We start from the raw sequence: 49263 nt of genomic DNA on the forward strand, positions 1-49263 counted from the left end.
CGGACCGGCCGGCGGGCCGGGGGCGGTGCCGCGCCCGGCCGGAGCCGAGACCGCGACCGCCCCCGCCGCGGCGGCCGGGAGCGAGGGGCCGCGCACGCTCGCCGAGGAGCTGCGCACCCGCTCCGACGACGACCTCGCCGCCCTCCTGCGCGCCCGCCCCGACCTGCTGTCCCCGGTGCCGAACGACCTGACCCAGCTCGCCACCCGCGCCGGGACCCGCGCCTCGGTCGTACGGGCGGTGGAACGGCTCGACCGGTTCGCGCTCCAGACGGCCGAGGCGCTGGCGGTGGCGCCGGATCCGTGCCCGTACGAGACGCTGCGCGCGCTGATGACGGGCGACCCGCCCGGCCCCGAGCCCGCCACGGCGGCCGACCCCGAGCAGGAGCCCCCGGAACCGGTCCCCGAACCCGCCCTCGCCCCGCCCCTCCGGGACCGGGTCGCCGCCGCGCTCCCGGCCGCCCTGGCCACCCTGCGCGCGCAGGCCCTGGTGTGGGGCGGCGACGACCGCCTCCGCCTGGTCCGTACGGCCCGCGAACTGCTCGCCCCGTCCCCCACCGCGCCCTCCCCCACCGGCCTGGGCCCGACCGTCCGGGAGGCCACGGCGGGCATGTCGCCGGGCCGGCTCCAGGAGCTGCTGGGCGCGGTGGGGCTGCCGCCCACACACGACCCGGTGTCGGCGGTGACCGCGCTGACCGGCCTGTTCACCGACCGGGCCCGGGCGGCGGCGCTGCTGGCCCAGGCGCCGCCCGCCGCGCTCGCGGCGCTGGCGAAGCTGACCTGGGGCCCGCCGTACGGGGAGGTGACCGTCGCCTCCCCCGGCCCGCCCGTGGCCTGGCTGCTGGCCCGCGGCCTGCTGCTGCCGCTCGGCCCGCGCACCGTGGTGCTGCCCCGCGAGGTCGCCCTGCACCTGCGCGGCGGCCGCGCGCACCGCGCGCCCGAACCCGTGCCGCCGCCGCTGTCCGCCGCCGCCGCCGAGCACGGTCCACAGGCTGTGGACGCCGCGGCGGCCGGCCAGGCGCTCGCCGCCCTGGCCACCGTCGAGGAGCTGCTCACGCTCTGGGGCGCGGGCGGCCCCGCCGTGCTGCGCGCGGGCGGCCTGAGCATACGGGACCTGAAGCGCACCGCCGTGGCGCTCGACCTGGCCGAGCCGGTCGCCGCCTTCTGGATCGAGCTGGCGTACGCGGCCGGACTGCTGGCCTCGGACGGCGAGGCGGACGAGCGGTACGCCCCCACCCCCGCCTACGACGACTGGCTCGCCCTGCCCACCGCCCCGCGCTGGGCCGCCCTGGCCACCGCGTGGCTGGCCGCGACCCGCACCCCGGGCCTGGTCGGCGGCCGGGACGCCAAGGGCCGCGCGCTGGCCGCGCTCGGCCCGGACCTGGACCGCTCGGCGGCCCCCGAGGTGCGCCGCCGCGTGCTGTCCCTGCTGGCCGCGGCCCCGCCCGGCGCCGCCCTGGCGGCCGAGGCGCTGCTGGCGCGGCTGCGCTGGGACCGCCCGGCGCACCGCGGCCAGACCCCGGCCGAGGACCCGCGCTCGCGGCTGGCCGAATGGACGCTCGCCGAGGCCGAACTGCTGGGCGTCACCGGCCGCGGCGCCCTGTCGTCGTACGCCCGCACCCTCCTGCCCCCGCCCGAAACCCCCGCAACCGCGACCGCGACCCCCACCCCCAGAACCGCGACCCCCAGAACCACCACCTCCAGAACCACCCCCGCCGAATCGGCCGCGGCCGCCGCCCGCGCCGCCGACCTGCTGGCGCCCCTGCTCCCGAAGCCCCTGGACCACGTGCTGCTGCAAGCCGACCTGACGGCCGTGGCACCGGGCCCGCTGGAACGCCCGCTCGCCGAGACGATGAGCGTCCTGGCCGACGTGGAGTCCAAGGGCGGCGCGACGGTCTACCGCTTCACGCCCGCCTCCGTACGCCGCGCGCTGGACGCCGGCCGCGGCGCGGCCGACCTGCACGCCTTCCTGGCCGCGCACTCCCGCACGCCCGTGCCGCAGCCCCTCACCTACCTCATCGACGACGTGGCCCGGAAGCACGGCCGCCTGCGGGTGGGCGCGGCCTCGGCGTACCTGCGGTGCGACGACGACGCCCTGCTCACCGAGATCCTGGCCGACCGCCGCTCGGCGGCCCTGGGCCTGCGCCGTCTGGCGCCGACCGTCCTGGCCTCGCCGGCGCCACCGGACACGCTGCTGGAGACGCTGCGCGCCATGGGCTACGCGCCGGCCGCCGAGTCGGCGGCCGGCGACGTGCTGGTCACCCGCGCCCCCTCCCACCGCACCCCGCCCCGCGCGGCCCCCGTACCCGTACCGGAGGGCCCACCCGTGCCCGGCGACACGCTGCTGGCCGCCGCGCTGCGCGCCATCCGCGCGGGCGACCTGGCCGCCACCGCCCCGCACCGCCCCCCGGCCCCGGCCACCGGCCCCACCCCCGGCGTCCCGCACACCACCTCCGCCGACACCCTCGCCACCGTCCAGGCCGCCGCCCTCACCGGCTCACCCGTGTGGATCGGCTACGTCAACGCGGACGGCGCCGCCAGCCAGCGCGTGATCGCGCCCGTCCGGGTGGAGGGCGGCTTCGTCACGGCGTACGACCACACGGCCGACGAGATCCGCACATACCCCCTGCACCGCATCACCGGCGCCGCCGAACTGACCGACCCGGCCGACGACACCGCCTGACCCGCCCAGCCCGTGCCCCCGCCGGACCCGGACCCGGCACCCGGCCGCGTGCGCGACACTGGGAGCTTGGCCGCCACCGCGGCAAAGCAGCACAACACCGAACAAGCCCCCCGAAGGCGCAGCGATGGAGACCCGGGTGAACGCCGGACCCCTGATCGTCCAAGCGATCAGGTCTGATACGCATACCAGCCCTGTCGGAAAGAGCAGGCCGGTCGGGGTTTCGACCACCCCACCACCCGCTCAGGCCCGGAACCGGCCAGGGGCCCTCGCCGTAGGATCGCCCGCATGACGACGGCGCATGCACAGGAAGCACCTGAGGTGGTCGAGGACGTCTTCGACGGTCAGGCGACCGGTGTCGAGGTCGAGGTTGACGGCGGGGCGGACGCGGCGATCGTGAAGCCGTGGGATCCCGCACTGATCCGGGTGACCACCAACCAGTTCTCGCTCCGGAACATCTTGGACATGATCGACGAGGGCTCGCTGGAACTGGCCCCCGACTTTCAGCGCGGCCAGGTGTGGAAGATCGAGCAGAAGTCCCGCCTCGTCGAGTCGGTGCTGCTGCAGATCCCGCTCCCCGCCTTCTACTTCGCCGAGGACAGTGACGGCGCGTTCCGGGTCGTCGACGGACTGCAACGGCTCTCGACTCTGCACGCCTACGTACGAGGAAACGGGAAGGGCTTCCGCCTCAAGGGGCTGGAGTACCTCAACGAGAACGACAAGAACTTCGCCGACCTGCCCGTCCAGTGGCAGCGCCGCATCTACAACACCCAGCTCGTGGTGAACGTCATCGACCCGACGACGCCGCCGGATGTCATGTACGACATCTTCAAGCGCATCAACACCGGTGGCACCCCGCTGAACGCTCAGGAGATCCGGCACTGCATGAGCCGGAAGCGGAGCCGCGACATCCTCAAGACCATGACGTCCATGGAGGAGTTCAATGCGGCGACGAACCGCATGGGCGGCCACATCCGCATGAACGACCGGGAGATGGCGCTCCGCTTCGCCGCCTTCTGGCTACTCGGCATGGATGCCTACAGGGAGCGGCCGGCGATGGATCCGTTCTTGGAGCGGGCGACACGGCTGCTGGACAACACGAAGGAACTTCCCGATCCGCGAGTGAACGAGCTGTATGAGGCATTCCGCACGGCTATGTTCAATGCCCGTCTGATCTTCGGGGATCACACCTTCCGCAAGTGGCCGGAAGGCGTGACATGGCGCAATCCAATCAACCGGGCGCTCTTCGAGACCTGGTCGATCGCCCTGGCCCCTTACGCTCAGGCGGACCTGGAGCGCCGGCGGACGGCCATCGTCGCAGCCGCCCGGCGCCGGATGACCCGTGACATCGGCTATCTCGACGCCATCACCTCTTCCACCAGTGACCGGCGCCGTGTGGAGTACCGGTTCCAGGCAGCGGCCGAGGACGCGAAGGCAGGCGCGTGATCACCACGCTGGGCATCCGCAACTTCAAGTGCTTTTCGGACGCCGAGTTCGCTCTGCGCCCGCTGACCGTGCTGACCGGGCTCAACGGGTCGGGCAAGAGCACCGTTGTCCAGGCTCTGCTGCTGGTCCGCCAGGCGGTCCAGTCGCCCAGCAGCGAGATGATCCAGCTCAATGGGCCGTACAGGCTGGCTCTGGGCGAGGCACAGGAACTGCTGCACCCGGCAGCACAGCAGCCCGAGTTCGGCGTACGGCTGCGAGCCGACGGAACGGACGCCGACTGGAGCTACCGCTTCGGCATTCCCAGCGAGCGCGCCCTGCACCTCACGGTCGAAGCGTCGCCCAGCCAGCCCCCGCCCGAATTGGACCGGTCGGGAAGCGGCTTCACCTACCTCTGCGCGGAACGCCTCGGCCCCCGCGACCTGCTGTCCGTGTCCGCCGAGCCACCCGACGAACTCGGGGTCGGCGTACAAGGGGAGCATACGGCGCAGGTGCTGGCACTGCGACAGGAACGGCTGACCACGCGTCGGCTGACCGTACGCGAACCGCTTCGGCATCCGGCCTCCAATGTGCCGCTCCTGCGCAACCAGGCCGAAGCGTGGGCCTCGCACATCATCCGGCCCCTCCAGATCACGGCGCAGTGGGCGCCGGGGATCGCCGCCAGCACCATCCGGTTCAAGGAGACAGGACCCTACGGCGAGGTGATCCGCCCGGCCAACACCGGCTTCGGCGTCTCCTACGCGCTGCCCGTCATCGTCGCGGGGCTGATGACCGAACCCGGCGACATCCTGATCGTGGAGAACCCCGAGGCGCATCTCCATCCCGCCGGGCAGTCCCGTCTGGGCCGCTTTCTGGCACAGGTCGCCGGCAGCGGGGTCCAGGTGATCATGGAAACCCACAGCGACCACGTTCTCAACGGCGCTCGACTCGGCGTCGTCGAAGAGGGGCCGCTGTCATCGCATCAGGCGATCGTGCACTATTTCGGCCGGGAGGAGATCGTCCCCATCGAGCTGACCGAGCGCGGCGAACTCACCACCTGGCCGAGCGGCTTCTTCGACCAGATCGAGGACGACCTGGGGAGGCTGGCACGTGCCCGGCGCCGAAGGTGAATCCCACGGGGACCCGCCGTACCGGGTGGTCGTCGACGAGACCAGCTTCGACTTCCGCGAACTGGAGCCGGATCGGCTGACTGGCGTGCTGGACGACTTCAACGACGCCCTCGGGGACATCCTCCGCGAACGCCCCGTGGCCGCAGCTGAATGGTGGCACGAACACGCATGCCTGGACGGCTGCGAGCTGTCCGAGTTCCTCTACGTGCGGGGAGGACCGGGCGACACGGTCTCTCCGGACGTGCGCCGCCGAACCGCCCTCCTGATGGACCGCTGCCGCGCGTGGGACACGGGCGACACCGCGGATGTCCCGGACAGGGTCCACGTGGCCGGAGAAGTACGAGAGCTCGCCTGGACGCTCGGCCACGCACTGCGACGCACGTTAGACGGCTGCACAACAGCCTGCCTCGTCTTTCCGGCCGACAACGCCGTCACGCGCGGCTGGCATCCGGTCGGCATTCCAACAGGCAATGCCGCGGCGGAGCTGTACTTCCTGCACGCAGCCAGCGATCTCACGGCCTTCTGGCGCGGCCTGTATGAACGCGAGGATGTTCCCGAGCGCCTCTTCCCCGTCCTGGCAGCGGACGCCTTCCCTAGTCTCGTCCTCGCGAGCACACTGTCCTTCCGGAAGTTCGACGGCACCTACCGGGAGCTGCGCTCCTGGGTGGCCAAGGTCCTGGCCGTGCTGGACGATCACTTCGCGGACGCACTGGCCCGGCACGCCGGACTGCCCGATCACGTCCAGGCCGAACTGGGCCGCTTCGGAATCGACCTGTCACCCGAGAGCCCCAACACCCGGGCCAAGGAAAAGGTGATGCGGCAGCGGTATGTCGAGCACGAGGGGGAGACCTACCGCTGCGAGTGGCACGCCAAGCAGCACCCGGCACGAAACCGCGTGCACTTCACACTGCCCGAGCAGCGGCTGGGCGGGCGCATTCTCGTCGGGATCTTCGTCAACCACCTGGATACGTAACGTGGTCACTCGGCGCGACGACGCCATCGCCTTTGCCGGGAAGATTCAGAGACCCGACCAGCACAATCGTGAATTTCATTCTCCAAGGGCGGATTCCAGCTCGGGTGCCGGGTTCCCGGTCTGGCGCCTACATAGGGCACACTAGGATTTCGACCTGAGTGAAACGAGGCTCCGCACGTGAATGGTCCACTCATCGTCCAAAGTGACAAGACCCTCCTGCTCGAAGTGGACCACGAGCAGGCCGACGCCTGCCGCCGTGCCATCGCGCCGTTCGCCGAGCTGGAGCGCGCCCCCGAGCACATCCACACCTACCGGGTCACGCCCCTGGGCCTGTGGAACGCGCGGGCGGCCGGGCACGACGCCGAGCAGGTGGTCGACGCGCTGGTCAGCTACGCCCGGTATCCCGTGCCGCACGCCCTGCTGGTCGACGTCACCGAGACGATGGACCGCTACGGCCGCCTCACCCTCAGCAAGCACCCCGCCCACGGTCTGGTGCTGACCAGCACCGACCGGCCGGTGCTGGAGGAGGTGCTGCGGTCGAAGAAGGTCCAGCCGCTGGTGGGGGTTCGCGTCGACCAGGACACCGTCGCCGTGCACCCCTCCGAGCGCGGGCAGATCAAGCAGGTGCTGCTGAAGCTGGGGTGGCCCGCCGAGGATCTGGCCGGTTACGTGGACGGGGAGGCGCACCCGATCGAGCTGCGCGAGGACGGGTGGGCGCTGCGGCCGTACCAGCGGCAGGCGGTGGAGGGGTTCTGGCACGGCGGGTCGGGGGTGGTGGTGCTGCCGTGCGGCGCGGGCAAGACGCTGGTCGGCGCGGGCGCCATGGCCGAGGCGAAGTCGACCACGCTGATCCTGGTGACCAACACCGTCTCGGCCCGGCAGTGGAAGCACGAGCTGGTGCGGCGCACGTCGCTGACCGAGGCCGAGATCGGCGAGTACAGCGGTACGAAGAAGGAGATACGGCCGGTCACCATCGCCACGTACCAGGTGCTGACCACCCGGCGGAAGGGCGTCTACCCGCACCTGGAGCTGTTCGACTCGCGGGACTGGGGGCTGATCGTCTACGACGAGGTGCACCTGCTGCCCGCGCCGGTGTTCAAGTTCACCGCCGATCTCCAGGCGCGCCGCCGCCTGGGGCTGACGGCCACGCTCGTCCGCGAGGACGGGCGCGAGTCGGACGTCTTCTCGCTGATCGGGCCGAAGCGGTTCGACGCGCCGTGGAAGGAGATCGAGGCGCAGGGGTACATCGCGCCCGCCGACTGCGTGGAGGTGCGGGTCAGCCTGACGGACGCCGAGCGGCTGACGTACGCGACCGCCGAGACCGAGGACAAGTACCGCTACTGCGCGACGACCGACTCCAAACGCCGGGTCACCGAGGCGCTGGTGGCCCGGCACCGGGGGCAGCAGACGCTGGTGATCGGGCAGTACATCGACCAGCTGGACGAGCTGGCGGAGCACCTGGGCGCGCCCGTGGTCAAGGGCGAGACGAGCAACGCGCAGCGCGAGAAGCTGTTCGAGGCGTTCCGCCAGGGGGAGATCTCGGTGCTGGTGGTGTCGAAGGTGGCGAACTTCTCCATCGACCTGCCGGAGGCGACGGTCGCCATCCAGGTGTCGGGCACCTTCGGCTCCCGGCAGGAGGAGGCCCAGCGGCTGGGCCGGGTGCTGCGCCCGAAGGCGGACGGGCACGAGGCGCGGTTCTACTCGGTGGTCGCGCGCGACACGATCGACCAGGACTTCGCCGCGCACCGGCAGCGGTTCCTGGCCGAGCAGGGGTACGCGTACCGGATCGTGGACGCGGGAGAGCTGCTGGCGGAGGGTGACGTGGAGGACGCCTGACAGGTTTTCACACAGGGGTCGGGCGGATGTTCGGGCAGACGTCTCGGCAGAAGCGGGCGGTCAGGCGGCTTCGGCGTACGGGCCGGGGTCCGGGCGCCGGTCGCCGTCGCCGTACGGGCCGCGCTCCGGGCCGTACTTGTGCTCGTTGTACTCGCCCAGGACGGCCACGCTGAACGCCGTGGACGCGAAGACGCGGATCGCCCGGAAGGTGCCTCCCAGGACGGTGCGCACGGTGGCGGGCGGCTCCTGGGACAGGACGGGGTCGGCGTGCCGGAGGCTGGAGGCTGCTGCGAAGCTCATGCCCTCAATGATCGTTCCGGCGCGGCGCCGGGACATCGACCTGCCGGTGTAACCGCGGACGCCGGGGCGTACGACCTGAAGGTGGACGGCGTACGACCACAGGGCCATGCCGTCCCCTACGGGAGGTGGAGGGCGACCCTGAAATTCCGTCGCGGCGGCCGGGGGGGGCTGACTACACTCGCCCGTCTTGCCCCGCCTCCCGGACGGCAGCGAGCACGTTACGTGCGACGCGTGACGCCCGCGGGAGAGCCGCCGCCCGGACGGAAACCGGAACGGCACCCTTTCGCGACCGCCCGTACGCACCACCGCCGGAGGCAACGCCGTGCCCGCGCACGCCCCCCATCCCGACCGCCCCGCAGAACCCGGAGCCGCCGACCTCGCCGCGGACCTCGGAGAAGGACCCGGATCCGTGTCCGGGTCCGGCCCCGAAGCCGGGGCCCTGGCCCGGGAGCGGACCCACCTGGCCGCCTCCCGCGCCGCCCTGCGCGCCATGCGCGCCGACGCGCAGGCCCTGGACCTGCGCGACGTCGCCGCCACGTGGGTCGGTGCCGAGGTCCTGCGGCACCAGGTGGCGGAGCGCGTCGCGGCGCTCGCCGACCACCCGGACACGCCCCTGTTCTTCGGCCGCCTCGACTACGAGGACGCCGAAGGCTCCGGGGTCGCCGCCGACGGCAGCCGGTTCTACATCGGCCGCCGCCACGTGCACGACGCCGGCGGCGACCCCATGGTCGTCGACTGGCGCGCGCCGGTGTCGCAGCCCTTCTACCGGGCGTCGCGCGCGGAGCCGTCCGGCGTGACGCTGCGCCGCCGGTTCGGCTACACGGGCGGCGAGCTGACCGCGTACGAGGACGAGCACCTGTCGGATCCGAGCCGCGCGGAGACGGCCGGCAGGCTGCTCCAGGCCGAGATCGAGCGCCCGCGCGTGGGACCGATGCGGGACATCGTCGCCACCATCCAGCCGGAGCAGGACGAGATCGTCCGGGCGGACGTCGGCGGCACGGTGTGCGTGCAGGGCGCGCCGGGCACCGGCAAGACGGCGGTCGGCCTGCACCGGGTGGCCTACCTGCTGTACGCGCACCGCGAGCGGCTGGCGCGCACCGGCACGCTGGTGATCGGCCCGAACCGCTCGTTCCTGCGGTACATCGAGCAGGTGCTGCCCGCCCTCGGCGAACTCCGGGTCCAGCAGGCGACGGTGGACGACCTGGTCGCGCACGTCGAGGTGCGCGGCACGGACTCGGCGGCCGCGGCCCGGGTCAAGGGCGACGCGCGGATGGCCGAGGTGCTGCGGCGGGCCCTGCGCTCGCACGTGACCGAGCCCGCCGAGCCGTGCGTGGTGGTGCGCGGCTCGCGCCGCTGGCGGGTCCCGGCGTACGAGCTGGCGGAGATCGTCCGCGAGCTGCTGGCCCGCGACATCCGCTACGGCGCGGCCCGCGAGGCGCTGCCCCAGCGCGTCGCGCACGCCGTGCTCGTACGGATGGAGCAGGCGGGCGAGGCTCCGGACGACCGGGTGCAGGACGCGGTGGCGCGCAGTCCGGCGGTGAAGGCCGTGGTGAAGGCGGCGTGGCCGCCGGTGGATCCGGCGAGGCTGGTCTCACGCCTGCTGTCCGACCCGGACTTCCTGGCCGCGCACGCGGACGGCGTGCTGTCCGCGCAGGAGCAGAAGGAGATCCTGTGGGCCCGGCCGGCCCGCGGCGTGCGGTCGGCGAGGTGGTCGGCGGCCGACGCGGTGCTGGTGGACGAGGCCGCCGACCTCGTGCGGCGCACGCCGTCGCTCGGGCACGTGGTGCTGGACGAGGCGCAGGACCTGTCGCCGATGCAGTACCGGGCGGTGGGGCGGCGCTGCACGACCGGTTCGGCGACGGTCCTGGGCGACCTGGCGCAGGGCACCACGCCGTGGGCGACCGGCAGCTGGCGGGAGGCGCTGGCCCACCTGGGCAAGCCGGACGCCGGGGTGGCGGAGCTGACGCGCGGCTTCCGCGTGCCGCGCGAGGTCATCGCGTACGCGTCCCGGCTGCTGCCCGCTATCGCGCCGGGCCTGGCCGCGGCCACGTCGGTACGCGACGCGCCGGGCGCGCTGGCCGTGCGGCGGGTGGCGGCGGGCGGGCTGGACGCGGCGGTGGCGGCGGCCTGCCGCGCGGCGCTGGAGCGGGAGGGCTCGACCGGCCTGATCGCGGCGGACGCCCGGGTCCCGCGGCTGGCCGAGGCTCTGGCGGCGGCGGGCCTGACGCACCTGCTGCCGGGCGAGGAGACCACCGCGGACACCCGGCTGACCCTGGTTCCGGCGACGCTCGCCAAGGGTCTGGAGTACGACCACGTGGTGCTGGACGAGCCGGCGGCGGTGGTCGACGGCGAACCGGACGAGCGCACCGGGCTGCGGCGGCTGTACGTGGCCCTGACGCGCGCGGTCTCGGGCCTGACGGTGGTGCACGCGGCGCCGCTGCCGTCGCGGCTGGCGTGAGCGGGCCCGGGGGCACGGCGGACGGCCCGGCGGCCCGGCGGCCCGGTCCCTCCTCAGCCGACGCCGACCGCGGCCGGTGAAACCCGGCCTTCGGGCTCCCTTCACCGGATCGTTACGCGCTACACCCGCCCCAAAGCGCGACAAGTGCGCCAAACTCGCCAAACGCCACTTGACTCCCGCACCGGGTCGATCGGAGGCTGAGCCGCCACCCCCGCACCCGCCCCTTCTGCCCCAGAAGTTGGTACCTGTATGCGCAACTACACCACGGCTTGTGCGGTGGCGGTGGCCGCGGCCACGTCCGCCCTCCTCGCCGCTCCGGCCGCCTACGCGACCCCGCACGGCGACAACGGCACCGTGAAGATCCACGACGCCGTCACCGGCGAGGCGCTGGAGCGGAACGAGCCGCACGTCTGCACGTTCTACCTCGACGCCTTCGGCTTCGACGACCGCCAGCAGGTCGCGTGGAAGATAGTCGAGATGCCGCCCACCGGCACCAAGGACACCGAGGCCAAGTCCGGCACGCTCACGCTGGACGCCAAGGGCCACGGCCGCAGCACCGACCTGAACCTGCCGGACGGCCACTACAAGCTGGTGTGGAACTTCGACGGCGAGCACGGCGAGGCCAAGCACAAGGTCTTCTGGACCGACTGCCCGTCCGCGAGCCCCAGCGCCACGCCGTCGTCCAGCGCCACCCCCTCCGCCTCCACCTCGCCGTCGCCGGGCACCAGCCCGAGCCCCGGCAGCACGCCGTCCGGCGACCCGTCGCAGGGGCCGGGCACCCCGGGTGACCCGGGTTCGTCCGGCACTCCGGCGGCCGGCGGCCCGGGCTCGTCCGCCGGTCCGGACGGCGGCGGCAACCTGGCCGAGACCGGCTCCGGCCTGCCCCTGGGCGCGACGGCCGCCGCTTCGGCCGCCCTGCTCGGCGCGGGCGGCTACCTCCTGCTGCTGCGCCGCCGCCGGGCCGCGAACGCGCAGCAGGACTGATACGACCCGGTGGGGGCCCTCGGGGACTGGGCTCCCACCGGGCCGGGCCCTCCCGCCCGGTCGGCCCGACGGCCGACCGGGCGGGCACAGGTCCGGCCGCCCCGCCCGCTTCCGGCGCCGACGAGGCCCCTCCACCGGCGCCGACGAGCCGGCCTCCGCCAGCGCCGGTAAGGCCGGCCCTCGCCGGCGCCGCCCCGCCGCACTCCCCGCCGCACCCGCCGCCGCACCCGCGCCCGTACGCCCCGGTGCCGGGACGGCACACTGGGCACCATGGCTCCCCCCTCCGCGCCCGAGGCGCCCGAAGCGCCCGACGCCCCGTCCGAGCAGCCGCTGCTGGAGTCCTGGGCCGGCCTCCTGCGCGCCGCCCGCGCACCGGAGCGGGCGGCGCACCCCGACCCGTACCCGTACGGCCGCGACCTGCTCGCCCGCTGGGCCGAGCCGCAGCGCCGCTACCACACCACCGCGCACCTCGCCGCCGTCCTCGACCACGTGGACGCGCTCGCGCACCGCGCCGCCGACCCGGTGGCCGTGCGGCTCGCGGCCTGGTTCCACGACGCCGTCTACCTGCCCGAGCGCTCCACGAACGAGGAGCGCAGCGCCCGGCTCGCCGAGCGGGCCCTGCCGGAGGCCGGGGTCGCCCCGGCGCGTACGGCCGAGGTGGCGCGGCTGGTGCGGCTGACCGCCACGCACGACCCCGCCCCCGGCGACGCCGACGGCGAGGTGCTGTGCGACGCCGACCTGGCCGTGCTCGCCGGTCCGCCCCGGGAGTACGCGGCCTACGCCGCCGCCGTCCGCCAGGAGTACGGCTTCGTGCCCGACGACGTCTTCCGCGAGGGCCGGGCCGCGGCGCTGCGGCAGCTGCTGGGCCTGCCGCGGCTGTTCCGCACGCCGGAGGGGTACGAGCGCTGGGAGCGCGCCGCCCGGCACAACGTGGGCACGGAGCTGGAGCTGCTGCGCGCGTGACCCGCGCCCGGCCGCCGCCGCCCGCACGGCGCCCACCACCCGGATCTCGGGCGACACGAGGGTTTACCGGAGCCGCTTGCCAGAAGAGCCGAAAAAAATTCCGGCGCCGATGTCGAGAACCCGCGCCCGGCTCCGTCCCCGGGGTGAACGCGACCACAATGGGCCGCACCAGCACCAAGGAGAACCACGATGGCCAAGTACCTGCTGCTCAAGCACTACCGCGGCGCTCCGGACCCGGTCAACAACGTGCCCATGGACCAGTGGACGCCGGAGGAGATCTCGGCGCACGTGCGGTACATGCGGGACTTCGCGGACCGGCTGGAGAAGACCGGCGAGTTCGTCGACGGCCAGGCGCTCGCCCCCGAGGGGACCTGGGTCCGGTACGACGGCGAGGGGCGCCCGCCGGTCACCGACGGCCCGTTCGCCGAGACCAAGGACCTCATCGCCGGCTGGATGGTGATCGACGTCGACAGCCACGAGCGCGCCGTCGAGCTGGCCGGGGAGCTGTCGGCCGCCCCCGGGAAGGACGGGAAGCCGATCCACGAGTGGCTGGAGCTGCGCCCGTTCCTGGCCGCGCCGCCCACCGTCACGGAGTGCCCGCACTGATGGACGAGGCCCTGCTCAGGAGCCTCACGCCGAGCGTGCTCGCGATCCTCGTCCGCCGCGGAGCCGACTTCGCGGCGGCCGAGGACGCCGTGCAGGACGCCCTGGTCGAGGCGGTCCGCGCCTGGCCGGCCGACCGGCCGCGGGACCCGAAGGGCTGGCTGGTCACCGTGGCCTGGCGCCGGTTCCTCGACGCGACCCGGGCGGACGCCGCCCGCCGCCGGCGTGAGGACCTCCTCGACCAGGAGCCGGCGCCCGGGCCCGCGCCCGCGGCGGACGACACGCTCCGGCTCTACTTCCTGTGCGCCCACCCGTCGCTGACGCCGTCGTCGGCGGTCGCGCTCACGCTGCGCGCCGTCGGCGGGCTCACCACCCGCCAGATCGCCCAGGCCTACCTGGTGCCCGAGGCGACCATGGCCCAGAGGATCAGCCGCGCCAAGCGCACGGTCTCCGGCGTGCGGTTCGACCAGCCGGGCGACGTCGCCACCGTGCTGCGCGTCCTGTACCTGGTCTTCAACGAGGGCTACTCGGGCGACGTCGACCTGGCCGCCGAGGCCATCCGGCTCACCCGGCAGCTCGCGGCCCGGTTCGACCACCCCGAGGTGGCCGGACTGCTCGCCCTCATGCTGCTCCACCACGCCCGGCGCGCCACCCGGACCGCGCCCGACGGCAGCCTGGTGCCGCTCGCCGAGCAGGACCGCGGCCGGTGGGACACCAGGCTGATCGCCGAGGGCGTCGGAATCCTCCAGGCGGCCCTGGCCCGGGACCGGCTGGGCGAGTACCAGGCGCAGGCCGCCGTCGCCGCACTCCACGCCGACGCGCCCACCGCCGAGGAGACCGACTGGGTGCAGATCGTCGAGTGGTACGACGAGCTGGTCCGCCTGACCGGCAGCCCGGTCGTCCGGCTGGGCCGCGCGGTGGCGGTCGGCGAGGCCGACGGACCGCGCGCCGGCCTGGCGGCGCTGGCGGCGCTGGACGACGCCCTGCCCCGCCGCACCGCGGCAGCGGCGTACCTCCACGAACGCGACGGCGACCTGGCGACGGCGGCCCGCCTGTACGCCGAGGCGGCCCGCGAGGCACCCAACCTGGCCGAGCGGGACTACCTGACCCGCCAGGCCGCGCGGCTCAACACCCGCCGGAGCCGCTGACCGGCCGCGCCCCGGTCCGCCCCGCGGCACGCGGCGCGGTCCGTCCCGCGGCACGCGGCGCGGCGAGCAGGCCGCGCAGGGCCGTCAGCCCCGGTGGCAGGGCCCGGCGCCGGGTCACCGCACCGCCCCCGGCGACCCCAGCGAGCCCAGCCGCGCCACCGCCACCGCCGTCCGCGCGCAGACCCAGCGCGGGTCGGGTCCCAGCTCGGGCTCGACCTCCAGGGCGTGGGAGTCGTGGTCGGTGGTGCACACCGGACACACCGGCCACCGGCCGTACCGCTCCAGCAGGGCGTCCTGTACGTCCTGGGCCACCAGGCCCGCCACGAAGCCCACGCCCTCCGGCCACTGCTCGACCCACCAGCGGCGGTGCGCCACCGCGTCCTCCACGAGGGAGACGATGTCGGCCTGCGCGGCGCCGTCCGCCGTGAGGTCGGCGAGGACGAGCGCGCGGGCGGCGTGCAGGGCCTGTTCCAGCTCCATGGGCACCATTGTGGGCCCAGTCCTGCGTTCATGGGATGAATCCGGCACCGGATGTCCGCCGTCCGGTCTCGTCCGGGTCTGCCTCCGAGGACCGTACGGCCTGCGCGCAAGGCTCGTCCGGTCTGCGCTCAAGTGCCGCAAGGGCCCGTACGGCGGCCGGGCGCGGGCCGCGGGCGCGCCGGCGCACGGCGCGGACGGCGCGCTTCCGTCCCTGCGCGCACCCCTCCGGTCAAGGGTTGACGCGCGTCACATCCGGAAATACTTTTCCAGAGTGAGCAGCAGAGCGCGGGGCCCTTCCGCCGGTCGGCAGGAAGCGGCCCCTCCCGCGCCCAGCGCGCTCGCCGCGAAGATCCGCAGGCTGGCTCCCTCGATGACCCGCTCCATGCAGCGCGTCGCCGAGGCCGTCGCGGGCGACCCCGCGGGCTGCGCCGCACTCACCGTCACCGGCCTGGCCGAGCGGACCGGCACCAGCGAGGCCACCGTCGTGCGCACCTCCCGGCTGCTGGGGTACCCCGGTTACCGCGACCTGCGCGTCGCCCTCGCCGCCCTCGCCGCACACCAGGCGGCCGGGCGGCCGCCCGCGGTCACCGCCGACATCGCGGTGGACGACCCGCTCGCCGAGGTGGTCGCCAAGCTCGCGCAGGACGAGCGGCAGTCGCTCGCCGACACCGCGGCCGCCCTGGACGTCGTCCAGCTGGAGGCGGCCGTCGGCGCGCTCGCCACCGCGCACCGCGTGGACGTGTACGGCGTCGGCGCCTCCGGCCTCGTCGGCCAGGACCTCGTGCAGAAGCTGCTGCGTATCGGGCTGATCGCGCACGCCCACGCCGACCCGCACCTCGCGGTCACCAACGCCGTCCAGCTGCGCCCGGGCGACGTGGCCGTGGCCATCAGCCACTCGGGCCGCACCACCGACGCGATCGAGCCGCTGCGCGTCGCCTTCGAGCGCGGCGCGACCACCGTGGCGATCACCGGCCGGCCCGACGGCGAGGTCGCCCAGTACGCGGACCACGTGCTGACCACCTCCGCCGCCCGGGAGAGCGAGCTGCGCCCGGCGGCCATGTCCAGCCGCACCGGCCAACTGCTCGTGGTCGACTGCCTGTTCATAGGCGTGGCACAGCGTACGTACGACGTGGCCGCGCCCGCCCTCGCCGCCTCCTACGAAGCCCTCGCCCACCGCCACGCCCACCGCGCCGCCGCGCGCTGAGCGGGGCCGGGCCGGATCCGGGGCACGTCCGGACGCGTACGCCAGGACGTACCCCGTACGAACCACCGCCAGGGACCATACGGACCCTGCGACCCTACGGACTTACGACCTCACGGACTTACGGAAAGAGCCGCTTCGCCATGACCTCCACCACCGACAGCGCGCGCCTGCGCGCCCAGCTGGACCGCCTGACCACCGAGGCGTTCCGCCCCGAGCTGGCCGAGATCGACCGGCTCGGCACCGCCGAGATCGCCCGGATCATGAACGAGGAGGACGCCGGCGTGCCCGCCGCCGTCGCCGCCCAGCTCCCGCGCATCGCCGCCGCCATCGACGCCACGGCCGCCCGCATGGCGCGCGGCGGCCGCCTGGTGTACGCGGGCGCGGGCACCGCCGGGCGGCTCGGGGTGCTGGACGCGAGCGAGTGCCCGCCGACCTTCAACACCCGTCCCGACCAGGTCGTCGGCCTGATCGCGGGCGGCCCGGAGGCGACGGTGACGTCCGTGGAGGGCGCGGAGGACAGCCGGGACCTGGCCGCCGCCGACCTCGACGCACTCGGCCTCACCGCGCTGGACACCGTCGTGGGCGTCTCCGCCTCCGGCCGCACCCCGTACGCGGTCGGAGCGGTCGAGCACGCGCGCGGGCGCGGCGCGCTGACCGTCGGCCTGGCGTGCAACGCGGGCTCCGCGCTCGCCGCCGCCGCGGACCACGGCATCGAGGTGGTCGTCGGCCCGGAGCTGCTGACCGGCTCGACCCGGCTGAAGGCGGGCACCGCGCAGAAGCTGGTGCTGAACATGCTGTCGACCATTACCATGATCCGCCTGGGCAAGACCTACGGGAACCTGATGGTCGACGTGCGGGCCTCCAACGACAAGCTGCGCGCCCGCTCGCGCCGCATCGTCGCGCTGGCCACCGGCGAGCCCGACGCGGCCGTCGAGGCGGCCCTGGCCGCCACCGGCGGCGAGGTGAAGCCCGCCATCCTCACCCTGCTCGGCGGCGTGGACGCGGCCACCGCCGCGCGGCTGCTGACCGAGGCGGACGGACACCTGCGGGCGGCGCTCCACGCCGCGCGGGGCTGACGCGGGCGCTCGGACGCGCACGGGGCTGACGCGGCGCGCTCGGGCAAGGCGAGGCGTCGAGGTACGGGCCCGTGAGCGGCCCCGCGGGCCCGTGAGCGCGGGCGCGCCCTTCGGCCCGTACGCGCCCGTACGCGCCCGTACGCCCCGTACGCCCGTACGCCGTGACTCCCCTGCCGCCCCGCGCGAGCGGCAGACTCGGCCCCGAAACGCCGTCGGGGCGGCGCCTCCGGAATCCCGGAAGCACCGCCCCGACGTCACTCGGACAGGCGATCGCACTGCAAGGGCGATCAGAAGTCCATGTCACCGCCCGGCATGCCGCCGCCCGCGCCGGCACCGGCCGCGGCCTTCTCCGGCTTGTCGGCGATGACGGCCTCGGTGGTCAGGAACAGCGCGGCGATCGACGCGGCGTTCTGCAGCGCGGAGCGCGTCACCTTGGCCGGGTCGATGATGCCCTCGGCGATCAGGTCGACGTACTCGCCGGTGGCGGCGTTCAGGCCGTGGCCGGGGGTCAGGCCGCGCACCTTCTCCACCACGACGCCGCCCTCAAGGCCGGCGTTGACGGCGATCTGCTTCAGCGGGGCCTCCAGGGCCAGGCGCACGGCCTGGGCGCCGGTGGCCTCGTCGCCGTCCAGCTCCAGCTTCTCGAAGACGCCGGTCGCCTGGAGCAGGGCCACGCCGCCACCGGCGACGATGCCCTCCTCGACGGCGGCCTTCGCGTTGCGCACCGCGTCCTCGATGCGGTGCTTGCGCTCCTTCAGCTCGACCTCGGTGGCGGCACCGGCCTTGATGACGGCCACGCCGCCGGCCAGCTTCGCCAGGCGCTCCTGGAGCTTCTCGCGGTCGTAGTCGGAGTCGCTGTTCTCGATCTCGGCGCGGATCTGGTTGACCCGGCCCTGCACCTGGTCGGTGTCGCCGGCACCGTCGACGATGGTGGTCTCGTCCTTGGTGATGACGACCTTGCGGGCGCGGCCGAGCAGGTCCAGGCCCGCGTTCTCCAGCTTGAGGCCGACCTCCTCGGAGATCACGGTGCCGCCGGTGAGGACGGCGATGTCGCCGAGCATGGCCTTGCGGCGGTCGCCGAAGCCCGGGGCCTTGACGGCGACGGACTTGAAGGTGCCGCGGATCTTGTTGACGACCAGGGTCGCCAGGGCCTCGCCCTCGATGTCCTCCGCGATGATCAGCAGCGGCTTGCCCGACTGCATGACCTTCTCCAGCAGCGGAAGGAGGTCCTTCACGTTGGAGATCTTGGAGTTGACGATCAGGATGTACGGGTCGTCGAAGGACGCCTCCATGCGCTCCGTGTCGGTGGCGAAGTACGCCGAGACGAAGCCCTTGTCGAAGCGCATGCCCTCGGTGAGCTCAAGCTCCAGGCCGAAGGTCTGCGACTCCTCGACGGTGATGACGCCTTCCTTGCCGACCTTGTCCATCGCCTCGGCGATCAGCTCGCCGATCTGCGTGTCGGCGGCGGAGATGGAGGCCGTGGAGGCGATCTGCTCCTTGGTCTCCACGTCCTTGGCCTGCTCCAGCAGGGCGGCGGAGACGGCCTCGACGGCCTTCTCGATGCCGCGCTTGAGGGCCATCGGGTTGGCGCCGGCGGCCACGTTGCGCAGACCCTCGCGGACCAGCGCCTGGGCGAGGACGGTCGCGGTCGTCGTGCCGTCACCGGCGACGTCGTCCGTCTTCTTCGCGACCTCCTTGACCAGCTCGGCGCCGATCTTCTCGTACGGGTCCTCCAGCTCGATCTCCTTGGCGATGGACACACCGTCGTTGGTGATCGTGGGGGCGCCCCACTTCTTCTCCAGGACGACGTTGCGGCCCTTGGGGCCGAGGGTGACCTTGACGGCGTCGGCGAGCTGGTTCATCCCGCGCTCAAGGCCGCGCCGTGCCTCCTCGTCGAACGCGATGATCTTGGCCATGTGAAGTCCGTTCTCCCAAGACGTTGGGGTGCCTCCCACGGCGTACCAGGCCGTGGAGGCGGATTTCCTCGGACCGCGCTGGCGCCCGCGACGGACGGCCTGCCTGCCGCGCGGTCCCTAGGGACTCCGCCCGGCGTGCGGGCCTCACCGACCCGGTCCTGCTGTCACTCTCACTCTCTGAGTGCTAAGCCATAATTAGCACTCGCCACCCGAGAGTGCAAGGTTGCCCGGGGCGCGGGCGGGCCCGGGTCGCGCTCCGGCGGAGGGCCGGGCGAGCCCCCCCGGGGGCACCGGCCGGAGCCGGGGGCGCGGGTCCGGCCGCCTTTCGCGTACGGCCGGAGCAGCGGCGTTCCCGGGAGCACGGCCACCGGCTCCGCGGCGCCCCCGGGCGTGCGAAAGGCCCGCACCCCCGGGAGGGTGCGGGCCTTCCCCGTACGCGTGGTTCGTCTACGGTTCGCCTACACGGTCAGCTGCTGGCGCCTCGGCACTTCACGCCGACAGTCGGACCATGTCCGCCTGCGGCCCCTTCTGACCCTGCGAGATCTCGAACTCGACCCGCTGACCTTCCTCAAGGGTGCGGTAACCGTCCATCTGGATCGCGCTGTAGTGGACGAACACGTCCGCACCACCGTCGACCGCGATGAAGCCGTACCCCTTCTCCGCGTTGAACCACTTGACGGTGCCCTGAGCCATTCCTAACTCCCCTATTACTGGCCCCTGCGCAGGACCGCACTCCGCGGACCCGGGTCAGACCTCACCCCCCGGATGCGGAAGGTGTGCGCCGGAACGCGTCGACCGCCGCTGAATGTATCTGTCCCACTGCCCTCTGCAACAGGTCAATCGGACGAGAATTCCTGGCGCGCCGAAAAGCGCGATCGCTATGAATTCGGTGAAATCCCGGGCAACCCGGACCGGACATAAAGGGGTCGAACCGGCAAATCGCGCACACATTTTGTGCACATCTTGACGTTCGCTCAGATGGGCGGGGGTGATAGGCGACAGCTCAACTGTATCGCGTTCAACACACAAACTCGCCCCGTCCGTTTGTCACGAACGGGGCAAGGGAAGTCCTGTAAGACGGCCCGCGGTGAGCACCCGCCGCGCCGCCTTATGGCGGAGCGCGTTCTTCCGGTAGGTGCGGTGCGGCTTCGGCGCGCGGGGCCCGCCGCCGCATGCCCGAAAGCAGCGGCGGCGGGCCCCGGCGCGCCGGAAAGCGCGGTCAGCAGCCGCCGGCGACGGCGGGGATGATCGAGATCCCGGAGCCGTCCGGCGTGGGGGTTTCCAGGCCCTCGGCGAAGCGGACGTCGTCGTCGTTCACGTAGACGTTCACGAAGCGGCGCAGCCTGCCCTCGTCGTCGAGCACCCGGGCCGCGATCCCCTGGTGGTTCTTGTCGAGGTCGGCCAGCACCTCGCCGAGGGTGGCGCCCTCGGCGGCGACCTCCGCCCGCCCGCCCGTGTAGGTGCGCAGGATGGTCGGGATTCTCACGTTGACGCTCATGCGAGGCCAGCCTCTCGGAACGATGCCAGGGTCGGGCGGATGACGGCGGTGGGCCCGGTCGTCGGGGACACCGCGTCGAGGGTCTTCAGGCCGTCGCCCGTGTTGAGCACGACGGTCGTCAGGGCCGGGTCGAGCCGCCCGTCCTCGATCAGCTTCTTCGTCACGCCGACGGTCACGCCACCCGCCGTCTCCGCGAAGATGCCCTCGGTACGGGCCAGCAGCTTGATGGCCTCGACGATACGCGCGTCGTCCACGTCCTCCACCGCGCCGCCCGTACGCCGGGCGATGTCGAGCACGTACGGCCCGTCCGCCGGATTGCCGATGGCGAGCGACTTGGCGATGGTGTCGGGCCTGACCGGGCGCACCACGTCGTGGCCGTCCTTGAAGGCGCGGGAGACCGGGGAGCAGCCCTCCGCCTGCGCGCCGAAGATCTTGTACGGCCGGTCCTCGACCAGGCCGAGTGTGATCAGCTCCCGCAGCCCCTTGTCGATCTTGGTGAGCTGGGAGCCGGACGCGATCGGGATCACCAGCTGGTCCGGCAGCCGCCAGCCGAGCTGCTCGCAGATCTCGTACGCGAGGGTCTTGGAGCCCTCGGCGTAGTACGGCCGCAGGTTGACGTTGACGAAGCCCCAGCCCTCGCCCGCCGGGTCGCCGATCAGCTCGCTGCAGAAGCGGTTGACGTCGTCGTACGTGCCCTCGATGGCGACCAGGTCGCCGCCGTAGACCGCCGCCATGACGACCTTGCCGGCCTCCAGGTCGTGCGGGATGAACACACAGGAGCGCAGGCCCGCGCGGGCCGCCGCGGCGCCCACCGCGCCAGCCAGGTTGCCGGTGGACGAGCAGGACAGGGTGGTGAAGCCGAACGCGCGGGCCGCCTCCACGGCGATGGCCACGACGCGGTCCTTGAACGAGTGGGTCGGGTTGCCCGAGTCGTCCTTGATGTGCAGCTCGCCGGTCACGCCCAGCTCACGCGCGAGCCGGTCGGCGCGCACCAGCTTGGTGCGGCCCGGGTTCAGGCTGGGCTTGCCGGCGACGTCGGCCGGGACGGGCAGCAGCGGCGCGTACCGCCAGATGTTCTCCGGCCCGGCCTCGATGCGGGCGCGCAGGCCCTCGGGGTCGCCGGTCGGCAGGTCGTACGCGACTTCGAGTGGCCCGAAACACTCGGTGCAGGCGAACACCGGGCCCAGCGGGACGCGCTCGCCGCACTCGCGGCAGGACAGCGCGGCGGCGGGGCCGAGAGAGACGGCCGAACCGGGGGTACCCGGGCCCGGGTCGCCGGAAGCGGCGGAAGGAGTGGTCGTGTCGGCGGCGAGCTGCTCAGCGGCGTGCGCGGACATGCAGGCGAGGCCCTTTCTCCTCATCTTCCTCGCGGCGCACCTCGCCGCGAGCCGGAATTGGCACCTACCCCGCCGGGGCCTCGCCAGGTGGCCGGAGACCGGCCGCGCGAGACCAGCGGGAGGGTTGCCGGGGCTTCAACGGGCCGTTCCCTCTGCCCCTCTGGATGAGCGCTATAGCCACGGACGAGAGGCGCCCGAGGCGTTTGTACGCGACGATTCCGACATACGGAGGACACGTGCGTTGCTCAAGACTGTAACCGAAGGCCCGGATGGTTGAGGAAGTCGTCCGAACCGCGAGACACCGAGGAGACACGACGTGCTGGAAGAGGTGGAGCGTTGGCTCGCACACCGGTCCTGGTCAGCCGCCGATCGTCCGCTCGAACGCCTGCTGGCCGCCAAACACTCCCAGGCCAGCCGGGTGAGCGTGGTGATGCCCGCCCTGAACGAGGAGGCCACGGTCGGCGACATCGCCCATACCGTCCGCACCCGGCTGATGAGCGACACCATGCCGCTCGTCGACGAGCTGGTGGTGCTGGACTCCGGTTCCACGGATCGTACCGCCGAGGTCGCGGCCAAGGCCGGTGCGACCGTCGTGCACCGTGACGAGATCCTGCCGCGGCTGCCCGCGCTGCCCGGCAAGGGCGAGGTGCTGTGGCGCTCGCTGCTGGCCACCAGCGGCGACATCGTGTGTTTCATCGACGCCGACCTGCGGGAGTTCGACGCCCGGTTCGTCTCCGGCATCATCGGCCCGCTGCTGACCGAGCCGGAGGTGCAGCTGGTCAAGGGCATGTACGACCGGCCGCTGGCCGGCGCGGCCGGCCAGGGCGGGCGGGTCACCGAGCTGGTGGCCCGGCCGCTGCTGAACCTGCACTGGCCGCAGCTGGCCGGCTTCGTCCAGCCGCTCGGCGGCGAGTACGCGGCCCGCCGCACGCTGCTGGAGCGCCTGCCGTTCCCCGTCGGCTACGGCGTGGAGCTGGGCCTGCTGGTCGACGCGTTGCATACGGTCGGCCTGGACGCGCTCGCCCAGGTGGACCTCGGCGTGCGCAAGCACCGCCACCAGGACGGCCAGGCCCTCGGCAGGATGGCCGCCACCATCTACCGCACGGCCCAGCTCCGGCTGGCCCGCGGCCACCTGGTGCGGCCCCACCTGACCCAGTTCGAGCGCGGCACGAGCGGCTTCGTGCCGCGCACGGTGCCGGTGGACGCGGAGGAGCGGCCGCCGATCGTGGAGATCCCGGAGTACGCGGAGCGACGGGCGGCGTAGGGGCGGCGGGGCGGGGCCGCCCGGCTCCGCCCCGGGCCCACGGCGCCGACCACCCGGGCCGGGCCCACGGCGCCGCCGCCGGACCCTTGGGCGGGCCGGCGGCGGACCCTCGGGCGGGACCTGGAGCGGAGCCGGAAGGCACCCGGTGCCACGAGCGCTCGTACGTGCCCCGAACCGCTCGTACGTGTCGCACGCAACACCGTCCTTCGCGCAGCACACCTGTTTGGGTGGTGTGCGCCGTGGCTAATCTCGCGTCATGGTCTCAGAGCAAAGCGCCCGGCTCGCCCGGATTCTCCTGGCGTCCAACCGCGGCCCGGTCTCGTACCGGCTGCGCGAAGACGGCGCACTCGACGCCCAACGCGGCGGCGGCGGGCTGGTATCGGGGCTCAGCGCCATCGGCCCCGACGCCGACGCGGTGTGGGTGTGCGCGGCACTGGGTGACGGGGACCGGCAGGCCGCGCGGCGCGCGGACCGGGGCCACCTGGACCCCGGCGAGACCGGCGGCCAGCGGGTGCGGATGCTGGACATCGCGCCGGAGGTGTTCGCCGACGCCTACAACGGCATCGCGAACTCGGTGCTGTGGTTCGTCCACCACCTGCTCTACCAGACCCCCCTCGAACCCGCCTTCGACGCGGACTTCCGCGCCCAGTGGGCCTCCTACGAGGCGTACAACGCGGCCTTCGCCGACGCGCTCGCCGAGGAGGCCGCCGAGGGCGCGACCGTCCTCGTGCAGGACTACCACCTGACGCTGGTGCCCGGGCTGCTGCGCGAGCGGCGGCCCGACCTGCTGATAGGGCACTTCTCGCACACCCCGTGGGCCCCGCCCGACTACTACCGGATGCTGCCCGACGACATCGCCGCGCGCGTGCTGCGCGGCATCCTCGGCGGCGACCGGGCCGCCTTCCTGACCGAGCGGTGGGCGGCCGCGTTCGCCGACTGCTGCGCGGCCGTGCTGGGCGCGCGGGTCACCCGCGAGGACGGCGCGCTCGCCGTGACGTACGACGGGCGCACCACGCGGCTGGGCGTGCACGGCCTGGGCGCCGACGCCGACTTCCTGCGGGAGCGCTCGCGGCGCGCGGACGTGGACGAGCACGTCGCCGACCTGCGGCAGCTGATCGGGCCGGGCCGCAAGGCCGTCGTGCGCGTGGACCGCACCGAGCTGTCCAAGAACATCGTGCGCGGCCTGCACGCCTACCGCCACCTGCTGCGCACCCGCCCCGAGTGGCGCGAGCGCGTGGCCCACCTGGCCTTCGCCTACCCCTCCCGGCAGGATCTGAAGGTTTACCGCGACTACACCGCAGAAGTGCAGCGGGTCGCCGACGGCATCAACGCCGAGTTCGGCACGCCCGGCTGGCAGCCGGTCATCCTGCACGTCAAGGACGCCTTCGCCCGCTCCCTCGCCGCCTACCGGCTCGCGGACGTGGCCCTGGTCAACCCGATCCGGGACGGCATGAACCTCGTCGCCAAGGAGGTCCCGGTGGTCTCCGAGGCCGGCTGCGCGCTGGTGCTCTCCCGGGAGGCGGGCGCGCACGCGGAGCTGGGCGAGGACGCGCTGTCGGTGAACCCGTACGACGTGGAGGCCACCGCGCGGGCCCTGCACGACGCGCTGACCATGCCGGACGCCGAGCGCGCCGAGCGCTCCAAGCGGCTGGCCGCCGCGGCCACCGCGCTGCCGCCGCACGCGTGGTTCCTGGACCAGCTACGGGCCCTTGAGGCCCTTGGGCGGCAGCGACGCCCCGAGCCCGCAGCGCCGGCCGTGCCCGCAGCGCTCGCCCCCGCCACGGCCGCCGGCCGGGAAGGGCTGGCCGCGCTGCTGCGCCACCCCGAGCGCGCCGTGATCGCGCTGGACTTCGACGGCACGCTGGCCGCCATCGTGCCCGACCCCGAGCAGGCCCGCCCCCACCCCGGCGCCCTGCCCGCGCTCGCCCGGCTCGCCCCGCGCGTGCGCGCGGTCGCGGTGATCACCGGCCGGCCGGCCGACGTCGCCGTGCGGTACGGCGGCTTCGCCGGGGCCGCGGGCCTGGAGCACCTGGTCGTCCTCGGCCACTACGGCGCCGAGCGCTGGGAGGCGGCCGACGGCGCCGTGCGCGCCCCCGCCCCGCACCCGGGCGTGGCCGCCGCCGAGGCCGAGCTGCCGGGCATCCTGGACGCGGCGGCGGGCAGCGGCGGCGAGGGCGCGTACGTCGAGAAGAAGGGCGACCGCGCCGTCGCCGTTCACACCCGGCGCGCCGCCGACCCCCAGGGCGCCCTGGAGCGGCTGCGCGGCCCGCTGACCGCCCTGGCCGAGCGGCACGGGCTGGCCGTGGAACCGGGCCGCCTCGTCCTCGAACTGCGGCCCCCCGGGGTCGACAAGGGCGTGGCGCTCACGGAGTACGTGCGGGAGGTGGGCGCCGGGGCCGTGCTCTACGCGGGCGACGACCTGGGCGACCTGGCCGCGTTCGGGGCGGTGGAGAAGCTGCGGTCGGACGGCGTGCCTGGGCTGCTGGTGTGCAGCGGCAGCGGCGAGGTGCCGGAGCTGGAGTCGCGGGCGGACGTGGTGGTGGACGGCCCGGCGGGGGTGGTCGCCCTGCTGGCCGCGCTGGCGGACGGCCTGACGGGGTCCGCCTCCGCCTGACGGCTCCCGGCTGCGTCTGACGGGCACGGGCTGCGCCTGACGGCTCCCGTCTGTGTCTGACGGGTCGCGGCTCCGACTGCGCGGCAGGCTCACCGGCTCCGGCTGCGTCGGCAGGCTCTCCGGCTCCGGCTGACTCCAGGCCCCGGCTGACGGCCCCGGCTCCGCGCCGGACACCCGACTCCGGCCGACAGGCTCCCGCGGCGGCCTCCGCCCGCGCCCGCGGGGCTCCGAGGCAGACGCGGGGGCGGCCTCACGGCCGTCCAGGGGCGGGGTCCGGCGGGGAGCCAGCGCCGCCCGTTCCTAGCGGTGCCGCCCGTTCCTACCGGCGCGGCCCGTCCAGATGCCGCGGGCGGACCAAGGGTGCCGGGGGCGGCCAAGGGTGCCGCTGGGGCCCTCCCTCAGCGGCGCCCGCGCCGTGCCTCGCGCAGGCGGCGCAGGCGGCCCACGGTCACCGGGTCGTGTCGGAGCGCGCGGGGGTCGTCCAGAAGCGCGTTGAGGAGCTGGTGGTAGCGGGTCGGCGAGATGCCGAGCTGTTCCCGTATGGCCCGCTCCTTGGCTCCGGCGCCCGGCCAGCCGCGCCGCTCGAAGGCCAGCAGGGCGCGGTCGCGGTCGGAGAGGGCTTCGGGGCCGGCGGTCCCGGCCTCGGCCGAGCCGTCGTCCCCGGCCGCGGGCGCGCGGTCGTCTGCCGGGGTCCCGCCGTCCTCCGGAGCGGTCCCCCCGGTGGCCGCATCGCCCTGCCGGGCGCCCCCGTCCCGTACGGAATCGTCGTCCCGCGCGTGCCGGGCGTCCGCCTCGGCCGGGGTCCGCCCGCCGGAGCCGTCCCGGCCGGCTCCGGCGGGGGCGGCCGCGTCACCCGGTCCGTTCGCCATCACGTCTTCCACCCTGCCACGGGTACTGGACTAGACCTCTCCCGGGGCGGCGCGGGAGACTGTCACCCGTGGATTCCGTCGGCCCCGAGACCTCCCGCACCGCCGCCGCGGCGCCCGGCGCGTCTGTGCGCCACGTCATCGCGCTCGACGTGGGCGGCACCGGCACCAAGGCCGCCCTGGTGGGGGCCGACGGGTCGCTGCTGTACGAGGCGGCGCGGCCGACCGGGCGGGAGCGCGGGCCCAGGGCCGTGGTGGCCGGGCTGCTGGACTTCGCCACCGAGCTGCGCGGCGTGGGCGAACGGCGGTTCGGCGGGCCCGCCGCGGCGGCCGGGGTCGCCGTGCCCGGCGTGCTGGACGACGCGCGCGGGGTGGCGGTCTTCGCCGCGAACCTCGGCTGGCGGGACGTGCCGCTGCGCGCTCTGCTGGCCGAGCGGCTGGGCGGCACGCCGGTGGCGCTGGGCCACGACGTGCGCGCGGGCGGGCTGGCCGAGGGGCGGCTCGGGGCGGGGGCGGGCACGGCGCGCTTCCTGTACGTGGCGCTGGGCACGGGCATCGCGGGCGCCTTCAGCGTGGACGGCCGCCTGGAGCCGGGCGCGCACGGCAACGCGGGCGAGATCGGCCACATCGTCGTACGGCCCGGCGGCGCGCCGTGCGGGTGCGGGCAGGCGGGCTGCCTGGAGCGGTACGCCTCGGCGGCGGCGGTCGGCCGGGCCTGGGCGGCCGCCGGCGGCGGGCCGGGCGCGGACGCCGCCGACTGCGCGCGGGCGGTGCAGGCCGGCGAGCCGCGCGCGGCACGCGTGTGGCGGGAGGCGGTGGGCGTGCTCGCCGACGGCCTGGTCACCGCGCTCACGCTGCTCGACCCCGGCGTGCTGATCGTCGGCGGCGGCCTCGCGGCGGCGGGCGAGACGCTGTTCGCGCCGCTGCGCGCGGCCGTCGCGGAGCGGATCACCTACCAGCACCCGCCCCGTATCGTCCCGGCCGCGCTCGGCCACGCGGCCGGGTGCCTGGGCGCGGGCCTGCTCGCCTGGGACCTCGTCGGAGGCGGCGGACCACCGGCGGAAGGCGGCGGGCCGCCCGCTTCTGTTGCCGACGCCACCCAAACCTCCGGAGCCGATGAGACCCGTCACGGCGTCCCAGTCGGTGAAGGCCACGACGATGACGACGACGCCGGGGAACCCGGCCGCACCGCCCGGCCCCGTGCCGCCCGGTCCGACCGCGCCGACCAGCCCACGGAGGTAACAGCCTGATGGCCACGCTGCGACTCACCGGCGCCCGGCTCGTCCTGCCGGGCGGGGTGGTGGAAGACGGTCTCGTGGTGGTCGAGGGCCGGCACGTCACGTACGCCGGGGCCCGCGGCGTACGGGACCGCGGCCCGGCCGCACGGGACGCGACGGGCCGGAACCGGCCGGGCCCGGAGGCACCGTACGGGCCGGGCACGCCCGACGCGCCGTACGGGCCCTACGGGCCGGGCACGCCGGGCACGCCGGACGGGCCGTACGGGCCCTTCGGGCTGGAGGAGCCGTACGGGCTCGCCGGCCTGGACCGCTCCGGCGCGCCCGGCCCGTACCCCGGCACCGACTCTCTCGACCTGCGCGGCTGCTGGATCGTCCCCGGCTTCGTGGACGCGCACGTGCACGGCGGCGGCGGTGCGTCGTTCTCCGCGGGCACGGCCGAGGAGGCGCTGGCCGTCGCCCGTACGCACCGCGCGCACGGCACCACCACCATGGTCGCCTCCACCGTCACCGGCGACCTGGACGACCTCGCCCGGCAGGCCGCCGCGCTGGCGGAGCTGGTGCGGCAGGGCGACCTGGCGGGCGTGCACTTCGAGGGTCCGTTCCTGTCCCGGCACCGCTGCGGCGCGCACGAGCCGGCGCTGCTGCGCGACCCAGACCCGGCCGACGTGCGCAAGCTGCTGGACGCGGCGCGCGGCACGGCGCGCATGATGACGCTCGCGCCCGAGCTGCCCGGCGGCCTGGACTCGATCCGGCTGCTGGCCGACAGCGGTGTGGTGGCGGCCGTGGGCCACACGGAGGCCACGTACGAGTCCACGCTGGCGGCCATCGAGGCGGGCGCGACCGTGGCCACGCACCTGTTCAACGCCATGCCGCCGCTGCTGCACCGGGTGCCGGGCCCGGTGGCGGCCCTGCTGGAGGACGAGCGGGTCACCGTCGAGCTGATCAACGACGGCACGCACCTGCACCCGGTGGTCCTGCGGCTGGCCTTCGACCGGGCGGGCGCGGACCGGGTCGCCTTCATCACCGACGCGATGGCCGCGGCGGGCATGGGCGACGGCAGCTACCCGCTCGGTCCGATGCGGGTCGAGGTCGCCGACGGGGTGGCGCGGATCGGCGACGGGCCGACGGCCGGATCGATCGCGGGGTCCACGCTCACCCTGGACCGCGCCTTCCAGCGGGCGGTGGCCATAGACGGGCTGACCGTGGCGCAGGCGTCGCGGGCGCTGTCGGGCACGCCCGCGCGGCTGCTCGGCGTGGACGACCGGGTGGGTTCGCTGGAGGCGGGCAAGGACGCGGATCTCGTGGTGCTCGGCGCGGACTTCGCCCTCGTGGGAGTCATGCGCCGCGGCGAATGGGTATGTAGCCCTCGGGTGGCCCCCAAGTAATCTAAGGAGCGACGGCGTTGAGCGGGGGCGGGCGGCCCGCGGGCTGGGCCGACGGCCGCCTGCTTTGACATGATCGCTCGCGCGCCGGTCCGCTCGCCGCACTGGTCCGCCACCCGACAAGAGGGGATGCCCGGGTGATCCTGACGGTCACGCTCAACGCCGCCCTCGACATCACCTACGCCGTGCCGAGGCTGCGCGCCCACGGTGAGCACCGGGTCACCGACGTCGCCGAGCGGCCGGGTGGCAAGGGCGTCAACGTCGCGCGCGTGCTGGCGGCCCTGGGCCACGGGGCCGTCGTCACCGGCTTCGCCGGCGGCCCCACCGGCGCGGTGCTGCGGGACCGGCTCGCCGCCCTGGCCGGCGGCGTCACGGACGCGCTGGTGACCATTGCGGGCACCACCCGGCGCACCGTCGGCGTGGTCGACGCCGAGTCAGGGGCCACCACGCAGTTCAACGAGCCGGGCCCGGCCGTCACCGCCGCCGAGTGGTCCGCGTTCACCGACGTCTACGGGCAGCTGCTGCGCGAGGCGTCGGCGGTGGCGCTGTGCGGCAGCCTGCCGCCCGGCGTGCCGGTGGGCACGTACGCGCAGCTCATCCGGGAGGCGCACGCGGCGGGCGTGCCGACGCTGCTGGACACCAGCGGCGAGCCGCTGCGGCGCGGCATCGCCGCCCGCCCCGACATCGTCAAGCCCAACGCGGCCGAGCTGGCGGGCCTCACCGGCTCCACCGAACCGCTGCGCGCGGCCCGCGACGCCCGGCGGCGCGGCGCGCACGCGGTGGCCGCCTCGCTGGGCCCGGACGGCATGCTGGCGGTCACCTCGGAGGGCGTGTGGCGGGCCACTCCGCCGCGCCGCCTGAAGGGCAACCCGACCGGGGCGGGCGACTCGGCGGTGGCCGGGCTGCTGTCCGGCCTGGTGGAGGGCCTGCCGTGGCCGGAGCGGCTGGCGCGCGCGGTGGCGCTCGCGACGGCGACGGTCCGGGCGGCGACGGCGGGCGAGTTCGACCGGACGACGTACGAGGAGCTGGCAGGGAAGGTGGCGGTGGGCGGGGAGCCGACGGGGCAGGGGCGGGCGGGGTAGGCGACCCGGTACCGGCGCCGGGTCCGCCGTCTGGACGCGGCCCGTCGGTCCGTCCGGAAACCGACGGCCCGCGTCTGCTGGCTATCCCCAGATGGCTACGCTCTTGACCGTCCACGGTGTGCTGGCCGAATAGTGGCCGTGCGTGAGGTCGAAGTGCTGACCGCGACACGAGTAGTCGCTGTACAGGGTGATCCGGTGGCGGCTCTGGTTGGACACCGATCGGGCGTTGAGCGAGTCACAACCCGGCTCAGGGTTGTGGAGGATCTCCACGGGCCCCCCGAAGTTCGGCCGTGGCCAGCCGCAGACATCGCCCTGCGGACACCTGGTGTCCGTCGAGGCCGCCTGCGCGGTGAGTGGCAGACCGGCGGCGATCGCTGCGGCGCCGACCAGTGCTAAGAGACGCTTCTTCACGTGTGCTCTCCCGGGTTGGGTACGAGACCCGCATTGAAGCCTGAAGGTGCACGATGCATCAAATGCGTTTCCGGGCTTGCGCCGGGACCCAGAGCGTCCGGCCCGCGGCGGGCCGGTCACCTGGTGTCAAGGAGTTTTGAGCCACACCTGGTCGAGGACGGCGTCGCACTGGTTGCCCTGCTCGCAACTGATCCTGACGACGTTGGTGCCGGCGTTGAGGGTGACGGGCGCCCACGTGGTCTGCCAGCCCTTCTCCCAGTCGCCCTCGGGCGAGCCGGTGAAGTTCTTCATGCCGAGCGGCTGGGCGTTCAGCTTGCTGTTGACCGTCACCGTGGCGTTGGCGGGCTTGCCGGGTATGCCGTAGCGCACGTACAGGCGGTAGTCGCCCTTCTGCTTGACGTCCACGGTCCAGGTCACGGCCGCGCCCGGAACGTTCAGGCCCGTCACGTACGTACCGCCCGCGGCCTTGGCACCAGGTATCTGGTTGGCCGTGGCGGCCACGCCGTCCAGCCGCAGGGTCGCCGCGTCGCGGGGCGGCGGCAGCGGGGCGGGCGTCGGGGAGGCGGCGCGGGTCCGGGTCGGTTCGGCGCTGCCGGTGGACGAGGGGGGTGCGGAGGTCGGCGCGGCGCCCTGGGCCTTGCCGCCGCCGCTGTTGGTGATCATCGCGACGCCTATGCCGGCCACGACCACGGCGACGACGGTTATCGCGCCGATCAGCAGCCCGCGGGGGTTGGGTCCCGTGCGCCGGGCGGCCCGGCCGCGGCCGTGGGGCGGCGCGGGCGGGCGGGGGGCGCCGCCGAGGGTTTCGGGGGCGGCGTAGTGCGGGCTGGGGCTGTCGCCGGGGGGCTCCTGGCGGGCCGCCTGGGGTCCGTACGCCGCCGTCCGGCCGTCCGGCCGCTGGACACCGTCCGGCCGGGTGCCGTACGCCGCCGTCCGGCCGTACGCGGCGGACGGCTGGGGGGAGTGGGCCTGCTGCTGCCCGTACGTGCGCTCGCCGACCGCGCGGACGTGGTGGTACGAGGTGCGGGGCACTCCGGGCTGGTGGCGCTGGGGCTCCTGGGCCTGGCGGGCGGGCTGGGAAGCGGCGGAGGCGTCGCCGTCCGCGCCGCCCTCCGAGCGGTACAGGTAGGCGAACGGGTCGTCGTCCTGCGGCGTGCCCGTGCCGTTGTTGCCGGCCGTCATTCCCTCTCGTCACTCCCTGTGCGCGTGGCCGCCGACGGCCCCGCGCCGCGCTCGGGCGCGTCCGCGCGCCGCGGCGGGCTCGGGGCGGAGCCCGGGCGGTCCGGATGGCCAACGTTCATGATCGGTTCACTGTGGGCGTCGCCACCGGCGCGGGGCCGACGGCGACGGGGCCGTGGCGGACGAGCCTACCGGGTGCCCGGCTTCGGCGTGGCCCTGGCCGTCTCGCGGCCCCGTGCCCGCCGGGTTCTGACGCCCGGTCCGCGCTCACCGGCGGGCGGTTCCGCGCGGGTCCGGCTCCCGGGGGCCGGTGCGGCGGACCCGGTGAGGCGGGCCCGGCCCCGCGCGGGCCGTCTGCTCAGCCGACCCGGCGGCGGTCCTTGGACCGGGCCCGCTTCTCCACGTACATCCGCTGGTCGGCGGACTGGAGCACCTCCTCGGCCGTCTGGCCGCAGCGCGCCCAGCCGATGCCGATGCTCGCGCCGACCCGCACCGCGCGGCCCTCGACCCGGATCGGCGGGGTGATCGCGTTGCGCAGCCGGACGGCGAGGTCGGCCGCGTCGGCCCGGCCGAGGCCGTCGGCCAGGACCACGAACTCGTCGCCGCCGAGGCGGGCCACCGTGTCCCCGTCCCGGACCGCGACGGACAGGCGGCGGGCGACCTCTATGAGCACCGCGTCGCCGGTGTGGTGCCCGAACCGGTCGTTGATCGACTTGAAGCCGTCGAGGTCGCAGAAGAGGACGGCGAGGCCCTTGTGTCCGTCGTCCGCGTCGTCGTCCTCGTGGGGCGCGATGACGTGCGCGTGGTCGAACGGGGGGTCGGCGGCCGTGCCGAAGGCGACGTAGCCGCCGGATCCGCCGAACCCGCCGGGGGCGCCGAATCCGCCCAGGCCGCCGAGGCCGGAGGTGGTCCGGCCGTCGAAGGCGTCGAAGCTGTCGTAGCCGTAGACGTGGCTGCTCTCGTCGTACTGCGGGACGCCTCCCACCAGCGCCGGGCCCTCCGGATCGGCGAGGAGCTGGTCCGGGTTCGGCGGGCTGTCGCACAGCCGGGCGGACAGCCGGGCGCGCAGCTCGGCCGCGTTGGGCAGGCCGGTCAGCGAGTCGTGGCTGGCACGGTGGGCGAGTTGCAACTCGTGGCGCTTGCGCTCCTCGATGTCGGAGACGTGGGTGAGCAGGTAGCGCGGCCCGTCGGCGGCGTCGGCGACGACCGAGTTGCGCAGGGACACCCACACGTACGACCCGTCGCGGCGGGCGAGCCGCAGCTCGGCGCGGCCGCCCTCGGCGGAGGCGCGCAGCAGCGTGCCCAGGTCCTCCGGGTGCACCAGGTCGGAGAAGGACGAGCGGCGCAGCGAGGAGGCGGAGCGGCCCAGCAGGCGGCACAGCGCGTCGTTGGCGCGCAGCAGCCGGCCGCGCTGGTCACCGCTCATGTCGGTGATGGCCATGCCGCTGGGCGCGTACTCGAAGGCCTGCCGGAACCCCTCCTCGCTGGCGCGCAGCGCCTGCTGCTCGCGTTCGAGCCGGAGCAGGGCGCGCTGCATGTTGGCCCGCAGCCGGGCGTTGCCGATCGCAATGGCGGCGTGGAAGGCGTACATCTGAAGGGCCTCGCGCCCCCACGCGCCCGGGCGCCGTCCGTTGCGCGGCTTGTCCACGGAGATGACCCCGACGAGCTCCCCGCCGGACACGCCCGCGGCGTACATCGGGGCGAACAGGCGGTCCATCGGGTGCCACTCGTCGGGGAACCGGGGCTCCGGGCCGCGCGAGTGCCACTGCGGCACGTCGTCGTCGTCGAGGACCCACCCCTCGGTGTGCGGGATGAAGCGCAGGTCCCCCCAGCGCTCCCCCATCGAAAGGCGCCGGTCCCACGACGCGCGGGAGCCCACCCGCCCGGCGAGCAGCGCCTCGGCCCCCGCGCTGCCCGCGACGGCGGCCACGACGAGGTCACCGTCGGGCCGCACGAGGTTGACGGCGGCCAGTTCGTACCCCAGCCCGGCCAGCACGCCGTCGGCGACCGTCTGGAGGGCGTCCGCGAGGCTGCGGGCGGTGTTGAGATGGGCGACCACTTCGTGTAGCTGCCGCAGGGTGGCAAGACGGATATACGGCTCCGACTCGGTCTCCATAGCTGGCTCTCCCCCGAGACCTGGACAGCAACTCCTGGCTTTCTGTGTCGTCTGGCTTCTTGTCGTCCGATTGCCTCCGTCACTGAATCACAGCGCGCTGCCCGACAGGTACACAGGGTCAACAATTACTGCCTGTTGTGACTCATGTCACAGATTGTATTCAGCGGCCGCCGAGAGCGCTGGGAGCGATCCCAACAGTTTCAGAACGCAAGTTCCGTAATCCGGGAGCCTTCGGCTGAAGCGGGCCTAAGCCGGACGACCTAAGCCGTCTCGGGGCAGGCTGGGCCCGCGGTCCGATGCGGCGGACCGCACCGCGCGGCTAGCGCTGTGACCGGGAAGGTTTGCCGGTAGCTCGCGGCGTCCGGTGCGGTGCATCGCAAGGCGCCGGACCGGCCGCGTAGTGGGCCTACTCGGTCGGTCCGGCAACGCCGCGAGGTGCCGTGCCGGGCGTCGCGAGCCGGTGAACCTTCCCGGTCACAGCGCTAGCGTCGGTGCCGTGCTTCCGACGACGCCTTCGCGCAGCTTCCCACACCCGGCACCGCCCGCCGGGCAGACGCGCCCCACGGCCGCCGCGACCGGTGCCCGGGATGACCAGAATGCGGACGGCCCACCGGGGCCGCGCGCCGATCCGTCCGGCGCCGCGGCCGGAGTGCCGCATGCTGGAGAGGTGAGCGAGGACGCGTTCCGCGCCGCCCTGTCGCGGCTGGCCGCCGGCGTGGTGCTGGTGACCGCGCACGACCCGGAGGAGGCGCCCCGCGGCGAGGACGCCGGCATGACGGCGACCGCCTTCGTGTCCGTGTCCCTGGACCCGCCGCTGGTGCTGGTCAGCGTCCGCGAGGGCGCGCGCATGGCGGAGCTGCTGGAGCGGCAGCCGCTGTGGGCGGTGTCGGTGCTGGCGGAGAGCCAGCGGCACATCGCCGGACGGTTCGCCATGAAGGGGCGGGTCAGCGACCGGCTGCTGTTCGAGGACATCACCTGGACGCGCGGCGCGGCGTCGGGGGCCCCGCTGGTCGGCGGGGCGCTCGCGGTGCTGGAGTGCCGCACCGAGCAGTGGGTGCCGGCCGGGGACCACGTCCTGGTGGTGGGCCGGGTGCTGACCGCGGCGACCCCGACGGGGGACGGCGGGCCGCTGACGTACTTCCGGGGGCGCTACCGCAGGCTGGACTGAGCCCGCCCGGCCCCTGCGCGGGAACCGCCGCCGACCCGCGGCCTCGCGAATCCGCGCGGATACGGCCCTGACGGCCCCTCGCGCTCGCTAAAGGCTGTCCCGCAATCCCTGGCGGGCTCCCGACGCCAGCTACGGCCACTCGCGGCGTTGGCGAAACGTCCGAACAGAACCACTGTTCGGACGCTCCGCCGCCTTGCGATCGACCGCATCTGACGCCGCTCGCTGATCCACCAGGGATTACGGGACAGCCTTTAGTCCCAGCCGCGCCCGGTGCGCCCCCGCTTGGTGTCGGCGCGCCGCTTCTTCTCGCGCAGCCGCCGCTCGTTGACGGCCCGTGGGGTGCGGGTCGGGCGGCGGGGCGTGGGCGGCGGCGCGGTCGCCTCGGCCAGCAGCGCGGCCAGCCGGACGGCCGCCGCCTCCCGGTTGCGCCACTGCGAGCGGTGCTCGGAGGCCCGTACGGACACCACCCCGTCGACGAGCCGGCCCGCGAGCCGGGCCAGCGCCCGCTCCTTCCACACCGGCGGCAGGGCGGCGGTCCCGGCCAGGTCGAACCGCAGCTCCACCTGGGAGTCGGTGGTGTTGACGTGCTGGCCGCCCGGCCCGCCGGACCGGGAGAAACGCCACAGCAGCTCGGCCTCCGGCAGGGAGACCGAGCCACGGATGACGTAGGGCCCGGACATGCCTCCATGGTCCCGCGTGCCCGCGCGGGACGTCATCTCCATTTCCCGCTGCCGGGTTCCTCCGCGCCCCGCCCGGCCGGCCCCTTGCCGTCCCGCGCGGGGCGACAGGCCGTACGGGGCGCGTCCGGGCGACCCGTACGGCGGACGTCCGCGCCGCCCGCGCGGGTGCAAGGGAAGCGGAAGGGACAGGGGAACCGCCCCGACCGTGTCGGCGTTCTGCTGGGTGACGGTAGCTTCGTCCCCGGCGCCTGCCGTCCCGGCACGGAGCCCGACACCCGATCACGAAAGGCACTCCCCATGGCTGTAAGCCTGTCCAAGGGCGGCAACGTCTCGCTCACCAAGGAGGCACCTGGCCTGACCGCCGTCACGGTCGGCCTCGGCTGGGACGTCCGCACCACCACCGGCACCGACTTCGACCTCGACGCGAGCGCCATCGCCGTCAACGAGGCCGGCCGGGTCGTCTCCGACCAGCACTTCGTCTTCTTCAACAACAAGTCCACGCCGGACCAGACGATCGTGCACACCGGCGACAACCTCACCGGCCAGGGCGAGGGCGACGACGAGCAGATCAACGTCAACCTGGCCGGGCTGCCCGCCGACGTCGCGAAGGTCGTCTTCCCGGTGTCCATCTACGACGCCGAGTCCCGCAGCCAGAACTTCGGCCAGGTCCGCAACGCGTACATCCGCGTCGTGAACCAGGCGGGCGGCGCCGAGATCACGCGCTACGACCTGAGCGAGGACGCGGCGACCGAGACGGCGATGGTCTTCGGCGAGCTGTACCGCAACGGCGCGGAGTGGAAGTTCCGCGCGGTGGGCCAGGGCTACGCCTCGGGCCTGGCGGGCATCGCCAAGGACTTCGGCGTCAACATCTGAGCCGCGCTCTTCGGCGCCGTACGCCGCGGACCCGCACTCGCCGGCGCACGGCGGCGGGCCCGGGCGAACCGGCCCGGAACCGGACTGGAAGAGGGCCGCCCCGGTCACGGGCCGGCCCTCTCGCCGTCCCCGGGCCCGCACCGGGCGCGCCCCGCCGTCCCGGGGCCCGGCGGTGCGGGGCGCCGACGCGGTGTACCGACCGCCGCGGGATCAGCGGCGTCAGCCGCCGCTCCCCGGCAACCGCCCCGCGATGTCCGCCCGGACCGCCGCGGCGCGCGGGTCGTCGCACGCTGCGATGAGGTCCAGCGCCGCCGACCAGTGCCCGCGGGCCGTCTCCGGGTCCGTGGCGTGCAGGGCTGCCGCGAGGCCGTCGAGGGCCAGCGCCTCGTGCCAGGCGTCGCCCAGGTCGTGGTGGGCCGCGGCGGCCCGGCGGTGGAAGTCGGCCGCCTCCTCGTGTCGGTCGAGCCGGCGGTACACCTCCCCTGTGCCGTGCCAGGCCAGCGCCTCCCTACCGCGGTCGCCGAGGCGGCGGTGGAGCACGGCGGAGCGCTGATAGGACGTCAGGGCCTCGAAGAGCCGGCCGCCCGCCTGCTGGGCGTCGCCGAGGGCGAGGAGCCAGTAGCCCTCCAGCCGGTGGTCGCGCAGGCCGAGGGCGATGTCCAGCGCGTCGTGCGCCGCGCGCAGGGCCTCGGGAGCGTCACCCTGTTCGCGCCGCACGGCGCTCAGCAGCCGCAGTGCGTTGCCCTCTCCGCGCCGGTTATCCAGTCGGCGGTGTGCCGCAAGCGCCTGATCGACGACGGCCGCCGCCTGCGGCAGGCGTCCAGCGGCGCAGTGGGTGCCGGCGAGGTTGGACAGGGCGGTGGCCGCCCAGTGGTCGGCGCCCAGCACCTCGAAGGCGACGACGGCCTGTTCGAAGTGCCGGGCGGCGGAGTCGAGCTGCCGCGCGCGCAGGTGGCTCAGCCCGATCAGGTTGACGCCGTGCGCCTCGCCGAGCCGGTCGCCGAGCTCGCGCAGGATCACCAGCGCGGCGCGGTGGCATTCGAGGCTCTCGGCCGTGCGGCCCAGCCGGGTCGAGGCCATGCCGAGGCAGACCAGCAGGTGGGCCTCGGCCGCGCGCTCGCCCAGCCGCCGGGCCGCGTCCAGGCCGATACGGCCCACGGCCGGCCAGTCGGCTCCCGGGGCGGAGCGGGACTGCGCGTTCCACAGGACGGCGGCCAGCTGCCACGCGCGACGGTCGTCGCCGGCGGCGGCCGCGGCGCGGACGGCCTGGAGGAGGTTGGCGTGCTCGCGCTCGGACCAGTCGGCGGCGGCGTTGTAGTCCCCGAAGGCCAACGGCCGTACCCCGTCCACCGGCGGCGTGAGGGCCACGCGGTCCTCGGCCGGGCTGAGCCAGCTCTGGGCGGCGTCGGCGGTGTGCGCGTACCAGTCCAGCAGGCGGCGCAGAGCGGCCTGCCGCTCCGTGGCCGGTTCCTCGTGCTGCACCTGGTCGACGGCGTAGGCGCGCAGCAGATCGTGGAACTGGTAGCGGTCCGGCGCGGTCTGCTCCACGAGGTGGGCGCCCACCAGGGAGTCCAGCTGCTGCCGGGCCGGGCCGGGGGCGAGCCCGGCCAGGGCAGCGGCGGCCGCAAGGGAGAACTCCGGGCCGGGGTGCAGGCCCAGCAGCCGGAAGAGCCGGGCGGCCTGGTCGGACAGGGCGCGGTAGGACCACGCGAACACCGCACGCACGGTCTCGGCCTCCTCGTCGTCCCCTGTGCTCAGCGCGTCCCACAGGGCGGACTCGTCGCGCAGGTCGGCGATGAGGTCGTCCAGCGGAAGGTGGGGGCGGCTGGCCGCGCGCTCCGCGGCGATGCGCAGGGCCAGCGGCAGGCGGGCGCACAGCCGGGCCAGTTCGGTGAGCCGGTCCTCGCCGTCCCCTGACCGGTACCCGGCGGTGACGGCGCGCAGCAAAGCGACGGCCTCCCGTTCGGGCAGCACGCCGAGGGGCACCCGGCGGGCCCCGTCCCGCACGGCCAGGCCGGACAGGCGGCTGCGGCTGGTGACGACGACCAGGCTGTCCGCGCTGCCGGGCAGCAGCGGGCGGACCTGGCTCACCGTGGCGGCGTTGTCCAGCACGACCAGGACGCGGCGGTCGGCCAGCAGCGAGCGGTACAGCGCGGCGGCGGCGTCCGGCTCCTGCGGTACGGAGGCGGCGGGGACACCGAAGGCGACCAGGAAGCGGTGCAGGGCCTCCTGCGCGGTGACGGGCTGCCCCGGGTCGTAGCCGCGCAGATTGACGTAGAGCTGCCCGTCCGGGAAACGGCCCTGAACCTGATGCGCCCAGCGCAGCGCGAGCGAGGTCTTCCCCGCTCCGGCGGTGCCGGCTATCACCAGGGCCGAGACGACCAGCGGATCGCCGTCCGGGCCGACCAGGACGGCGTTGAGCTGGTCCAGCTCGTCGGTACGGTTCACAAAGCCGCGCACGTCGGCCGGCAGCTGACGAGGCGTGGGATTGTCCGCTCCGGCCGGACCGGGTGCGCCCCGCCCGTGGAAGTGGATACCGCCGCTGACGCGTCCCGTCTGGACGACGTCACGGGAGGACCCCGACAGCTCGGAGTGCGTACTGCCGGTGCGCTCGTCGTCTCGACCCGGGTCCGGTATCGCCTACTCCCTCCGCTCCGTGGTGCCCGTCATCGCCGGCGGGCGAAGGCGGGACACCTTGCGCTCGAAATAGGACACCAGGTCCTCACCCGCCTCGTAGAGCTGCTGGATGTAATTCTCCCAAGACCTTACGAGTGCGTGATCAGTGTAGCGAATCGCACCGTCCGGGACACCTGTTTCGTCATAGATGACCTGGTAAAGCGTGCCGTCCCCGAGAACGACCAATTCCGGTAGCAGACCGCCCGCGTCCTCCGCGGCGGCCAACGCACCGGCGTCGATGATCCGGATTCGCTCGCCGAACTCCGCGCGCTGCCGCAATGAATGGAGTTGCCACTGCATATAGGGGGTCAACGGCTCCGCGACCACCCGCACCCGGTGGAAGGCGCGGCCGCGCCGCTCGTCCTCGCGAGCGAGCGCGAGCAGGTCGCCGCGCCGCTCCTCCAGCAGGCGCAGCGCCTCGGACCACTCGCCCCGGCGCAGCGCGTCCCGGCTCGGGCTGCCCTGCTCCTCGAAGTGCTGCCGCCGCTCCAGCTTCCAGGACGCCTGGTCGCGCAGCCGGTCCTCACGCTGCCGGAAGTCGCGCCGGTAGACCTCTCGCGTCAGCCTTTCGCCCTGCTCAGGGGCCAGGTCCGGAGCCAGGAGGTCAAGCATCGGCGATGTCCGCCCGCGCCGCGCGGAGCATGGCGCCCGGGATGACGACCAACCGCTCGTCCGGTGCGATGGCCACTCCCTGGGGCAGGCGTGGCCCATAGGCGGCGGTGAGGTCCCTGCCGATGACCGCGACATCACCGTTGTCAAGCTGCCAGATGTCCGGACATTCGTCACGTCCGTCCGAAATACCGAGCTCCGCCGCTGAATTTCCCAGGCGTCGCTCGAATAACGCGGAGGGGTCGGCCTCCCATGCGCGAATCATATAATCCTCCTCGGGGCGGACCTTTTACGGCTGCTCGCCGCATACCGTAAAGGATGCCGGTGGGCGAAAGGCCGCGACAAGGCCGCATCCCGGACAGCGTCCACCGTCCGGAAGGGGCGGCCCGGGGCGCAAAGGAGCGCATGGCCAGCCGTGTCCGCCGGTTATCCGCGCTCCTGTCCGGGCCCGGCCCCCGCTCGCGCCGCCGCGGGGGGCGGCGGTTCCGAGCAGGGCGGCAAGGGCCGTCACGGTCAGGGCTGTCCACGGGCGCAGGGCGCGTCGCATGGAGGCTCCTCGTGGAGTCGCGGGGAGGGACGACACGTACCTACCGGTCGGTAGTTTGCGCCAACCTAGCCCGCCCCGCGCGGCACCGCAACGCATCGGACAGCGAGATTCGCGCGCGACAGCCCGCCACCTGGCGTTTTCGGCCGGTCGCCGCGGGCGAGACCGCGAGACTCCGGGCGCCGGGCGCGCCGCCGCGGATGTCCGCCACGCGCCCAACCGAATAAATCAGGCAAATCTACGCACTCTCGGCAGAGTTCACCGGTAATCGGACACATAGTGCCGCTCAATGGCAACGGGTTGTCAAATCCTTGTTTCCTGTCTGTTCGATCAGGTCGATCGATGCCAGTCTCTGGTCGGATCGTTGCGCGCTGCACGGGCCCGCCGAGAGGCCCGCGTGACACGCGTAGCTCGGCACCACCGTACGGCCGCACGGTGGCCGTACGTCCCCCCACCCGCAGGGCCGCCACCCCGCGGCCCCCGTGCTAGGAGACCGAGTGAGACGCAAAGCTGCCGCCCCCCACAGCGCCGGCACCCGCAAGACCGCCCGCCGCGCCGCCGCCCTCGCCGCGTCGGCCGCCCTGGTCGCCGCCGCCGTCCAAGCGGGCACGGCCAGCGCCCAGGCCGACCGGGCGGACGGCGCGACCGCGCTGCCGCTGACGGCCGGTCAGCGGGCGGACGCCGTACGGGCCGCGCAGGCGGACGCCGCCGCCGAGGCCGCGGCCCTCCGGCTGGGCGCCCAGGAGAAGCTGATCGTCCGGGACGTGATCAAGGACGCCGACGGCACCGTGCACACGCGCTACGAGCGGACGTTCGCCGGCCTGCCGGTGCTCGGCGGCGACCTGGTCGTGCACGAGCGGCGCGGCGGGGCCACCAGCGTCACCAAGGCGACCGGCGCCCGAATATCCGTGCCGGGCACCGACGCCGCCCTGCCCGCGGCGAAGGCCCGCGCGTCCGCCCTCAAGGCCGCCGCCGCGGAAGTCCAGGAGCACGCGGCCACGGAGCACGGGGGCGAGGGCCTGGCGGCGTCGGCCCCGGCCTCGGCCAAGGCCGGATCGCCGCGCAAGGTGGTCTGGGCCGCCGACGGCAGGCCCACGCTCGCCTGGGAGACCGTCGTCACCGGGCTCCAGCACGACGGCACGCCGAGCGAGCTGCACGTCGTCACCGACGCGGCCACCGGCAAGGAGCTGTTCCGCGACGAGGCGGTGGAGACCGGCACCGGCACCGGCGACTACAACGGCACGGTCCCGCTCGGCACCACCGCCAGCGGCGGCTCGTACCAGCTGAACGACGGCGGGCGCGGCGCGCACAAGACGTACGACCTGAACGGCGGCACCTCGGGCAAGGGCACGCTGTTCACCGACGCCGACGACGTGTGGGGCGGCGGGCGGCAGAGCGCCGCCGTCGACGCGCACTACGGCGCGGCCGAGACCTGGGACTTCTACAAGAACGTGCTGGGCCGCAACGGCATACGCAACGACGGCGTCGCCTCCTACTCGCGCGTCCACTACGGCAACGCGTACGTCAACGCCTTCTGGCAGGACGCCTGCTTCTGCATGACCTACGGCGACGGCCAGGGCAACAGCAGCCCGCTGACCTCACTCGACGTGGCCGGGCACGAGATGAGCCACGGCCTGACCGCAGCCACCGCCAAGCTCAACTACTCCGGCGAGTCCGGCGGCCTGAACGAGGCGACCTCCGACATCTTCGGCACCGCCGTCGAGTTCTACGCCGACAACCCCAGCGACCCCGGCGACTACCTCATCGGCGAGAAGATCGACATCAACGGCGACGGCAGCCCGCTGCGCTACCAGGACAAGCCCAGCAAGGACGGTGCCTCGCGCGACTACTGGTCCTCCACGCTCGGCAACGTCGACGTGCACTACTCCTCCGGGCCCGCCAACCACTTCTTCTACCTGCTGTCCGAGGGCAGCGGCGCGAAGACCGTCAACGGCGTGAGCTACAACAGCCCGACGTACGACGGGTCGACGGTCACCGGCATCGGCCGGGACAAGGCCGTCAAGATCTGGTACAAGGCGCTGACCACGTACTTCACCTCCACCACCAAGTACGCGGGCGCCCGCACCGGCACCCTCCAGGCGGCCGCGGACCTGTACGGGTCCGCAAGCGCCGAGTACAAGGCGGTCGCCGCGGCCTGGACCGCGATCAACGTCCGCTGACGGCAGGCTCCCACGGGCCGGCCGGCGGCGGCCGTCAACAACCCGCTGACGGGCGCCGCCGGCACCCCCACCGGCCCCGGTCGAGTCCGCTGACGGCGGCCACCCCCCACCGCCCGACGCGGCACGCGCGGGCCGCACCGACCACCCCCCGGTGCGGCCCGCCGCCCGTTCCCGGACGCCTCCCCGGCCGGGTCCGCGTCCTCTCGGACCCCGTCCGGGCGCCGCCTCAGGCCGCTTCCGGGTAGAACTGGCGGGCCCAGCGCCGGAACGGGCCGATGGGCCCGTCACCCTGCGCCAGCCGCGGCGGCTGCTGGTAGCTCTTGTGGTGCCATACGGGGATGTCGGCGGCCGTGAAGGCGCTGTTGAACCAGAACAGCGGGCGCTCCAGCAGCCGCGCCGTGCCCCGCGCCACCGCCCGCGCCAGCGGCGGCGGCAGCCGGGACGGCTCCTGGAAGGCGACCCGGTTGGACTGGCGGAACTGCATCCGGCCGGGCCCGATCCCGGTGGGCATGACCATCGTGCACATGCGCAGGCCGACCCGCGGTATCGCCATGTCGGCGTGCAGGCAGGCCATTCCGTACCCGTCGACCTCCACCTCCACCTCGATCGCGCCGATCAGCGGCACGCGCTCGCTGATCCGCATGGACACGTGGAAGGTCGCCTTGTCGTAGGTGACCGGCGCGCCCAGCCGGGCCCGGGAGCCGTGCAGCGTGGTGAAGTGCCCGACGTCCACCGCGTTTTCGATGACCTCCTGCGCGTTCCCGGCGAACTCCCACGTCGCCTGCCGGGCGCGCACGTGGCCGACGGTGTGCCAGACGGGGATGTCCCAGTCCGGCTCCCGGCCGTCGTGGTGGCGCCAGACGAAGACCGCGCCGTTGACCTCGTGCACCGGCAGCCGGTCCAGGGACGCCTTCGGCGGCGGGGTGCCGTAGCCGGTCCGCACGCACGAGCCGTCCGGGCCGAACGCGAAGAAGTGGAAGGGGCACACCAGGCTGTTGCCCTCGACCGTCGCCAGGCCCAGGTGGGCGCCCAGGTGCGGGCAGTACGGGCGGACGGCCTGCACGCCGCCGGTGCGCAGCCGGTAGAGCACCACGTCCTGGCCGGCGAGCGGCCGGGTCAGCACCGTCCCGGGCCTGATCTCGTCGGAGAAGGCGAGCGCCGACCAGCCGCTGGGGCTGGGCAGTCCGGGCGCGCGCGCCACGTCGGCGGGGGTGGGGCCCTGGCTGATCGGGCGCCCGTACTGGCGCAGAAACCGCATGCTCATACGAGTCTCCTGGCCGTCACCACGGCCCGGTCGGAGTCACAGTCCTATGGAGTCGCAGTCGTGCGAGGGTGCGAGGGTTGCGGGCTTGCGGAGGTTGCGGGCTTGCATGACTTGCGGGCTTGCGCGGCTTGCGGGGTGCGAAGGTGCGGAGTTGCGGTGGTTCGGAGTTGCGGTGGTTCGGAGTTGCGGTGGTTCGGAGTTGCCATCGCGCCATGTCGCGGGCACGCGGAGTCGCGGATGTCCCGGTTCGCGAGCAACCGGGATCACGGACGCGCGGCCTCGCCGGTCGGTCAGGGTGGTACGGGGTCACTTCAGGGGGCGCGTGCGGACGCCATTGCACCGCGCCGCACTTGAGTCCCAGTCGAGTTCCGGTCGAGCCCGCCGCCCCGCCCCGCGCGGACCTGCGGTCGCGTCGCGCCGGGCCGGGCCCGTCCCCCGCACGGGCCCGGCTCAGGGCGGGGCTCACGCCCCCGCAAGGGACCCGCGCGGAGGCGTGGGCCCCTCGGCTCAGCGCGGCCCCGCCGCCGCCAGGATCGCGGCGCACGCCCGTACGGCCTGGCACGCCGCGCGCGGGTCCGTACGCGGCAGGGCGGCGTTGCCCGTCACCGTCACGCCGGGCGGGCGGGTGTCCGGCAGCCAGCGGGGCACGTCGTCGTCCCAGTAGTTGCCGGTGGCCCGCACGCCCTTGGGCGCGACGCCGCCGAGCGCGTGCGCGTTGCGGTACAGCACGTTGCCCTCGACCGTGACGTGGTCGGCGTCCACGTCGGCGTAGACCGCGCTGGAGGCCGGGTCCTCGTCCGGGCTGTACGGGATGCCGGTGCCCTCGATGACGTTGCCGCGCACCACCGCGCCGCCCTCGTACGACGGGCCCTGGTCGAACGGCAGGTAGACGCCGCCGCCGTCGGGGACGGCGTAGACCGCGCCGCGGATGTCGTTGGCCAGGATCCGCAGCCCCGTGGACGACTCGCCCCAGATGCCGGAGTACGGCACGTCGGCGATCTCGTTGTGCTCCACCGTCGCCTCGCGCGTGCCGTCGAGAGTGATGCCGATCCCGCCCCGGTACTCGACGCCGACGCGGCGCACCCGGTTGTCCGCCACCCGCGCGCCCTGGTTGACGCCCGTGCCGCCGACGCGGATGCCGCCGCCTGAGACGTCCTCGACGAGGTTGTCGCGCACCACGTCGTCCGCGCCGCCGTCGGACAGTTCGAGCGCCTGCCCGCCCAGGTGGCGGAACCGGCTGCCCTCGACGGTTACCCGGCGGGTGGCGCGCAGGGACACGGCGCCCGGGACGGTGGCCCCGCTGTCGCCGCCCGTGGAATAGGTGCCGCCGATGATGTGCGGGAACCCGGCCGGGCCGCTGGGCGCGAGCCAGGTGGCGTAGCCGAACTCAAGGCCCCGGAAGGCGATGTCGTGCAGCGGCTCGCCGGCCGTGCCCGCGCCGTCGACCAGTCCTTCGAGCACGGGCGCGACGACGGGCACGCGGCGCGGGTCCTCGCCCGGGCGCGGCAGGTAGTACAGGACGTGGTGCCCGGGCCGGGAGCGGTCGAGGTACCAGCCGCCGGGCCTGCGCGCCAGGAAGCTCGCGCTGTTCTCCACGTTCGTCGGGTCGACGGGGTCGGCGGGCTCCTCCGGCTCCGTACGGTAGACGTCCTTCAGCCGCTGGAAGCACGGCTGGTCCATGGTGATCCGCGTGCCGCCGCCCTCGCGCGCGACCGACGCGACGCCGCACCGCGACTCGGAGTACGGCACCGCGCCCCACGCGCCGTTGTAGACGAACTCCACGTCCTGCGGGCGGTGCCAGGCAAGCGGCGCGGCGCTGTCGGTGACGTAGCCGGTGCGGGTCAGGACGACCTCGCCGGGCAGGCCGGCGCCGAGGGACGCGCGGTGCGCGCGCCGTCCGTCCACGTACAGCTGCCGGGTCTCCAGGGCACGGACGTCCGCGCGCCACACGCCGCTCGCGCCCGGCAGGTCGGCGGCGGGCCGCCAGCCGGTGACCGGCCGGCCGCCGCTGAGGGTGACCTGCTCGGCGTGCGGTGTGCCGTAGCCGTACGCCTGGTAGACGACGCGGTGGCCGTGCGCGCCCGAGTCGCCCCTGGCGGCCGACAGGCGCAGCGGTGCGGGCAGCCGGTACGTGCCGCCGCGCACGTTGACGACGAGGTCCGCGCGCATCGACGGCGTCCGCGCGCGGACGGCCCGCTGTGCGCGCTCCAGGGTGGCGAACGGGCGGTCGGCCGTGCCCGGCCAGGTGTCGCGGCCGCCGGGCGCCACGTACAGCTCCTCGGGCGCGGCCCGGCCCGGCGCGGGCGTCCCGGCCGCGGCCGGGACGCCGGTCACCGGCCAGGCGGCCAGCAGGGCGAGGGGCAGGGCGAGGGACCTGGCCAGGGGCCGCCTGGCGGCGCGCCGCGCACGGTCTCCGGCGACGGGCCGCACGACAAGCCCCGCGCGGGCCGGCGGATCCGCCGCCGGAGGGCCGGAGCCGTCCCCCGCCCTGGTCCCGGAAGCGCTCCCGGTTCGCCGCCACAGCCTCGGCACCGTCGCCCGCCCGCCCTTCTCCCCTATGACCACCCGGACTCCCCGGGCCACCGGACACCCGGGCTCCTCATAAGAGGCCGAACTTCCCGGGCGGGGCCGGACCACCCGGCACCGCCGGGCCGCCCGCGCGGCCCGGTCACTCCCCGAGTCTCACCGGCCCGGCCCGGCCCGGCCGTCGGCCGATCGGCCATGCCGCCGCGACCAAAGTCGCGACTTGACCTGAACCATGGTTGAAGTCGGAGGGTGGGCCACGGCCCGCCACCGCCGCGCACCCGGCGCGACGGAAGGCGCGCCACGACCGCACGTCACCGAAACCGGGGAGCACGCCATGTACGCCGTCCGCCTGCACGCCTTCGGCCCCGCCGAGAACCTCGTCCACGAGAAGACCGACGACCCGCACCCCGCACCCGGCCAGGTACGGATCGCCGTCGCGGCGGCCGGAGTGCACCTGCTGGACACGGCGCTGCGCGAGGGCCTGGCCGGCGGCCCCATGCCCCCGACCGACCTGCCCACCATCCCCGGCCGCGAGGTCGCGGGCACCGTCGAGTCGCTGGGCGAGGGCACCGACGCGCGCTGGCTCGGCAGGCGGGTCGTCGCCCACCTCGGGCTGGTCCCCGGCGGCTACGCCGAACTGGCCGTCACCGCCGCCGAGAAGCTGCACGAGATACCGGACAACCTGGACGCGGCCCAGGCCGTGGCCATGATCGGCACGGGCCGTACCGCCATGGCGATCCTGCACCTGTCCGAGCTGGCCGAGGACGACGTGGTGGTCGTCACCGCGGCGGCCGGCGGCATCGGCTCGCTGCTCGTGCAGTACGCCAGGAACCTCGGCGCGACCGTCGTCGGCCTGGCCGGCGGCCCGGCCAAGGCGGAGCGCGTCCGGTCCCTGGGCGCGGACGCCGCCGTGGACTACACGGCCGACGGCTGGCACGCGCGGGCGCGCGATGTCCTGGGCGGGCAGGGCGCGACCGTGCTGTTCGACTCGGTCGGCGGCGACACGGCCCGTACGGCCGCGGACCTGCTCGGGCCGGGCGGCAGGCACCTGGTGTACGGCTGGTCGGCGGGCGGGCCGCTGGGCGGCGAGCCGCTGACCTTCACCGAGCGGGAACTCGCCGAGCGCGGCATCACCTCCCGGGTGCTGCTCGGCCCGGGGTGGCTCCAGCAGATCGGCGGGGACGACCCGGTGCGCGCGATGGAGGACCGGGCGCTGGCCGAGGCCGCGGCCGGCCGGCTCGTCCCGCTCGTCCACCGCTTCCCGCTCGCCGAGGCGGCCCGCGCGCACCGCGCCCTGGAGACCCGGGGCACGGTGGGCAAGGTGGTCCTGGAGCCGTGAGCGGCGGCCGCCCGGCGGCGCGGGCAGCCCGCGGCCCGGTCGCGCGGGCAGCCGGACCGGCGTCCCGCGGCGAGGTCCGTACGGGCCGGCGCCCGCCCGTACGGAAGGCCCGCGCGGAACGCCCCCCACACCACCTGAGGCCGGCAGGGTGTCAGCCGCAGCCACCCGCGTGGCCCGGGTCCATGCCGCTCGGGGTGGTCAGGGTCTCCACGTAGACGCCGAGCAGGTTCGACAGCCGGTCGATCTCGGCCGCGCGGTCCAGGGCCTGCGCGGCCGCGTCCTCGCCGCCGTCCGGCGCCGGCCGCCCCCCGGCCGCCGGGCCGGACACCGCCTCTTGGGACATGTGATGCACCTCCGGTCGCTGTTGTCGGTGATCCCCCGTGATCCCCCGTTCCGCCGGTCCCGCGCGTGCCCGCGGCGCCGCGTCCGCGCGGGCCCGGCCCGTGGCCGCCCGTACGGGCGCCATACCGGCCCGTACGGGCGTCAGCCGGCCTTTCCGGCCGCGAGCCCGGCCCGTACGCAGGCGGCGAAGCCCGGCAGCCGGTCCACGCCCCAGAACTGCTCGCCGCCGTCGATGAAGTACGGCACGCCGAACACGCCGTCCTCGTGCAGCGCGCGCAGCGCCGCGAGTCCCCGCTCGCGCACCGCGCGGTCCTCGCCCGCCGCGGCCAGCCGGTCCGGGTTCAGGCCCAGCTCCGGGCCGAGCGAGGCGATGACCGCCGGGTCGGAGATGTCCCGGCCCTCCTCCCACCGGGCCCGGTAGACCCGGCCGGCGAACTCCGGCCCGACGCCGTGCTCCTCGGCCACCAGGTAGGCGAGGTGGGAGACCTCCCAGCGGGGCCTGCGGTCCCGGGGCCAGGTCAGCCGCAGGCCGCGCGCGCGGGCGAGCCGCCGCACGTCGTACTCCACGTAGCGCAGCTTCTCGGCGGACATCGGCACGTACGGCAGGCGCACGCCGCAGGAGGCGAGGCGGCCCAGGGACGGTTCGTCGGGCTCCCAGAACGGCAGCCACTCGATGCGGTGCGCGATATCGGCGTACGGACCGGTCAGGTCGCGGTAGGCCAGCCACGAGTACGGGCTGCTGAACGAGAAGTACCAGCGCGGCGGACGGGGGGACATCGCCTTCTCCTAGCGGTATGGGGTCGAGGGTGGAGCGCGCCCGGAGGCGGGGCGCGCCGGGTCGCCGACCGCCGCGGCGCCGCGCCCCGAGGCGGCCCGGGTCGCCCGCCGGGCGCGGGTCGGCCGAG

At 74.7% G+C, this 49263-nt stretch carries 37 protein-coding genes, 3 pseudogenes and 1 riboswitch; of the genes and pseudogenes, 22 read left to right on the top strand and 18 right to left on the bottom strand.

The window, feature by feature from the left end:
• Nucleotides 1–109: 109 nt before the first annotated feature.
• From RKE29_RS04560 to RKE29_RS04580, 5 genes are all read left to right on the top strand, one after another.
• The gene (locus tag RKE29_RS04560; protein WP_312003744.1) at nt 110–2680 is read left to right on the top strand and encodes a helicase C-terminal domain-containing protein; all 2571 of its coding nucleotides are present in this window, start codon (nt 110–112) and stop codon (nt 2678–2680) included.
• Nucleotides 2681–2965: 285 nt separating this feature from the next.
• A complete protein-coding gene (locus RKE29_RS04565; RefSeq protein WP_312003712.1) occupies nt 2966–4123 on the top strand; it encodes a DUF262 domain-containing protein in 1158 nt (385 codons plus the stop codon).
• Entirely contained in the window at nt 4120–5229 is a 1110-nt protein-coding gene (locus RKE29_RS04570) for a DUF3696 domain-containing protein (RefSeq protein ID WP_312003713.1), read from the top strand. Before RKE29_RS04565 ends, RKE29_RS04570 begins: the two co-directional genes overlap by 4 nt.
• Entirely contained in the window at nt 5210–6202 is a 993-nt protein-coding gene (locus tag RKE29_RS04575; RefSeq protein ID WP_312003714.1) for a hypothetical protein, read from the top strand. Before RKE29_RS04570 ends, RKE29_RS04575 begins: the two co-directional genes overlap by 20 nt.
• A gap of 177 nt (nt 6203–6379) precedes the next feature.
• Complete coding sequence (locus tag RKE29_RS04580; protein WP_312003715.1) at nt 6380–8038, top strand: DNA repair helicase XPB; 1659 nt, start codon at nt 6380–6382, stop codon at nt 8036–8038.
• Nucleotides 8039–8098: 60 nt separating this feature from the next.
• Here the strand turns inward: RKE29_RS04580 and RKE29_RS04585 are convergent, their stop codons facing one another.
• Nucleotides 8099–8338: a hypothetical protein gene (locus tag RKE29_RS04585; RefSeq protein ID WP_312003716.1), complete on the bottom strand. Its 240-nt coding sequence runs from the start codon at nt 8336–8338 to the stop codon at nt 8099–8101.
• 409 nt (nt 8339–8747) lie between these two features.
• On the opposite strand from RKE29_RS04585, the gene RKE29_RS04590 reads away from it, so the two are divergent.
• From RKE29_RS04590 to RKE29_RS04610, 5 genes are all read left to right on the top strand, one after another.
• On the top strand, nt 8748–10796 hold the full coding sequence (locus RKE29_RS04590; RefSeq protein ID WP_312003717.1) for an ATP-binding domain-containing protein: 2049 nt from the start codon (nt 8748–8750) through the stop codon (nt 10794–10796).
• A 249-nt stretch (nt 10797–11045) separates the two neighbouring features.
• On the top strand, nt 11046–11780 hold the full coding sequence (locus RKE29_RS04595; protein WP_312003718.1) for a hypothetical protein: 735 nt from the start codon (nt 11046–11048) through the stop codon (nt 11778–11780).
• 270 nt (nt 11781–12050) lie between these two features.
• The gene (locus tag RKE29_RS04600; protein ID WP_312003719.1) at nt 12051–12743 is read left to right on the top strand and encodes a hypothetical protein; all 693 of its coding nucleotides are present in this window, start codon (nt 12051–12053) and stop codon (nt 12741–12743) included.
• A gap of 189 nt (nt 12744–12932) precedes the next feature.
• On the top strand, nt 12933–13349 hold the full coding sequence (locus tag RKE29_RS04605; RefSeq protein ID WP_312003720.1) for a YciI family protein: 417 nt from the start codon (nt 12933–12935) through the stop codon (nt 13347–13349).
• Nucleotides 13349–14494 (top strand): DUF6596 domain-containing protein, encoded by a 1146-nt coding sequence (locus RKE29_RS04610; protein WP_312003745.1) that lies wholly within the window; start codon nt 13349–13351, stop codon nt 14492–14494. Before RKE29_RS04605 ends, RKE29_RS04610 begins: the two co-directional genes overlap by 1 nt.
• Before the next feature lie 114 nt (nt 14495–14608).
• Here RKE29_RS04610 and RKE29_RS04615 read toward each other — a convergent pair whose 3' ends face one another.
• Entirely contained in the window at nt 14609–14974 is a 366-nt protein-coding gene (locus RKE29_RS04615) for a hypothetical protein (protein ID WP_312003721.1), read from the bottom strand.
• A 271-nt stretch (nt 14975–15245) separates the two neighbouring features.
• Between RKE29_RS04615 and RKE29_RS04620 the strand changes: the two genes are divergently transcribed.
• Complete coding sequence (locus RKE29_RS04620; protein ID WP_312003722.1) at nt 15246–16178, top strand: MurR/RpiR family transcriptional regulator; 933 nt, start codon at nt 15246–15248, stop codon at nt 16176–16178.
• 140 nt (nt 16179–16318) lie between these two features.
• Complete coding sequence (gene murQ / locus RKE29_RS04625) at nt 16319–17254, top strand: N-acetylmuramic acid 6-phosphate etherase (protein WP_312003723.1); 936 nt, start codon at nt 16319–16321, stop codon at nt 17252–17254.
• Between the two features lie 287 nt (nt 17255–17541).
• On the opposite strand, the gene groL is transcribed toward murQ, so the two are convergent.
• From groL to thrC, 4 genes are all read right to left on the bottom strand, one after another.
• Complete coding sequence (groL, locus tag RKE29_RS04630; RefSeq protein WP_312003725.1) at nt 17542–19170, bottom strand: chaperonin GroEL; 1629 nt, start codon at nt 19168–19170, stop codon at nt 17542–17544.
• A 489-nt stretch (nt 19171–19659) separates the two neighbouring features.
• A complete protein-coding gene (locus RKE29_RS04635) occupies nt 19660–19863 on the bottom strand; it encodes a cold-shock protein (RefSeq protein WP_004929928.1) in 204 nt (67 codons plus the stop codon).
• A gap of 526 nt (nt 19864–20389) precedes the next feature.
• The gene (locus RKE29_RS04640; protein ID WP_312003726.1) at nt 20390–20668 is read right to left on the bottom strand and encodes a MoaD/ThiS family protein; all 279 of its coding nucleotides are present in this window, start codon (nt 20666–20668) and stop codon (nt 20390–20392) included.
• Nucleotides 20665–22029: a threonine synthase gene (gene thrC, locus RKE29_RS04645; protein ID WP_312003727.1), complete on the bottom strand. Its 1365-nt coding sequence runs from the start codon at nt 22027–22029 to the stop codon at nt 20665–20667. The genes RKE29_RS04640 and thrC overlap by 4 nt, the downstream gene beginning before the upstream one ends.
• A riboswitch (SAM riboswitch) is annotated at nt 22023–22176 on the bottom strand. It overlaps the preceding gene by 7 nt.
• Before the next feature lie 145 nt (nt 22177–22321).
• Here thrC and RKE29_RS04650 point away from each other — a divergent pair.
• The 3 genes and pseudogenes from RKE29_RS04650 (at nt 22322) to otsB (ending at nt 25883) form a co-directional block, all read left to right on the top strand.
• Nucleotides 22322–23269 carry a glucosyl-3-phosphoglycerate synthase gene (locus RKE29_RS04650; protein ID WP_312003728.1) on the top strand — a complete coding sequence of 316 codons (948 nt, stop codon included), beginning with the start codon at nt 22322–22324 and terminating at the stop codon, nt 23267–23269.
• Between the two features lie 256 nt (nt 23270–23525).
• A pseudogene (locus RKE29_RS04655) lies at nt 23526–24983 on the top strand (trehalose-6-phosphate synthase); the annotation flags it as partial.
• A 120-nt stretch (nt 24984–25103) separates the two neighbouring features.
• Complete coding sequence (otsB, locus tag RKE29_RS04660) at nt 25104–25883, top strand: trehalose-phosphatase (RefSeq protein WP_312003746.1); 780 nt, start codon at nt 25104–25106, stop codon at nt 25881–25883.
• A 398-nt stretch (nt 25884–26281) separates the two neighbouring features.
• Here the strand turns inward: otsB and RKE29_RS04665 are convergent.
• Nucleotides 26282–26500, bottom strand: a pseudogene (locus RKE29_RS04665) (DUF3263 domain-containing protein); the annotation flags it as partial.
• A gap of 377 nt (nt 26501–26877) precedes the next feature.
• Here RKE29_RS04665 and RKE29_RS04670 point away from each other — a divergent pair.
• The 3 genes and pseudogenes from RKE29_RS04670 to RKE29_RS04680 all read left to right on the top strand — a co-directional run.
• A pseudogene (locus RKE29_RS04670) lies at nt 26878–27789 on the top strand (ROK family protein); the annotation flags it as partial.
• 206 nt (nt 27790–27995) lie between these two features.
• Nucleotides 27996–29372: an N-acetylglucosamine-6-phosphate deacetylase gene (gene nagA / locus RKE29_RS04675; RefSeq protein WP_312003747.1), complete on the top strand. Its 1377-nt coding sequence runs from the start codon at nt 27996–27998 to the stop codon at nt 29370–29372.
• A gap of 134 nt (nt 29373–29506) precedes the next feature.
• Nucleotides 29507–30451, top strand: a complete 945-nt coding sequence (locus RKE29_RS04680; RefSeq protein WP_312003729.1) for a 1-phosphofructokinase family hexose kinase — start codon at nt 29507–29509, stop codon at nt 30449–30451.
• Nucleotides 30452–30532: 81 nt separating this feature from the next.
• On the opposite strand, the gene RKE29_RS04685 is transcribed toward RKE29_RS04680, so the two are convergent.
• The 3 genes from RKE29_RS04685 to cdgB form a co-directional block, all read right to left on the bottom strand.
• The gene (locus RKE29_RS04685; RefSeq protein ID WP_312003730.1) at nt 30533–30862 is read right to left on the bottom strand and encodes a peptidase inhibitor family I36 protein; all 330 of its coding nucleotides are present in this window, start codon (nt 30860–30862) and stop codon (nt 30533–30535) included.
• A gap of 126 nt (nt 30863–30988) precedes the next feature.
• Nucleotides 30989–32044, bottom strand: coding sequence for a carbohydrate-binding protein (locus RKE29_RS04690; RefSeq protein WP_312003731.1), 1056 nt, complete (start codon nt 32042–32044; stop codon nt 30989–30991).
• 355 nt (nt 32045–32399) lie between these two features.
• On the bottom strand, nt 32400–34157 hold the full coding sequence (gene cdgB / locus RKE29_RS04695; RefSeq protein WP_312003732.1) for a diguanylate cyclase CdgB: 1758 nt from the start codon (nt 34155–34157) through the stop codon (nt 32400–32402).
• A 667-nt stretch (nt 34158–34824) separates the two neighbouring features.
• Between cdgB and RKE29_RS04700 the strand changes: the two genes are divergently transcribed.
• On the top strand, nt 34825–35325 hold the full coding sequence (locus RKE29_RS04700) for a flavin reductase family protein (RefSeq protein ID WP_312003733.1): 501 nt from the start codon (nt 34825–34827) through the stop codon (nt 35323–35325).
• 251 nt (nt 35326–35576) lie between these two features.
• Here the strand turns inward: RKE29_RS04700 and arfB are convergent, their stop codons facing one another.
• Nucleotides 35577–36005 carry an alternative ribosome rescue aminoacyl-tRNA hydrolase ArfB gene (gene arfB, locus RKE29_RS04705; RefSeq protein ID WP_312003734.1) on the bottom strand — a complete coding sequence of 143 codons (429 nt, stop codon included), beginning with the start codon at nt 36003–36005 and terminating at the stop codon, nt 35577–35579.
• A 297-nt stretch (nt 36006–36302) separates the two neighbouring features.
• Here arfB and RKE29_RS04710 point away from each other — a divergent pair, with 297 nt between their 5' ends.
• The gene (locus RKE29_RS04710; protein WP_312003735.1) at nt 36303–36878 is read left to right on the top strand and encodes a TerD family protein; all 576 of its coding nucleotides are present in this window, start codon (nt 36303–36305) and stop codon (nt 36876–36878) included.
• A gap of 219 nt (nt 36879–37097) precedes the next feature.
• Here RKE29_RS04710 and RKE29_RS04715 read toward each other — a convergent pair whose 3' ends face one another.
• The 3 genes from RKE29_RS04715 to RKE29_RS04725 form a co-directional block, all read right to left on the bottom strand.
• Nucleotides 37098–39326 carry a tetratricopeptide repeat protein gene (locus tag RKE29_RS04715; protein ID WP_312003736.1) on the bottom strand — a complete coding sequence of 743 codons (2229 nt, stop codon included), beginning with the start codon at nt 39324–39326 and terminating at the stop codon, nt 37098–37100.
• A gap of 192 nt (nt 39327–39518) precedes the next feature.
• Entirely contained in the window at nt 39519–40166 is a 648-nt protein-coding gene (locus RKE29_RS04720) for a DUF6879 family protein (RefSeq protein WP_312003737.1), read from the bottom strand.
• The gene (locus RKE29_RS04725; RefSeq protein ID WP_312003738.1) at nt 40159–40428 is read right to left on the bottom strand and encodes a hypothetical protein; all 270 of its coding nucleotides are present in this window, start codon (nt 40426–40428) and stop codon (nt 40159–40161) included. The genes RKE29_RS04720 and RKE29_RS04725 overlap by 8 nt, the downstream gene beginning before the upstream one ends.
• A gap of 776 nt (nt 40429–41204) precedes the next feature.
• Here RKE29_RS04725 and RKE29_RS04730 point away from each other — a divergent pair.
• Nucleotides 41205–42887, top strand: coding sequence for a M4 family metallopeptidase (locus RKE29_RS04730; RefSeq protein WP_312003739.1), 1683 nt, complete (start codon nt 41205–41207; stop codon nt 42885–42887).
• 226 nt (nt 42888–43113) lie between these two features.
• Here the strand turns inward: RKE29_RS04730 and RKE29_RS04735 are convergent, their stop codons facing one another.
• Both RKE29_RS04735 and RKE29_RS04740 read right to left on the bottom strand, forming a co-directional pair.
• On the bottom strand, nt 43114–44145 hold the full coding sequence (locus RKE29_RS04735; protein ID WP_312003748.1) for a Rieske 2Fe-2S domain-containing protein: 1032 nt from the start codon (nt 44143–44145) through the stop codon (nt 43114–43116).
• 513 nt (nt 44146–44658) lie between these two features.
• Nucleotides 44659–46581 carry a right-handed parallel beta-helix repeat-containing protein gene (locus tag RKE29_RS04740; protein WP_312003740.1) on the bottom strand — a complete coding sequence of 641 codons (1923 nt, stop codon included), beginning with the start codon at nt 46579–46581 and terminating at the stop codon, nt 44659–44661.
• A 430-nt stretch (nt 46582–47011) separates the two neighbouring features.
• Here RKE29_RS04740 and RKE29_RS04745 point away from each other — a divergent pair, with 430 nt between their 5' ends.
• Nucleotides 47012–48016, top strand: a complete 1005-nt coding sequence (locus RKE29_RS04745) for a zinc-binding dehydrogenase (RefSeq protein ID WP_312003741.1) — start codon at nt 47012–47014, stop codon at nt 48014–48016.
• A gap of 151 nt (nt 48017–48167) precedes the next feature.
• Here the strand turns inward: RKE29_RS04745 and RKE29_RS04750 are convergent, their stop codons facing one another.
• Both RKE29_RS04750 and RKE29_RS04755 read right to left on the bottom strand, forming a co-directional pair.
• Nucleotides 48168–48359, bottom strand: a complete 192-nt coding sequence (locus RKE29_RS04750) for a hypothetical protein (RefSeq protein ID WP_312003742.1) — start codon at nt 48357–48359, stop codon at nt 48168–48170.
• 140 nt (nt 48360–48499) lie between these two features.
• Entirely contained in the window at nt 48500–49135 is a 636-nt protein-coding gene (locus RKE29_RS04755) for a DsbA family protein (RefSeq protein ID WP_312003743.1), read from the bottom strand.
• Between the last annotated feature and the right edge of the window lie 128 nt (nt 49136–49263).

The organism is Streptomyces sp. B1866 (assembly GCF_031932565.1).
GTDB lineage: Bacteria > Actinomycetota > Actinomycetes > Streptomycetales > Streptomycetaceae > Streptomyces.

Bases quoted from the DNA above. Each gene is read 5' to 3' on its own strand.
- RKE29_RS04640 (WP_312003726.1), bottom strand. From the start codon at position 20,668: ATGAGCGTCAACGTGAGAATCCCGACCATCCTGCGCACCTACACGGGC.
- cdgB (WP_312003732.1), bottom strand. From the start codon at position 34,157: ATGGAGACCGAGTCGGAGCCGTATATCCGTCTTGCCACCCTGCGGCAG.
- RKE29_RS04585 (WP_312003716.1), bottom strand. From the start codon at position 8,338: ATGAGCTTCGCAGCAGCCTCCAGCCTCCGGCACGCCGACCCCGTCCTG.
- RKE29_RS04690 (WP_312003731.1), bottom strand. From the start codon at position 32,044: ATGACGGCCGGCAACAACGGCACGGGCACGCCGCAGGACGACGACCCG.
- groL (WP_312003725.1), bottom strand. From the start codon at position 19,170: ATGGCCAAGATCATCGCGTTCGACGAGGAGGCACGGCGCGGCCTTGAG.
- murQ (WP_312003723.1), top strand. From the start codon at position 16,319: ATGACCTCCACCACCGACAGCGCGCGCCTGCGCGCCCAGCTGGACCGC.
- RKE29_RS04755 (WP_312003743.1), bottom strand. From the start codon at position 49,135: ATGTCCCCCCGTCCGCCGCGCTGGTACTTCTCGTTCAGCAGCCCGTAC.
- RKE29_RS04595 (WP_312003718.1), top strand. From the start codon at position 11,046: ATGCGCAACTACACCACGGCTTGTGCGGTGGCGGTGGCCGCGGCCACG.
- RKE29_RS04600 (WP_312003719.1), top strand. From the start codon at position 12,051: ATGGCTCCCCCCTCCGCGCCCGAGGCGCCCGAAGCGCCCGACGCCCCG.
- RKE29_RS04725 (WP_312003738.1), bottom strand. From the start codon at position 40,428: ATGATTCGCGCATGGGAGGCCGACCCCTCCGCGTTATTCGAGCGACGC.
- RKE29_RS04750 (WP_312003742.1), bottom strand. From the start codon at position 48,359: ATGTCCCAAGAGGCGGTGTCCGGCCCGGCGGCCGGGGGGCGGCCGGCG.
- arfB (WP_312003734.1), bottom strand. From the start codon at position 36,005: ATGTCCGGGCCCTACGTCATCCGTGGCTCGGTCTCCCTGCCGGAGGCC.
- RKE29_RS04605 (WP_312003720.1), top strand. From the start codon at position 12,933: ATGGCCAAGTACCTGCTGCTCAAGCACTACCGCGGCGCTCCGGACCCG.
- RKE29_RS04615 (WP_312003721.1), bottom strand. From the start codon at position 14,974: ATGGAGCTGGAACAGGCCCTGCACGCCGCCCGCGCGCTCGTCCTCGCC.
- thrC (WP_312003727.1), bottom strand. From the start codon at position 22,029: ATGAGGAGAAAGGGCCTCGCCTGCATGTCCGCGCACGCCGCTGAGCAG.
- RKE29_RS04720 (WP_312003737.1), bottom strand. From the start codon at position 40,166: ATGCTTGACCTCCTGGCTCCGGACCTGGCCCCTGAGCAGGGCGAAAGG.
- RKE29_RS04565 (WP_312003712.1), top strand. From the start codon at position 2,966: ATGACGACGGCGCATGCACAGGAAGCACCTGAGGTGGTCGAGGACGTC.
- RKE29_RS04735 (WP_312003748.1), bottom strand. From the start codon at position 44,145: ATGCGGTTTCTGCGCCAGTACGGGCGCCCGATCAGCCAGGGCCCCACC.
- RKE29_RS04635 (WP_004929928.1), bottom strand. From the start codon at position 19,863: ATGGCTCAGGGCACCGTCAAGTGGTTCAACGCGGAGAAGGGGTACGGC.
- RKE29_RS04710 (WP_312003735.1), top strand. From the start codon at position 36,303: ATGGCTGTAAGCCTGTCCAAGGGCGGCAACGTCTCGCTCACCAAGGAG.
- RKE29_RS04745 (WP_312003741.1), top strand. From the start codon at position 47,012: ATGTACGCCGTCCGCCTGCACGCCTTCGGCCCCGCCGAGAACCTCGTC.
- RKE29_RS04610 (WP_312003745.1), top strand. From the start codon at position 13,349: ATGGACGAGGCCCTGCTCAGGAGCCTCACGCCGAGCGTGCTCGCGATC.